The following is a 57,671-nucleotide window of genomic DNA, read 5'->3' as shown; positions in this document are numbered from 1 at the left end:
TTTGGAGCCCAAGCAAGTAATAGTTCTGTCCAGGTCCTGGTGAGAAATCATTTCCGGCGAGCGGCATGTAACTCGTCCAGCCTGCACTTGGTGATCCTCCAATAACGAAGGAAATGTTGAACAGCATTGCTCCAACCATGAATGTCCAGAAGCTAAGGTTGTTCAAATACGGGAATGCAACGTCACGTGCACCAATTTGAAGAGGAACAACGACGTTGATCAAACCAATTAAAAATGGCATCGCCATGAATAGAATCATGATCGTACCATGCGTTGTAAAAATTTCATTATAGTGGTTGGAATTCAAAAACGTATTATTAGGAAGCGCCAGCTGTGCGCGCATCATCAGTCCGTCTACCCCACCGCGGAAGAACATAATCACAGCAGCAAGGATATACATGATCCCCAGCTTTTTATGATCAACTGATGTCAGCCATTCTTTCCAGAGCCATTTCCACTTTTTGAAGTAGGTTAAAACAAACACGATGGCAATGGAAGTAAGAGCGATAGAAATTTGCGCACCAAGAATTAATGGGTCTCCAGTTACAAAAAACTCATCCCATTTTAAATGCATAACGGCCTCCTCCTTTCCTTAGTCAGTTTATTCTGATTCTAGTTTTCTTTTATAGTTCTTCACATTCTCGAAAGGATCTGTCTTGGAATGCGGAGAAACTGCTTGATAACCTAAACGTTTGCGTGCTTGGAGTGCGTATTCAGCATCCTCTCCGTGCTTCGCAAAAGATAAATGTGTTGATGAGAAAGTCTGCACATCTGCAGCATCAGGAAGCATCAAGTAGTCATACGTTTTCTTCGTTAACTTTGGTGCTTCTTTTTTCGTTTTACTTACCCATTTATCATAGTCAGACTGCGTCATCGCATTGACTTTGAATTTTTGCTGAGCAAAGCCTTCACCTGTGAAGTTGGCGTTTCTTCCTTCGTATGTGCCTACTTCATCAGCTTGAAGATATTGTTCCATTTCCATTCCAGCCATCGCATACTTCTCCCCGCCTAGCTGAGGAATCCATAGTGATGCCATTGTATCAGCGGAAGTGATTTTGAATAAAATCGGCTGATCTTTTGGAATGTTTAAGTAGTTCACTGTTTCAATATTTTCCTCTGGATAACTAAAGATCCATTTCCAATCAACTGCTGTAGCATAAATAACCAGTGGATCTTTATGGCTTGTTGCTTGAGGCGCTTCTTCCAAAGAGTAAATTGTTTTTACAGTTGGAACCGAAAGGGCAGCAACGATTAATATTGGGATCACTGTCCAGATAACTTCTAGAAGCGTATTCCCGTGTAATTCCGGGTTATAAGAGGCGTTTCCAACGTCCTTACGCTCACGGTATTTCACCAAAATGATGGTAAACAGTACAAATACCGCACCAACGATAAAGAGCATGAATCCGATAGATAAAAGGATTAAGTCTTTTTGTTGTGCTGCGACTGGCCCTTTAGGATCTAAAACAGCGATATTGCTGCAACCTCCTAATACAAAAACACTCACGAGCATCGCTAATAAAAGCATAGGTTTAATGGCTCTGAACAAGAAGATCACCATCCTTCCTTAAATAATGTATAAATTGCTGAATAATTGTGAAAAGCCATCTGCCTTCGAAAACTTTTCTTCCCTTTGTAATGCTATCAAAATCTGTTAGAGTTAGCTTCCCTTTTTTCAAAAGTTCATTTATTTTTCAACAGATTTCTAATAAAATGTCATAAATTCGCCATAAATTTATATTATTGCAGACACAATAAATTTCTAGGAATTTGAAAAGTTGAGAGCGGAAGGCAAAGGACATACAATCAAGAACTTTGTCAAATTTAGGTTTACCACAATAAAAAAGTTTGGTCAAATTTCAATTTAACTTGATGAAATTTTATCTAGGTAAACAATTTCAAAATAGGTATCCCCACATTTAACAAAAACCTTTCTCATTTTAACGCAAGTTGACAAGAAAAGAAAGTATCGATCGTCCTCCTGTGCGCTGTAATGATTGGTAATGGTGATAAATGAGTGGAATCTCACTAAAGACTTCCAGCAAAAAAACCGGCTCATCGCCGGCTTTCTCATGATTCTTCTCTCACCAAGATGTCGGGACGTCTATAGATGACGCCATCATGTTCGATGTCAATGTATGTCCACTTGCCCGTATAGGTTAAGAAGCGATTTCCCTCTGTCTCTACGACCATCGTATCCTCAGATTTTAACCCCGGTAATGAAGGGTTCCAAGTGAATACTTGATGAAGCTGAATCTCTTCCTTCGATGATGGAACTGCAATGATCTCTCGAGATACAAAACCCGTTTTCCCGCCTTGATGAAGCTTTTTCCAGCTATCGGGGAAGCCTTCTTTTTCATACTGGGCAATTCCTGCCTTCAGTACATCTCCAATGGTGTTTCCAGGACGAGTAGCCGCATTCATGACTGTGTCAATCCGCGCAAGCCGTCCCCTGTTTTCTTCAAGCTCCTTTGGAAGCTGGCCAAAGTAAACGGATCTTGTGACATTTGCCACGAGTCCATGCCGTTCCGCACAAAGGACAACAAGCGCATGCTTTTGAATCGATTTTTCAGTTGGAATCGGGTGACGATATTGCTGTATCCGGTCATCTGTCGCCACGAGGAGCACTTCAATTGTCATACCTTGCGCGATCGCTCTTTGAGCAACAAGCGAGGCAATTTCGTGCTCTGTCTGGCCTGGGACGATTTCTTTACAGACACTCTCTACAATGACGGCTGTTTCATAACAAAGGGTTTCATATTGGCTGAGCTGTGATGAGGAAAGGATTGATCGAACAAGAGACAAATCTGGTTCAATCCATTCAACGCCTTCCATTTGAATATCCGCTCCGATTCGTTTTTCTTTTGTGAGCTTTTGAACATAGGCAGTCTCATCCTCATACCAATCCATCGTCACCACTTGATAGGGGTGATCAAAATACGCCATTTCTTCTTCAATGATTCGTTTTTCTTCCATTTGATTCACAATCAATACGATGTCGTCTTTCAACACAAGCAGGTGGCAAACGCCCTCTGGCGTGTTTAACACGATGTGATTTCTTCTCCCTCCTGTGAGCCAGGAAAAGTTATTTCGCTTTTGAATCAGGACACCATCAAGCTGTTTTGTTTCCATTAAGCTTCTTACCTGTTCAATCATCTAATCACCTGCCTGTATGGAGTGTTCGAATGAAACGCTTAAATGCTGTTTTCCCTTGCCCGGTTCTTTTAAACACACCCGCCTGCGAAAGAATCTGAGAAAAAATCAGGCCGATTTCTTTTTGTAAAATCGCTTCTATGTTGTCCACTGTAAAGATATGCTCTTCAAGCAGACGCTCCGTCCATGACTCGTGCTTCATAATGGCAGGGCGGGCCTTGATTTGTTCAAGAGGGTTTTCAGAGAGCAGCACCGTTTTTAACTGGCTTAACTCCTCTGCTAATCTTCCAGGAAGGACGGCAAGACCCATGACTTCAATTAACCCGATATTCTCTTTTTTCATATGATGGACTTCTTTGTGCGGGTGGAAGATTCCGTCTGGATGACGTTCGTCTGTACGGTTATTCCTCAGCACTAGATCTAATTCATACTCATCCCCATGACGGCGTGCGATAGGTGTAATCGTATTGTGCGGAGTCTCTCCTGTATGAGCAATCAGATCCACAGCTTCATCTGAATACATTTTCCACTCATTTAAAATAAATTCCGCTGCGTTCGCAAGCATCTGCCGGTCGCTGCTTTGAAGCCGAATCACAGACATCGGCCATTTCACAATGCCCGCTTTCACATGTGAAAACCCTTCGAGAGAAAAAACATCTTCCATCTCTGCTTTCGCCATCGGAAATTCATGTGCACCGCCTTGAAAATGGTCATGACTTAATATACTGCCCCCGACGATGGGGAGATCGGCGTTTGATCCAATGAAATAGTGTGGATATATAGATATGAAGGAAAGCAGTCGTTCAAAGGTCTTTTTTGTGATGCTCATTGGCTCATGTTCACCCTTGAACACAATGCAATGCTCGTTGTAATACACATATGGTGAAAATTGCATAAACCATGATTCATCTGTGAGCGTGACAGGGATAATCCGGTGATTCTGCCTTGCTGGGTGGTTGATCCGTCCCCCAAACCCAACGTTTTCTTTACAAAGGAGACAAAGAGGATATTGCTTTTGACTGAGCTTCTTGGCTTCAGCGATCGCTTTTGGGTCTTTTTCCGGTTTCGATAGATTAATCGTGATCTCCAGTACACCATCGTCTGTAGGTGTAAACCACTGCACATTTTTGGCGATTCTGCCTGTATGAATATAGTGTGCATGCTGCTGCATCTCATAGAACCAGTTTGTGGCGGCCTTTGGCCCTTCATGCTGGCGTTTCTCTTCAAACTTCCCATAGATGACACTTGGAGGCGCCACTAGACAGCCCATGATTTTGGCATCTAGTAAATCACGATACGTATCCGTCCCTTCTGGAATGAGACCTGTTTCCACTGCCCAATCAAGCATTGGCATTAAGATGTCTTCAAGGTCCATTCCGCCTGAGACCTTCCTTGCCTCCGCTTCATCGAGCTCAAGCACTTCAAGCAGTCGATTCCTCGTATAATCGATATCTAGTGGTGATATAAGCTCTTTATCGATCCCGTATTGAATCAGCTGTTCCAGCCTTTCAAAAATATCAGTCGCCATTCCCTCGGTCTCCTCTCTTGCCTACCTGTTATGCTTTACTCACTTTGGTAGCCTTCTGGATGTTTCTGAAACCAATCCCATGCGCTTTGAATGATGGTGTGAAGATCTGCATATTGAGGCTTCCATCCCAATTCTTGCAGCGCCTTTTCTGAAGAAGCTATCAGCTTTGCAGGATCTCCTGCGCGTCTTTTTGCTATCTGTGCTGGAATGGCATGACCCGTTACTTCTCTTGCGGCTTCCACTACCTGCTTCACAGAGAAGCCAGTGCCATTCCCTAAGTTGTAAGTTGCACTTCCTTTTCCTTCACGCAGACGATCAACCGCTAAGATGTGTGCCTCCACTAAATCCATGACATGAATGTAATCTCTAATGCACGTGCCGTCCTCTGTCTCATAATCATCGCCGTAAATCATGATCTGATCACGTTTTCCTAAAGCCACTTGAAGAATAATCGGGATCAGATGCGTTTCTGGCTGATGATCTTCACCGACAAGGCCTTCTGTATGAGCACCCGCTACATTAAAGTAACGAAGCACAACGTACTCTATGCCATATGCTTGCTCAGACCACTTCAGCATTTTTTCAATCGCCAGCTTCGTTTCTCCATAAGGGTTTGTTGGATTCGTCTCATCCGTTTCAACGATCGGCACACGCTTTGGTTCACCATATGTAGCAGCAGTTGAAGAGAAGACGATGCGTTTCACACCAAATTCATTCATCACCTGAAGCAAAGCAGTGGCCCCTCCGACGTTGTTGTCATAGTACTTTAACGGATCGGTCACACTCTCACCAACAAGTGAATCTGCTGCAAAGTGCATCACCGCTTCAATTTGATGCGTTTGAAAAACCCGTCTTAGAAAAGCTTGATCTCTTAAATCACCCTCCTCTAATACAGCTCCCTCAATAACCGCTTCTTTATGTCCTGTCTGCAGATTATCAACAATCACCACTTGTTCTCCTCTAGCTAAAAGAGCCGCCACTGCATGACTGCCAATAAAACCTGCTCCTCCACAAACTAAAATTGTCATTAAATTTCCTCCTTTTATAATTCTCTGGCGCCGCCTCCAATTCCAGCTGTGTAAAAAGAGGCTTGAATTCCTGTTTTTTCTTCGTACATCGCACCTGTTTCTTCTATAAATGAGTCCACCAGCTCTTCTTTCACAATGCTGACTGTGCAGCCCCCAAAGCCAGCACCTGTCATACGGGAACCAATCGTCCCTGGATGGTGCCAGGCGGCTTCTGCCAGTGCATCTAGTTCGAGTCCAGTCACTTCATAATCATTCTTTAAAGAAAGGTGAGAAGCCTTCATGAGAACGCCTAGTTCTTTCATTTTATCATCTTTTAGAAATTTTACTGCTTTCATGGTCCTCTCGTTTTCCGTCACTGCATGTGTTGCACGTTTGCGGCACGTTTCATCTTGAATCAAATGGGCATACTTGGCGAATTCATCCGACGTGAGCTCACATAAATGCGCAATGTCTATTTCTTTCCTAAGGTCGTTTAAAGCAGATTGACACTCAAAACGGCGTTCATTGTATTTGGAGTCTGCCAGTGTCCGCTTTTTGTTTGTATTGGCAATGACGAGCGCTAGCCCCTCTTGCCGAAATGGGCTGTATTCAAAGGAAAGGGTGTCACAATTAAGTAAAATGGCGTGACCTTCTTTTCCAAGGCTAATCGAAAACTGATCCATGATACCGCAATTGACGCCAATGAATTCATTTTCTGCACGCTGCGCAAGAAGGGCGAGATCGACATGTGAAACGCCGAATGACAACCATTCATTGATCAAGACAGCTGTAACGAGCTCAATGGAGGCAGAGGATGACAATCCTGCACCGTTTGGAATATTACCGCCGTACACAATATCAAAGCCTTCTTTTATATCCATGCCTGCTTCAATAAACTGATTGAACACTCCCTTTGGATAGTTCGCCCAGCCGTCCGATTCTACGTAAGCGATTTCAAAAAGATTGAACTCTTTCACACCTTCTTCTTTAAAGTTCAAGGAGTACATTCTGACGCGGCCATCTGTCCGTTTTGCTCCCGCCGCATACGTGCCAAGAGTGAGAGCGCAAGGGAAGACATGGCCTCCATTGTAATCTGTATGTTCACCGATCAGGTTCACCCTGCCTGGGGCGAAAAAATACCGAAGTTCTTCTTGATCTCCAAATTGCTGGTGAAAGGCCGCTCGTAACGTGTCGATCATATCCATTCCCCTTTTCTCTTCTGATAATCTTATTTTAGTTGCCCAGGCAGCGGAAATTCAATGGTAAAAAAACCGTTTAAAAATACCCTTTTTTTGCTGTGAATGGTACGATGTGATATGAGGTGTACCATGATTCAAAATAGAAAAAGGTTGTTTTTTGCTGTGAAGGGGGATTTCCAATTTGAAGAAGGAAGCATTTGCATTTCGTTTTCACCATTCTGATGTGACATTGCCTGCCCAAATATGGTCTGTTGGCTGGGAAGTGCAATCATCTTCGCTGTACAGTTGGAATGGAGTAGAGCGGAAGGATCAGGGCAAGTGCATCTTTCAGCTCACACTGTCTGGACATGGCATGATTGAAATCGGACAGAAGCGATTCAAAGTATTGCCTGGACAGGCCTTTCTCGTGAAAAGCCCAAGTGCCTATCAATACTATTTTCCAGAAGACAGTGAGCATTGGGAATTTCTCTATTTGACCCTTTACGGGGAAGCTTGCGATCTTTGCTTTGATCAATTTATGAATCAAGGAAAGCAGGTCATACGTTTTCATCCAAATTCCAAACCGATCCGCCTGCTAAAGAAAATCTATGATGAAGCCAGTGAAAGACGGATCACCAATCCATTTGAGGGATCTAGCCTTGCTTATCAATTTGTCATGGAACTGTATTCATATTTGCCAAAGCTTGAAGGACAAATGGAGAAATGGCCTGAACCCATCGTCCAAGCGGCCTTGTTTGCAAGTCATCATTTTCACGAGGAAATCGGCCCTGACGACATGGCAGTTGCGGCACGTTTATCTAAAAGTCATTTTACGAGGGAATTCAAAAAGGCAACTGGCTTCACACCGATTCACTATTTAACCAATATTCGTTTAGAAAAGGCGGAAACGTTATTAAAAACAACGAAATACTCGATTGAAGAAATCGCCATACAGTGCGGCTACCGAAACGCGAATTACTTGAATAAAGTTTTTCGAAAGAAAATCGGCATGTCTCCAAAGCAACTGCGGGAAACAAGCGATGCATAATAAAAAGCAGCCGCTTTTCAATTGGCTGCTTCTTTTACGCTTTCGTCAGGTCAACACGAATTCTCCCTTGTCTTAAAACAATGGTCATTTGCGTGTCAGGGGTCATTAAATTTTCTAAAATGTCCGTTGCCGTTTGAAGCGCAATGTCCATTCGGTTGATCTTTTCCTTTTCTTGTTCAGAAAACGCTTCTGGATGTGCGGTCATTTCTTTGACTAGCCTCAACACTTGTTCATGCTGCTTTTCTGTTTGTTGATACACGGCATCATATAATACGTCTGGCCTGCTGCTCATTTCACATCACCTATCTTTTTCATGTGTTAAATCGCATCTTCTTTTGTTTTCTTGAACACGAACCATTTACTGGCGACATAATTGACCACGACAATCACAAAGTTAACAAGGATTTTTGCGACGGTTTCATTGAGCGCCATTTGGCTCACAAATAAGATCATCAGCCCCAGATCTACACCTAGAGACATGAGACGGACACTAAAAAATGAAGAAAGCTCACGCATGAGGCTTTTTGTGTCACGAGCCTTTTGCTTGAAGACATACTTCTTATTGGTGATATAAGCAAAGAGAACAGCAAATACCCATGAAACAACCGTTGCTGTTTTATAATCCATGGAAAACATCTCAACGAATAAATAGAAGCTGACTATGTTGACAATGGTTGTACACACACCCATGACCAGATACATGACAACTTCTTGATACTTTTGAAAAAGGCTATACATGTCTTTCTTCATTCCTTCTTGGTGAATTCTGTTTCTTTTAGAATACCATCTGAAGAAGAACTTCCCAAACGAACAATATGTACGTCCTGCAAAGATGAAATTTGTTCTAACTGATGGCATATGTCAACCTCATCGGTTTATATGAGTCAAACGATTTAGGTCTTTATCATTATTTTAATTTATAATCTTTTAACTGACTTTACAATTGTTTATTATTAGAAGTAAGAAATCAATATTTTTGGGTTTTTTAGTCATTTTTTTAGGGACGTGGTAGGTGATAGATTTTACAAAATAGGTTAAATGTCATCATTTTTCGACAAAAATCTATTTTTGTGCTGCATTCACACACACGTACAGTTACTAGACGGTTTGTTCAAGTCATTGGTTGCAGATGAATATGTCTTATTGAACTGGAGGATATTATGGATACGCAAGTGAAAAGAAGAGTTGACGAAGAGTGGGTTTATTTGATTCAGGAAGCGAAAAAAATTGGACTAGGCATCGAAGAAATACAAGCTTTTTTAACATCCAACGGTGATCAGAAGATGATAAACAAACCGTAAATCAACGCCGTTATCCTTTGTCTTTCAGATTGCTTTGGCTAAAAGTTCTGACCTGTCAATTGACCTTTTGAAAATCCTTTCATGACAATACGCTACAATAATTGAACACCTCATCATACCAATCCCTTCCACTCAATGGGGTTCTGTCTTTCTATTTTAGGAGGACAGTCCGTTTCCCGTTCTTTATATGATTCCTTTTTAACCGCCATTCATGGAAAGTGCCCTTCCTTCGTTATAAAACCAAGCTTCCCACCCATATATTAAGCATGAACACAATACGAAGAAAGAAAGGCGGGTGGAGCGTGAGTTCAGATTCCCTTTCCTATTATCACCACAAAAAGGATCAGTATTATCACGGTGTGAATCCTGTCATCGTCAGCCGTATTCATGAGGAATGGACATCCATTTTGGATATCGGATGCGGCACAGGCCAGCTTGGAAAAGTCCTAAAACAGCAGGGCCGGGCCATATACGGGATTGAAGCTTTTGAGGATGCGGCAAAGCAGGCTGAACAGACGTTAGATCATGTTTTATGCGGCAATATTGAACAGATGGCTCTTCCTTATCGGGATGAACAGTTTGACTGCATGATTTTCGGAGACGTCCTCGAACATTTATTGGACCCGTGGGCTGCTTTAAAAAAGGTCAAACCCTTTCTTAAAAAGGAAGGAGTCATCCTGGCATCCATTCCGAATATTGGTCATATTTCAACGGTTTTAGAATTACTAGCCGGAAAATTTTCTTATACAGATGAAGGGTTAATGGATCAAACACATTTACGTTTCTTTACCCTTCATGAAATTCATGCACTTTTTCATTCAGCGGGATTTCATATTCGAGAACTCGAAACCATTCGCGTACAGCATCCTTCCTATGAGGCCGTAATGAATGATTTGCATGAATTACTTGTGAAGCATGGCATCCGTTTCGATTTTAACGAGGCAGCAACAGCCTATCAATACGTGGTTGAGGCCGTTCAGTTCAATGGATAACCCCGCCATCTTATTTGTCATATGCGTGAATGATGAGTCAATGTTTGAAGCTTGCTTCCGGCAGCTCGCTTCCCTTCCTGCTCCGCATGGGTATCATGTCGAGGTCTTTCCCATTAGACAGGCTTCAAGTATGGCCTCTGGATACAATGAAGCCCTCTCTCATCCCGCTCAATTTAAAATTTATCTTCATCAGGATACACTGATCGTCAAACAACATATGCTTCTAGAACTCATTCCGCTTTTTTTACAACATCCATCACTCGGCTTACTTGGGGTGATAGGTGCAGAAAGTGTGCCTGACAATGGGATTTGGTGGGAAAGCCATAATTGCAGAGGAAAAGTGATAGAGTATCGTCACGACACCTATCAGCTGCTTTCGTTTGAATCACGTCATCAACAAACGGAGAAACAAGATTATTTGAAAGCTTCGGCTGTTGACGGTCTTTTTATGGCGACTCAATATGACATGAAGTGGCGTGAGGATCTGTTTGACGGCTTTCATTTTTATGATGTGTCACAATCATTTGAGTTCGCTCAGCAAGGGTATGAGGTTGGGATTGCGAAACAAGAAGAACCTTGGTGTATACACAAATGCGGAGATCATTTTGACGCTGAAGCATATGAAAAAGCGAGACAAACATTTCTTGCGAATTATCGGTAGAAAGCACCCTTTCCGGGTGCCTTTTTTATGATATACTGTCATAAACAGCCAGATTGTCTCATATGCATTGGAGTACCTTGTCCCTAATTCGTACAAAGGAGGAAACAATGGCAGACAAAAAAGTTCATTATAAGAAGGTTGCCGCTTCAGAGGATTTCAGAAAACTTCTTGAGGAAAAACGCAGATTTATCGTACCGTTGACGATTTTCTTTTTTCTCTTTTACTTTTCACTTCCGGTTGCTACATCCTACTTCACCTTTTTGAACGCGCCAGCAATCGGGGCGATCACTTGGGCTTGGTTATTCGCCCTCACACAATTTGTCATGACATGGGTTTTATGTGGGCTTTATGCGAAAAAAGCAGCTCAGTTCGACAAATATGTAAGCGCTTTAAAAGTTGAATCGAGAGGTGATGACGAATGAGCATGACCGCTTTTATTTTATTCGTAGCGATCGTAGGGCTCACATTGGTCATCACATATTTTGCTGCGAAAAAAACAAGCAATGCAAGTGATTTTTACACAGCAGGCGGCGGCCTTACAGGGTTTCAAAATGGTCTTGCCATCGCTGGTGACTATATGTCTGCTGCTTCATTTTTAGGGATCGCTGGAATGATCGCCTTAAATGGATTTGATGGCTTCTTCTATAGCATTGGCTTTCTTGTAGCATATCTTGTCGTCCTTTATGTCGTGGCTGAACCACTGCGAAATCTAGGGAAATATACAATGGCCGATATGATTGCTGCACGATTCAAACGGCCTGCCATTCGAGGCGTTGCTGCCTTTAACACCATCACGGTCTCTACTTTTTATATGATTGCACAGCTTGTAGGAGCAGGGGCATTAATTAAACTGCTGCTTGGCATTGATTATTGGATCGCTGTGTTAATCGTGGGTGTCTTGATGACCATTTATGTTGTGTTTGGCGGTATGATCGCTACCAGCTGGGTACAGATCACGAAGGCTGTTCTCCTAATGCTCGGAACGTTGATCATATCACTGCTTGTGTTTGCAAAGTTTGATTTTAGTTTGCTGAAGATGTTTGAACAAATGAAAACAGCGACCCCGCTCGGTGAAGCTTTCCTCCATCCGGGGAATAAATATGATGTCCCTTTAGAAACATTGTCCCTTAACCTTGCCCTGGTGCTTGGGACGGCAGGTTTGCCGCATATTTTGATTCGTTTTTATACGGTTAAGGATGCGATTTCTGCGCGGAAATCTGTCCTTTCAGCCACTTGGATCATCGGGATTTTTTATTTAATGACGGTGTTTCTTGGCTTCGGTGCCGCTGCCTTTGTCGGCACAGAGGCCATCACAGCAGCGGATGCAGCAGGAAATATGGCCGCACCACTGCTTGCACAAGCTCTTGGAGGAGATTTCTTATTTGCCTTTGTTTCTGCCATCGCCTTTGCGACTATATTGGCTGTGGTGACGGGATTAGTGCTTTCCGCAGCGTCTGCTTTTGCCCATGACTTTTATAGTCAGATCATCCGTAAAGGGAAAGCGAGCGAACGGGAACAAGTTAAGGCAGCACGCTTTGCTTCCATTGGCGTGTCTATTCTCTCTATTGTCCTTGCGTTATTTGCTCAATCCTTAAACGTCGCTTTTCTTGTATCACTTGCCTTCGCCGTTGCAGCAAGTGCGAATTTGCCATTGATCATTTTCACGGTCTTTTGGAAACGATTCAATTCTACTGGCGCTATAGCAGGAAGCTTAACAGGTCTTTTGAGCGCACTCATCATCGTATCGCTCAGCCCAAGCGTCTGGGACCCATCAGGGGGAGCCATCTTCACAGGAGAGCCGCTCATCCCGCTGTCGAACCCTGGGATTATCTCTATCCCTCTTGGATTCCTTGCGGCTTACTTAGGCACCATTTTCTCCTCTGAAAAAGCAGATGAAGACACCTTTACAGAAATTCAAGTAAAGGCACATACAGGCATGCATATGGATACTGATTGATCAGAAAAGCCGGCTGCTCTGCCGGCTTTTTTGTGTTCTTTCTATTCAAAACAGATCTCAATACGGTTTTAATCGACCTTATCATCTCTCTTTAAATCTTTCTAACCTGTCAATTCTTCTAAACGTGATAAAAGAACAGCATGTGATGATTCTCCCCCCTATTATCAATAAAACTCTTCATCTCTATCACCACTCCCCATTAGCCTGATATTCTCCTGCATCATGTCTTTCCTATGTTATGATTTTACATACACACTGGAAATTCACCTCAAGAAAGGAGTGAATCACATGCATAGACTCTACTCAGCAAAATTATTATTTGAATCTAGCTCCTCACCAGAGGTTAGACCAGAGAAGATCTTTGAGGAGCGAATCATCTTAGTGAGAGCAAAAAACAACCGAAAAGTGAAAGAAATCGTCAAAAACTTTTTTCCAGACGAAACCTTTGAAAATGGAGATCATGGACAAACAACCACAAAACTAGCAGCCATCTTAGATATCTTTGAGCTTGTCGGTAACTTAGACGAAGGTCCCCTGCATTTAAGTGAAGTGTACAGCCGATATCTTCTTTTTGAAAAAGAAATATCTTCTAAAGAAGCGATTGAAGCTTATTCTTTAGACAAATAAAAGAAGCCGGCTGCTCTGCCGGCTTCTTAATATCGCTGGAATAACTCTGGGTTTTTCGGAACATTTTCTAAATAAATGATCTTCCCTTGATCGTCCAGCTCCGCAATATCAATTCCTTCTGCTGTATATAAACGGCCATCTTTCAGCTTTCCACAAACGGCCCAGTTTGTCTCATACTTTCCATCTTCTCGTTTTACCCAGCCATCCCACATATGCTTAATGTCTTCATGTACATGAAAGAACGTGTTTAAAAATTGTGTAAACTCTTGGATACCAGGCTTCTCGGCACCATTTAAGACAATCATGACATCATCCGAAAATAGCGCCAGCAGTTCGTCCATTTGCTCCTGTCCTTTTCCCGCCTCATCATATCGGCGAAAATACGTTTCGAGCACTTCCATCATTCATTCTCCTTTATTTACCTGTCATTTCGATAACAATCGAATAATTAGATTGTACACAATTGTTTCTCCCCTGTCCATTTTTCACCCGGATCAGAAAAAACATGGATTGAACCAATCCATGTCCAGATTGTTGACAAAGGGCTAAAATGATCTTTATTTTAGCCCTTTGTCTTCTTTTCAGCGTGACCTGAAAACCTTTGCAGTCTAGGAAGGACGAGTACCGGAGCGGAGCGAATTTGACATTCGTGAGCACCGGCACGCAGGACTGACAAAGAATGCAAGGGTTTGTCTACACGCTGAACATGGATTGAATCAATCCATGTCTTCTACAGGTTAGTAAGATGCTTTCTCTGATAATACAAGTGATTTTAGTTCTGCTGCTGCTTTTTTGGGATCAGTGCTTTGGCTGATGGCACTAATGATGCTGATGCCATCTGCGCCTGCTTGGATGACTGGTGCCGCATTTTCATAAGTGATGCCGCCGATACCCACAATGGGAATATGAAGGCCATGACGACGTACTTCGTTGATTAAAGAAACACCTTGAACACTTCGTGTATCCTTTTTCGTTTCTGTAGGATAAACCGGGCCCATCCCGACATAATCTGCTCCGTCCTTCACCGCTTGTCGCACTTCATCTAAGTTGTGCGTGGACACGCCTAATATTTTATCCCCAATCCTTTCCCTTACGTCTTGCGCGCGTGCATCCTCCTGTCCAACATGGACTCCATCTGCATCAAGGTCTATCGCAAGCTGTACATCATCATTCACAATAAAGGGGACATTCGCTTCTTGGCAAAGTGCCTGAATTTGCTGGGCCAAATATTTCTTCTCTTCACCTTGCAGAGCTCCTTCACCTTTTTCACGAAATTGAAACATGGTGATGCCGCCTTGAATGGCTTCTTTCACGACATCAAGCGGATGTCTGCTTGTATTCGCTGTTCCCATAATAAAATAAACCGATAATTGCTGTTTGATTTGCTGTTGATCAGCCTTCGTCATGCAAAACTCCCCCTATTTTCCCAAGCGTCATCACATCATTGCCATTTGTATTTGATAATGCGTTTAATAGTTCCATTTGAAAGGTCCCCGGCCCTTTCTCTTTTGTCTCCTGAACAGCCTTTTCAGCAGCGACACCATAAAACAGCAGAGCTGCTGCTGAGGCATGAATTGGACGTTCACCTGTTGCACAAAATGCCCCTATGACAGATGTAAGTAAACAGCCAGTCCCTGTCACCTTGGTCAGCCATTCATGTCCATTATGAATGGACAGAACCTCATCTCCATCTGATACGACATCGACTTTTCCTGTGATCACCACAACAGTCTCCAGTGCTTTTGCCGCTTGCTTTGCTAAAGACGATACATTTCCACTTGCCTCTTTTGCATCAACGCCTTTTGACTGCCAGCCATCCACTCCGATTAAATGAGCCACTTCAGCAGCATTTCCTCTGACAACCGTTATGTTCACTTGCTGTAACAGCTGTTTCGCCGCACTCGTCCGAAACGCAGTCGCACCCACACCAACAGGATCTAAAAGGACCGGTACACCTTTTTCATTGGCCGCTTGTCCAGCGATATTCATTGCCTCCACCGTATCCTTGGTCAGTGTGCCGATATTCAGCACAAGTGCATCAGCTAATTGCGCCATTTCGGCCACTTCCTCTTTTGCATTTGCCATGACTGGAGAAGCACCTAAAGCAAGCAGTCCATTCGCTGTAAAATTCGTCACGACTTGGTTGGTGATATGATGGACGAGTGGATGATCCGCTCGAACCTTCTCCAATAGATGAGACGCGCTGCTTAATTTCATCAGTATCATCCTCCCTTTTACTCTGCATCCCAAACATAGGATTTTGTATGCTTTAACCATTCTCTTGCTGCAAAGGACAAGTAGCGGTCCTTTCGCCAAATGACACCCAAATGCCATGGAATAGACGGATTTAAGGAAATAACCCTCACCTTTTCAGGATCTAGATCACGGCAGATCCGTTCAGGCAAAAGCCCGATCCCAAGGTTCTCAGCTACCATTTCACTTATGAAATCCCATTGTGACGTTTCATAAATGACGTTTGGTCTGAACCCCGCATTCATACATTCATTCAAGATTCGGCTGTGCAGAACGAAATCCTCTCTAAAGAAAATAAAAGACTCTTCCTTTAAGTCGGCTAAATGCACCTCATCACGTCCTGCCATCGGATGCGATGGATGCGTCACAAGCTTCATATTTTCTTTAATAATGGTGTATGTATGAAAAATTTTATCATTTGCAGGCAGAACAATCACACCAATATCTAACGACCCATCCTCGACCCCTTCCTCTACTTTAATGGAGCCGTGCTCCACCAATTGAAAGGTGACATCTGGATAATGCTGGCGGAATTCTCCCATGACATTTGGGAAAAAACTTGATCCAATCATAGGCGGCAGTCCTATTCGGATATGTCCTTTTTTCACATGCATGACATCATTTAATTCACTTGTTAAATTCTGAAATGATTGTGTGATTTCACTCGCCTGTGTATACATGGTTTGTCCAGCATCTGTCATTTCAACCTGCCTGCCATTACGGTAAAACAACTGCACCCCCAGTTCATCCTCTAGGTTTTTGACCATCTTGGAAATGGTCGGCTGCGACACATAAAGGGATTGTGATGCTTTCGTAAAACTCTTTAACCTTGCCACTTCTAAGAAATATGTTAAATGTCTGATGTCCATATGATTCACCCTTTCTATAGACAAAAGGAATAATAACTATTCAATATATGTATTTTACCTATAATGAAACGTGCTGTACACTTTAAAGTAAGCTCACCGATTAGAACGTTGTTTTGTTTTTGTGAAACAGTGAACAATTTATATAGAAAAAGGAGTGAACAGAAAGTGCAATTGCTCAGAACGCCGCTGATGGCTATCCTTCAGATTATGGCTTTATTTGTTTTTGCGAAATTGATGAATGTGCTGGCGGCCTTTTTGCATTTAAGAATTCCGGGCACAATCTTAGGCATTCTTGTCATTTTCTTATTACTTCATTTTAACATCATTCAATTAAAATGGATTGAACTTGGCGCCGTATGGCTGCTTGGAGAACTGCTGCTGTTCTTTATCCCTTCAGCAGTAGGTGTGATTGATTATGGAACATTGCTTTCTCAGTCTGGCACAAGTATTGTCCTTGTTGTTTTACTTAGTACCTTTGTGGTCATGCTCTCGACTGGCATGATGACGCAGATGATTGCGAAAAGAAAGGAGCGAAAAAAGCTATGTTAGTTGGCGGACTATTTTTGATCTTAACGATTCTGATCTATCTCGGCTCAAAAGCGGTTTACAAACGGCATCCGAAAGTCTACGTCTCCCCTTTACTTGTGACCCCTGTCGTCCTTGTGGCCTTGCTGTTAATCGTGAACATTCCTTACGACGCTTACAATCAAGGCGGGAAATGGCTGACAAATATGCTTCAGCCTGCGACTGTGGCATTTGCCATTCCTTTATATAAGTATTTTCACATTCTGAAGAAGCATGCAGTCGAAATCATTCTGAATGTGGCCTGCGGTTCTGTCGTTGCCATTTTATCAACAGCATTTATCGCCAAATGGTTTCATTTGGACACGGGCCTTATTGAGAGCCTCGTCCCAAGGTCCGTCACAACACCTGTTGCAATGAGCGTGTCTGAAATGATTGGCGGCATGCCGTCCGTTACGGCTGTATTCGTCATTTTAACAGCCCTATTTGGCTCGATCATTGGCCCATTGGTCATCCGTTATTTCCGCATTGATAATGACATTGCAATGGGCGTCCTGCTTGGTACAGGAGCTCACGGTGCAGGAACATCGAAGGCCTTTGAACTGAGCTCCGTCTCAGGCACGATCTCAAGTGTATCCATGATTATTTCAGCCATTATTACATTATGTGCAGCGCCTATCCTCATGTCGTTTGCCTTATAGAAAAAGCCATTTCCCCTTATCGGAAAATGGCTTTTTTCTTTAAGCTTGGATGAAGACAACCTTTAAATAGTTCCCCTCGGGATAATTTTTTGTTGTACGGAAGTCCTCAGGGAGTGTATATTCTTCAAGAATACGATACGTCTTCCCTGATTCTTTAAAGGCCTGTGCAATAAATCCTTTAAACTTTTTCATCCCAAATGCACTGCTATTGGTTGATGCCACAATGACGCCGTTTTCAGCTGTGATCTGGATGGCTTCTTTTAATAGTTTCTTATAATCCTTCGCCGCACTGAATGTGTGTTTCTTCGTTCGTGCAAAGGAAGGCGGATCCAAGATGACTAGATCATAGGTCCAGCCTTTTTTCGCCGCAAACGGAAAGTATTTAAATACGTCCATGACTTTAATATCCTGCTCGTCCACGTCAATTCCATTCACTTCAAACTGCTCGGCTGTCTTTTTCAAACTGCGATTTGCGACATCCACACTTGTCGTACGGCTCGCTCCGCCAAGCGCTGCTGCCACCGAGAAAGCGCCGGTATAAGAAAACGTATTAAGAACGGTCTTTCCTTTTGCATAGCGATCTCGAATTGCTTTTCTTACATGACGCTGATCAAGGAAAATGCCTGTCATTGCACCATCATTTAAGTAAACTGCCACGTTCATCCCGTTTTCTTTCACGATAAGAGGAAAGTCACCTTTCTCTCCCTTCACAAAATCGTCGTCCTCAATATATTGTCCAGATGTATCAAATCGTTTCTTTTCATAAATTCCTTTATAGTCAGGGTACACCTGCTCAAGCGCAGTCAATACCTCTGCTTTAAATGTATAAACACCTTCACTATACCATTGGATGAGATAGAATCCGTCATAATAATCAATCGTGAATCCACCAATTCCATCTCCCTCTCCATTGAACACACGAAAAGCCGTTGTCTGCGCATCACGAAATAAATGCGTTCTACTTTTCGCTGCCTGCTCCAGCTTAGAGACAAAAAAGGCTTGATCTATTGTTTCGTTCGCATCAAAGGAAAGCACCCAGCCAATCCCTTTATTTTGCACACCATAATACCCTTTTCCTAAAAAAGAGCCTCTTTCATCCACCCATTCAATGAGCTCGCCTTCCTGTACACCGTTCACACGTGATACAGCATCTTTTGAAATAAGCGGATATCCCTTTTTCACTTGTTCTGCAAATGTTTGTTTTAATGAGATTTTTTTCATTTGTGTCATCCTTATCCTAAATTGACTCTCTCTATCCTACCATATGAATGTATACGTTACTTCTATTATGATAAGATGAGGAGAAAAATATCAACATGACATAGAGGAGGCTCTTCTTTTGACAACATTACGCTTAGATCATACAGGTATTATGGTTACAGATATTGATCAGTCCATTGATTTTTATGAAAAGGTTGTGGGCATGAAATTAAAGGATCGAATCACACATACAAACGGAGTCATTGAGCTTGCATTTCTTGGATTCAAGGACGAAGCAGAGACAGAAGTTGAGCTCATTCAGGGCTACAGCAGTGATCTGCCATCTGAAGGAAAGGTTCATCATCTCGCCTTCACAACAGACAATATTCACGCTGAATTCAATCGTATTCAAAAGCTGCAAATTGAATTAATTGATGAAGAAATCACAACATTGCCAAATGGATATTGCTACTTCTTTTTCAGAGGACCTGACCAAGAATGGATTGAATTCTTTCAGCGCTAATATTTCCTAGGAAATGCATGTCATATTAGGGGCTTTTCACATTTGTGAACATGCAAATAAGACGGGCATTACCTGTTTATCGGTGCCGTCTTCCTTGCTACCATTGTACTTCTTCATTTATTGAGTGAATTTGTTCATTCTAGTCACTTCATTTTTCAACAAAAGAAAAAGAGTAAGAGCATGTATCCCTGCTCTTACTCTTTTTTTATAACACCTTACTAAGAAATAATTTTGTACGCTCGTGCTGCGGGTTTCCAAAGAGTGCTTCTGGTTTGTCTTCTTCGACGATATATCCACCGTCCATAAAGATCACGCGGTCTCCAACCTCTCTAGCAAAGCCCATTTCATGTGTGACGACAATCATCGTCATCCCTTCGACTGCTAGTTGTTTCATGACAGCTAACACATCCCCAACGACCTCAGGGTCAAGCGCAGATGTCGGCTCATCGAATAATAGCACTTTCGGGTCCATCGCCAAGGCTCTTGCAATGGCGACACGCTGCTTTTGGCCACCGGATAATTGGTTAGGGTAGCTTTTGGCTTTGTCTTTTAAGCCGACTTTTTCAAGCAAGTCTATAGCTTTTTCGACTGCCGCCTTCTTTTCGACACCTTTTACTTTAATTGGTGCGATCGTGATATTTTCTAAAACGGTTTTATGAGGAAATAAATTAAAGTGCTGAAACACCATGCCCACTTCTTGTCGTACTTTATTGATGTTGACCTTTGGGTCTGTAATCGTATGTCCATTGACAACGACCTCTCCAGCCGTAATATCCTCTAATTTATTGAGACATCTTAAAAACGTGCTTTTTCCTGACCCAGAAGGACCAATGACACACACGACTTCCTTTTCCTCGATGACTGCATTAATATCCTTTAAGACTTCGTTTTCGCCAAAGGATTTCTTTAAATTTTTCACCGTAATCATACTCATTTCACATCAAATCTCCTTTCTGCGTAACTAGCCAGTAGAGAAAGTAAATAAATGATCACGAAATAAATGACACCGACAATGAGCCAGACATTCAAAGGATCAAATGTAGCCGATGCTTGAACTTGTCCCCTCTGCATGATATCGGCGATCCCGATAATGGATAAGAGTGACGTGTCCTTCAAGCTGATGATGGCTTGGTTGGTAATGGCTGGAAGCATGCGACGAAATGCCTGTGGCAGGACGATAAAGCGCATGTTTTGCCCACCTGTAAATCCTAAAGAGCGTGCGGCTTCTGTTTGTCCTTTGTCAATGGACTGAATTCCTGCACGAATAATTTCTGAGAAATAAGCCCCCGCATTAATCGCTACTGTAATAATCCCTGCCGGCACTCGATCAAGCGAGATAAATTCAAGTGTATTTAAACCAAAATAAATGAAAAATAGCTGTACGATAAATGGCGTACCTCGAATCGCATTCACAAAAACAAGTGCAATGAAATTCAAGATTTTAAATGGTGACAAGCGGAATAATGCCACAATTAAACCGATAATAAACCCTAAAATGATGGCAACAACAAAGATATATAAAGTGGTTTGCAAACCATCCATTAAATACGGAAATGCATTAACAATCGTGTCCATGTTTCTCCCTCCCTAATTCACATACGGTTTACACATAAAGAAAGCGCGCTCGTAGCGCGCCTCGCTTTTGTTATGACTTCAAATATTTTTCAATAATTTTGTCATATTCACCGTTTTTCTTTAGGTTCTCTAGGCCTTTATTGATTTTCTTCAATAGGTCTTGGTTTTTCCCCTTCATCACAGAGATACCATATTGGTCTCCATTCAAGCGGTCTCCAACTGTTTTCAATTTTAAATCTTGTTGAGCAATTGCATACGTAATGACAGGATAATCTTCAATCAATGCGTCTGCATTTCCGTTAGATACTTCTTGGAACATAGATGGACTATCATTAAATTGAACAACTTCATACCCATATTTATCAGCGTTATCAGATGCAAATTTCGCTCCTGTTGTCCCATTTTTAACCGCTAGCTTTTTCCCTTTTAAATCATCAATCGATTTGATGCTGCTGTCTTTCTTCACAACAACTGTCAGTCCAGCGTCAAAGTATGGATCTGAGAAATCCACTTTCTTTTTACGCTCATCTGTAATACTCATTCCGCCCATTCCAACATCAAGCTGACCAGCTTGCATTGCTGGGATAATCCCTGAGAAGTCCATTGCTTCAAGCTTCACTTTAAAGCCTTGGTCTTTCGCAATTGCGTTAATTAAATCTACGTCTATTCCTTCATATTTACCGCCCTTTTCAAATTCAAATGGCGGATATGTTGTATCTATCCCAATTTTATATGTACCTTTGCTTTCTCCTGAACCGCTGTCCGATTTTGATCCACAGGCTGCCATGACGAGCACAACAATTAATCCCATGATCAGTAGCATCGATTTCTTCATAAAACACGACCCCCTATTGTCAGTTTGTCTAAATATTCGCAACAACAATCTTACTATAACACGCTAAAGCTACGATGTGTGATATTTTTTATCAATACCAAAGATCTATACAATTCTAGATCGATAGTCTCTTTAAATTTTACTTTTTTGCGAATAACTCATTTTATTCCGAAAGCAGAGTGATTCACAATATTTATGTTATAAAATCTCACAAAAAAAATAAGGATTACCCTTTAGAACCGACGTTTCTTTCTAATCTATGAAAAAATACTCTTCCACCGCCTTCCTCCCTCTATTAATATCGTGATATATTTTCTCCAACATCCTCTTTTTACCTAAAAAAATGCAAGCGTATACAAACGAGCGGTTATTCCCTTTATTTTTCACAAATGGTTGAATTTACATCAAAAAACATGTTTTACAAATTGCGAGAGACCGCTTAAAATATAAGAAGATACATTCAAATGAACGGGAATCGGAATACATGAATAGGTGAAGAAAGGAGGATGCCAATTGGCAGAAACAGGTGTTTTATCGTCCGTCGATGTAGCAAACATGCTAAATGACTGGTATGTCATGATGAAAAAAAGAGAGATACAAGAAGCCATTCAACTAAAAGAAGACATTCTTCAAGCGTTTGATCAAATGGAAGAGAATCAAGACGTTTTACTTTACTATCAACTTCTAGAATACCGTTTCAAGGATTTAATCGAAGATACAGCTTCGTTAGATCATAGTCTTTTTGTTGATGAACATGCAATCCGGACAGATGATATGCTCAGCTACTATTTTTATTTCTTTAAAGGAATGTATGAAATGCGCAGAGGGAATCAGGATACAGCATTACACCATTTGAAATTGGCCGAGGATAAATTAGATCTCGTACATGATGACATTGAAAAAGCAGAATTCCATTATAAAACAGGGTGCCTATACTATAATATTAGGTCCACACTTCTCTCCATCCACCACTTGAAAATGGCTTCATCTATTTATGACGCAGATCCATGTTATGTGAAAAAATCAATCAGCTGTCAAATGATGCTCGCTTTGAATTATGCTGATCAATCGAAATATGATGAGGCAGAAACTTTATTTGAACAAGTGATTCATTCACTAGAACAGATGAAGGACCCAGATTTACTTGGTCACGCGTATTGCAATGCAGCCTTTATAAAAAGCTTAAGAAATGAATATAGTGAAGCTGTACCGCTCCTAGAAAAAGCTTTATTGATTGAGGCATTCGAAACTTCTTCTCCAGGCGGCTATTTACTGGCCATGTATGCCTACACGAAAGCACTATTTAAGCTGAAAAAGCCTGGTTTGTTCCACTATTATGTACAGCTTTCACTTCAAAAAGCAGAAAATTTAAAACAACGAAACATTTCACTTAAATTATCAATTTTAGAAACACTCATGCTCCAGCCAGACAACATGATTGAGCAGATCATTTCTTATTGTGATCAATTAGAATCCATGAATTTCCTTGTTGATCTTGAGGCCATCTGTCAAGATGTAGCGGCATATTTAACTGAAAATGGTCTTCATCAAGAATCAACTTATTTTTGGAACAAGGCGTTATCAATCAAAACTTGTTAAGAAGATGGAGTGATGTATGATGAAGAAATGGCTTATTTTAAGTTCAATTTTTGCACTCTTGATCACAGGTGTTTTCATTGGTACTTCTACCCAAAAAGGCAGCCAATCTGCCCAATCACAAGATGAGGGTACGATCATTCAAAAGAGAGATCGCGGAACCAACCCTTAATACGACTGAAAAGAGTAGCTGTGATCATAACCAGCTACTCTTTTTTATCTGCTAATCAATTTCTCGTTTGATATTTTGCATTTTTTCATCTAAGTAATGGGCGATATCTGCCGCTTCCTTTAGCTCATCAGTGAGCTGATGAGGGACATCATTTTGCAGTTTATAATAGATTTTATGTTCAAGACTCGCCCAAAAATCCATCGCAATGGTCCGCACCTGAATCTCAACCTTCACATGCTCCACACGATTCGTTAAGTAGACAGGAATTTCAACAATTAAATGCAGACTTCTATAACCATTTGGTTTTGGATCTTGAATGTAATCCTTTACCTCAAGAATCTTTAAATCCTCTCTTTGCCTCAGCACATCAATAATGTTATAGATATCTTGAATAAAAGAGCAGATGATGCGGACACCAGCGATATCATGAATATGCTCCTTGGCACATTGTGTGGTGATGTCGCACCCTTTCCTTGCTAGTTTGTTCACGATGCTTTCAAAGGATTTGATGCGTGATTTTGTATGCTCTATTGGATTGTGTCCATGGATTAAATTATATTCCTGACTAATGATCGAAAACTTTGTATCCATTTCATCTAATGCAAATTTATATACTAATAATTCATTTTTCCAGTCTTCCATGACACTTTTCAAATCTTCTACATGAGTTGCTGACATATTCATTTCTCTTTGTCATCTCCTTTTGGCAAACAGCTGTTACACCGCTTTCCGTTTACTAGACGGAGAAAGGACTCGAATGGTTTTAAAAAAATACATCTTAGCCCCGCTGTTTGTAATAAGTCAGCGCTAATGCAAGTGCCAGCACAGATCCTTTTACAATATCCATCGCGTAATAAGGGACAGACATCATCACAAGACCATTTTGCAAAATACCGATGAGCACCGCACCAATAAATGTACCAAATGCGTTTGGTTTACCTGCTCCCATGACCGAAAAACCGATAAATGCAGCAGCAACGCCATCCATTAAATAAGGCGTACCAGCATTAATTTCTGCTGTCATGACCCTTGAAGCGAGCACGATACCACCGATTGCAGCAAATAAAGCAGACAGAAGGTATGCTGCGATTTTGTATTTGTTCACATGTATGCCAGATAATCGGGCCGCCTCTTTATTTCCACCGATGATATACATCAATCGCCCGTGCTTTGTGTAGGTCATGAAAACATGCGCAAACAACACGATGGCTGCCATAATCATAATGATATAGGGCACCTGCCCGATTTTGCTGAAAAAGGCAGGGATGGTACCAGTTGAGAACGTGCCATCCGGCATCACCATATTTTCAGAAATGGTTGCCCCTTTCGTATAGGTTTGTGCCAGCCCTTGAATGATAAACATCATGGCTAATGTCATGAGCATATCTGGGATCTTCATTTTGACAATCATCCAGGCATTCAGCAAGCCGACAATAAGGGAAGCCGCTAGCGCAGAAAGGATCGCAATCAGTGGGTTTTGCGAGAACCATACAAACATAGAAATCACAATCGCATTCGATAACGTTGCAACCGATCCTACGGATAAATCAAAGCCATTCACTGCTAATGAGATGGTTAATCCCACCGCAATGATGGTCACAATGGAGATGGATCGTAAAATATTGATGATATTACCTGACTGTAAAAATGCTGGATTCGCTGTCGCAAATACAACAATCAATACGACGATTGTTAAAATGGTGCCATATTGATAAAAGAAATCAAACAGGTGAAATGTTGGCCGCTGTTTTTTGATTTGCTGAACAGGGGCTGAAATTTGTCGCTCACTCATGATTGTCCTCCTGTTGAATGATATAAAAGCTCTTCTTCTGTCGTTGGTGCAGTCATTTCCCGGGCAATGCTGCCATCGTATAGGACGTATACTCGATCTGCGATCCCTGCGATTTCCGACAGTTCACTTGAGGCATAAATAACGGATTTTCCACGGGCAGCAAGCTCTGCAATAAGAGTGAAAATGTCTTTTTTCGCTCCAACGTCTACGCCTTTGGTTGGTTCATCAAAGAGGTACACATCCGCCTCAGCCAGTAGCCATTTTCCAATTGCAATCTTTTGCTGATTGCCGCCAGATAGATGCTTCACCTTCGCTTCCAGAGAAGGTGTTTTGACACCTAGCCGTTTGACGATTTCACTTGCTGCCTGCCTTTCCTTAGAACGATGTAAGAAGCTGAACATCCTTGCAAACGAACGGAGGCTTGCAGCTGTTAAGTTCCATCCCACGGTCTCTTCTGTGAGAATCCCTTCTTTTCTCCGCTCTTCCGGCACAAGGGCAATTCCAGCTCTCACGGCCTGATGAGGCGATTGGATGTGAATGGTTTGACCATGAAGTGCCACAGTGCCTGTCTTTTTTTCTGAAGCACCGAACAGGGCTTTGCACAGTTCCGTTTTACCAGCGCCGACTAGTCCTGCGATCCCGAGGATTTCCCCTTTTTTCACATGGAGGTGAATGTTGTTCAATTTATGCTGGTCATGCAACTCTTTCACGTCAAGCACAATCGGTGCATCCTTCAAAGGTGTACGGGGCGGGAATTGCTCCTCTAATGGTGCACCTAACATTTCTTCAATGACCTGCTTTGGATCGGTCTCTTTGACAAGGTGTACCGCCACATCGGTTCCATTCCTCATCACAGTCAATTCATCGCAAATGTTGAAAATTTCTGGCATGCGGTGCGAGATAAAAATGATGCCCGTGCCTTTCTGTTTCAATTGCTGAATCATTGAGAATAATTTGCTTGTTTCCGCATGACTGAGTGGAGCCGTTGGTTCATCTAAAATTAAAATGCTGCATTTGATAGAAACAGCTTTGGCAATGAGCACCATCTGTTTTTCTGCCAGTGTCAGGTCACTCACAAGACGCTTCGTGGAGATGTCAATGTCCATCTCTTTTAATAGTTGAGCTGCCTTGCGATGAAGCTCTTTCCAGCGGACAAATGGTTTTTTCTCAATCTCATGTATCATCATATTTTCACCAACACTTAAATAGGGAACGAGGGCTGTATCCACTTCTTGATGGACTGTCTGCACACCATATGAGGCCGCATCCTTCGGTGTTTGAATCGCTGCCGCCTCGCCATTGATGTGGATGGTTCCTTCAAAATGCGAATGAGCACCAGAGAGAACCTTCATTAACGTGGACTTCCCAGCACCGTTCGCCCCAATAAGGGCATGGACCGTTCCTCTTTTTAATGTGAAATTCACTTGATCCAGCGCTTTGACCCCTGGAAATTCAATCGAAATGTTCTTCATACAAACAAGTGGCGATGTCATAGGTGTCCTCCTTCTCTACTGATCGTCATTTGAAAAACGAAACACCCTCTATTGAAAGAGAGTGCACGCGGGTTATTTTGCATAATGCTTCTTCAAGGTCTTCATCCAATCTTCTTCAAAGGCAGTCGATGAACCGAACCCTTTTACTTCCTCTGCAAGATTGACCATATTGATGGCCTTTCCTGCTTGTTGAAGTTGCTTTTGTGAAATGAGGGAGGCCTCAAGGTCATAGGAAGATGGCGTTTTCTCGCCAGCTATTTTCTTCGCAAGAATCCTCACGTCGACTGCCCCGATGAGCTTCGGATCGACCGCTGCTGTGTACTTCCACGGACTGTTTTCCGAAGTCATTTCTTGCAGATCGGCATTAGACACATCAATACCGTAAATTTTCACTTCTGTTCTTCCTGCTTCCTTTAAAGCTCTTGCCGCACCGATGGCAAATGCATCCCATGTGGCAAAAATCGCATCAAGCTTGCCCTTTGGATACTTATTCAGCATCGCCGCTACTGCATTTTGTGTTTGAACAGACGTATCAGAGGAAGCAACGCCAAATCGGTCAAGCTCCTTGATCCCTGTATGTTGTTTGAGCGTTTCTTGGTACACCTTGTTTCGTCTCACCATCGGCGGGAACCCGTCTACCCAAAGGTACGCAATGTTTGCTTTTCCTTTAAAATCAGCCACGAGCGCGTCTAATGATTTTTTCGCTAATTGTTCATCATCTTGAGATGTCACGGTGACTCCTTTGATGTCCTTTAGCTTCGGGTTCGAATCAAACGCCACAACTGGGATGCCTTTCGCTGTGATCTTCTTCACATCAGCGACTGTCGCCTCATCATCCCCATGCGAGATGATAAAGCCATCATAGTTTTCTTCTAGTGCCTGAGAAATGGCATCATGGAACTTTGCTGTATCACCATTTGCCGTGTAGACGTCCACTGTAAAGCCCAGCGCTTCACCTTCTGCCTTTGTCCCTGCTAAAAATTGAGCCGTATGATCGTCCCCGCCAATTTTGCGGATGACTTTAATTTTTGCTCCCTGCCCCTTTGCAAAGCGCTTCGGTACATTGTCAAAGGATACCTTTTCGTTTGCATTGGCTTTTGAGCCTGCGCTCGATCCCGTACCGCAGCCAGATAATAGAACTGTCAGGATCGTCAATAATACAAGGGATGATGTCCAATATTTACGTTTCATTGTTGTTCCTCCTTCAATTATTTTAGTTTTCACATCAGAAAACTAGGGTAAAAAGTGGGAAAATGCCTGTCAACCAATCATTTGTTTCTTCAAAAGAAACAAAAAAGCCTCTCTTGTAAAGAGAGGCTTGATCACCGTTGCATGAAACATGTATCGGGAAGTCTTCCTCTCTTATCTGTCAAAGCTGTAACAGCTTTGCAGGAATTAGCACCAATTTCTTGAATAATAGAAACGGTTGCCGGGCGTCATAGGGCCAGTCCCTCTGCCTCTCTTGATAAGAGATGTGTTATGAAGTTTGTTTTAGTTGAAATGTCTTCTTAACTTTAATGTGATGTTCCATCATTGTCAATCATTTTTTGAATATTTTAAATTTGATATCGTGATCAAAAAGAAATCGAATGATAAAAAAACCTGATAGTCAATGACTATCAGGAGCAAGATTTGCGTGTTTTTAGGTTGTTTTGGAACTGTCATGAATAAGAAATGAAATGTGCCGAAATGTTTGATTATGAGCAGACTTTCCCTGTATTTGCATTGATTTTCACTGTTTGCTCTTTTTGAGACTGATCAACGACTTTGATGACATACATTGTTATATTGCCTTCTTTCTTTAATTGCATATCTTTGACTACGCCTGTGCAATTTTTTAAGGCAATCTCTTTAGCATGTTGTTTTGTAATTCCCTCTGCTTTTGCAGACACTTTTTGTTTCATTACTTGACCCTTTTCACAATTGATATGATACGTGTAAGCTTTTCCATCCTCACCCAATACTTTTATCACATAAACATATTCATCTGTATCCTTTTTTAATTGTACCGATTGAATAGCACCTTTTGTTTTAGAAAGTGCAATCGTTTCTGCTTTTGATTTCGAAATACTGATCGTTTGACTGCCAGTTTGGTGTGAGATTACCTTTCCATTTTGACAGTTGATTTTTTCAACATGTTGTTTACCATCGTCACCTAGTAGCTTAATGACGTAAACATAGGTCTGATCCTCTTTTTGCATTTCTAATGACTGAATGACACCTGAGCAATTTTTCAAAGCAATCTTTTGAGCGGTTTGCTTGTTAATTGCTTTTTCTTTTTTTGCTGTTTCGTGCTTGATGATTTTTCCTGTATGACAATTGACTTTCAGCGTATGCTGTTTACCATCTTCTCCAAGAACTTTAACCACATAGACTGTTACTGACTTTTCAGTTTTTACAGTAGTCGATTGAATGACACCTGAACAATTTTTCAAAGCCACTTTTTTCGCAGTGGCTTCTGTTACAGCCGTTTGTTCTTGCTTGGTCGTTTGTTGGACAACGTCACCCTCCTTATGCAATACAGCAGCATGTGCCGATGTTAATGAGCTAATTGAAATAATTGTTCCTAAAGCAGCTCCTGATAATACTTTAAATGGTCCTTTCATAATGAAATGCCTCCTCAAATTTACTGTTGAGCTTCTCCCAACACTAGCGATTCTACACCCTCAACCTGAAAAGGACTTTAAGGCCACCTGAAAATAAGCTGAAAACTGATAAATATCTTATTTTGGTTGTGACATTCTTTGATATAAAGGGATATTTTTGCTCATTTGAAGCATGGAAAAAATAGCATATCTTTCATTCAACTCATTTTCAGCTGTTTTTCAGGATACTTTCAGCTAAACACAAAATAATAACGGTATGAGCTTTTTGGAAGGAGTCATGATCATGAAGTATCAGCATATTAAATTACTTGTAGTCGATGACGAACCAGCCATTGTCGACTTTTTAACATTGGGGCTCGAAAACGAAGGTTTTCAAGTTAAAACTGCCACTGATGGTCTATCCGCTTTAAACATAGTCAAAACGTATCAACCACACATATGCATTTTGGATGTGATGATGCCAGGTATGGATGGCTATGAAGTATGTAAATTGATGAAGAAGGTTTGTCAAATCTCAATTATTATGCTTACTGCAAAAGATGAAGTCGAATACCGAATCAAAGGTTTGTGTGGCGGAGCAGATGATTATATGATGAAGCCATTTAGCTTTGATGAGCTTCTTGCAAGAATTCAAGCGAGACTGCGCAATCAATTTCCTTACTTATTAAGTGATTTATCTATTGGCCCTTTTCAAGTTGATGACAGAAGAAAGGAAATTCGCTTCAACCAAAAGGTATTAAAGCTCTCTGCCACGGAGTATGAGCTGTTAAAGTTATTCATTGTCAATCATGGTATTGTATTGAGCAAATCAACCATTTTAGAAAAGGTTTGGGGCTATGATTTTAATGGGGAGGACAATATTGTCGAAGTTTATATCCGTGCTTTACGAGATAAAATTGGTGACAAGGAACACAAAATGATACGTACGCTTAGGAGTACAGGCTATAGATTGGATATTCAATGAGCATGCGAATTCGGTCATTACGTATTCAGCTATTGTTAGGTTCTTTTCTCATTCTTTTCTTCCTACTTGTTGCCATTGGTTATTTTCAGTTTATCTTTATGAAGCAGTTTTTATATGAAAACAAAGCTCTCAGCCTACAAAGTCATATTTTGTCCGTCCCTGGGGAAACTTGGCTTGAACATAGCGAACCCTCTGCATTAGAAAAATCAAACATCCCAAATGTTTTCTTTCCAGGAGTGAGTGTCGCCTTTGTCTCTACTCATGAAAAAGTAACCGTTTTGTCCAAAGATCCTCATGCAGGGTCTGTCCCAACATTAAAAAAGGAAACATACCGTCACTTTCTTCAACCGAAAAAAAGACTTAATTTTAAACTGTTAAATGAACATTCAGGACAAGAAATTCTTGTCGTTGTTGAACCCATCCGTATAGATGGAAAAGTAGTCGGTGCAATTCAAATGAGCTCCTTTACAGTGGGTCTCACAGATATTCTTTATAAGCAGATGAAAAACTATGCCCTCATATCATTTATGGCTTTGTTCATCGGATTTACTATCCTTTATTTTGTATTGTCTATCGCACTGAAACCCTTATTTTCAGTCATTCGCTTGATGAAACAAATTGATGCAAATAATTTACACCAGCAACTCCCTTCATTTCCTAGGCAATATGAGATTCATGTTCTTTCCGTTTCATTAAATGCTATGCTGAAACGAATTGAAGAAGCATTTGACGCGGAACGGAGAGCAAAAGAACGAATGAGACATTTCATTTCTGATGCTTCTCATGAACTCAGAACACCACTAACATCCATTCGGGGGTTTTTAGAAGTGCTATTACGGGGAGCTGCCACCACACCAAAACAATTGGACTTGTCTTTAAGAAATATGCATACTGAATTAACCCGTATTCAGCGTCTTGTGGAAGATTTATTAACACTTGCTAAACTAGATAAAGCGCCTACTCTCCAAAAAGAACCTGTCTATTTAGATCAATTATTACAAGAGATGAAACATCAGCTTGACCTTTTGGCAGGGGGCGGACATGTGATGTATCATGTTGAGAGTGGCGTATTCACCTGCGTGGATATTGATAAGATCAAACAAGTCATTCTCAATTTGTTTATGAATGCCGTTCAGCATACCAATCATACCAACAGAATCATTCAAATGAAGTTATACCAAAATGAAACACATATTGTGTTATCTGTTCAAGATAACGGAAGTGGTATTGATAAAGAAAAAATCCCTTTTGTTTTTAATCGCTTTTACCGAGAAGAAAACTCCCGTTCTAGAAGGTTTGGTGGGGCAGGGTTAGGTTTATCTATTTCCAAATCCATCCTCTCATTACATGGTGGTGATCTGACTGTCCAAAGTGTCAAAGGGGAAGGAAGTATATTTTCAATGCTCCTGCCCTTACAATCCGAATGCAATAAAACCCCAAAATCTTAATGATTTTGGGGTTTTATTTCCATTTTTCGGAATATTTTTGTAGCAGGTGATGATGCCTTAAGACGGAAATCATATTTTTTCTCATTCACATATTGTGGATTGAGGTGTGCTGATCCTTTATCTTGACCGCTTTTGGAGCGATACGTTTTGTAGCCTTCCATCCATTTTCCTCGCCATACCCACTGTGATGCTTTCGCACCTTTACGGTCATCATACACGTTCTTCTGGAATGTATTCTTCTGGTTCACTTTATAAAGGTTCACGACTAAGTAATGCGAAGCACTAGCTGTCATGATATTATTCGTGATTCGATTGTTCACGGATCGATATTGCATCAGCAATTGACCGCCTTCTAAACCGGCTGTGTCATTTTTGTACAGAATGTTATGGGAGATCGTCGTGTTTGTGGTTCCGCCCCGCTTCTTGTCATAACCGCCAATTGAGATGCCTGTATAACGGTTCAAATACACTTGATTGTGCTCAATGCGAATGCGATCGGCCGTTTTCCCTTTATGCTCACTTGTGACTTCAATTCCAAGGTCATTGTGATGGGTGATGTTATGGTCGATCACGATATCTTTTCCGCCATCAACATAAATTCCCCCAGCGGAGATGTCCTTGCCATAGGCTGGGTTCCCAACACTCGTGATGTCATAGACTTTGTTTCTAGATACGACACCGTTTCTAACTTGATCATACTTTTTAGAAGGTGCGACATTCTCAAAACCAATCAAATCAATACCGATATTGTCAGTATGCCTAACCGTATTATGTGTCACGCGGAATGTTTTGACGTTCCCATTTAGCACAAGCGCTTCACTAAAACCCAGCTTCAATTTTTCAACAATATTTCCTTTGATTTCAATGTCTTCAATCGCCGCAGGTGCTTTTGTTCCATAGACAGCAATACCGTGTGCATTCCCATTTTTGTGTGTTGTCTGAATGTCGTACACACGGTTGTTGAGCAGCTTGACTCCTTTGCCGCTGCCTGTGATCAACATACCGACCGGTGTCACATCTTCTTTATTCGTTTTGATATGTCCGACCGTTACGCCTTTGAGGGTGATGTAGCTTTTTTGATCAATGTTGACAAGACCCCCGTCAGCTTGATTTCCTTTGAAAGACCGCCCGCTAATAACAGGCTTTTCTGTTCCATAGGCTTGAAAGACAACAGGTGCTTTTTTTGTTCCTGAATGGCGGACAATCAATTTCTCTTTGTATGTACCGCCTCTTATGTAAATCGTTACCCCTGCTTTAGCCATACTTGCCGCTTTTTTCAGCGTACGGAAAGGTTTTGACTTCGTTCCCGAATTTTTGTCGTTTCCGTTTACTGCCACGTAATACGTTGTTCCTTGCTTCGCACCAGCCTTCTCTGTCATTGCTTGACAACCAAAGCTGATCACGATCATGAATACAATCAGTAGGATACCTGGTATGATTCGTTTCATCTCGTTGTTTGCTCCCTTCCATTCTCTTCTTACTTTATCGGCTAAAAAAAAGAGGGTTAAAATATGGCGCTGCCCCTTGCAATGTACTAGTCAAAAGGTGTATGGTTGAAAGAATATCTTACAGAAAAACCACACGCTTTAAAATTGTCAGATTAATCAGTTAATAACGAAATTGGCTTTTATTTCTTTTTTTGAAAAGAGGTGACACCCGTAAGACAGACGGCAGAGAGGAGGAAAGCGCTTAACAGATTTTTCTTGTTTGAATTCCAGAAAACCTATTGCTAATATTTTGTGAAGGTATAGAATAGAATCATAATTATTTCATATTATTAGAATTTTCAAATAATCAAACAGCAAGGAGATTTACGATGCCAAAACAACCCATCCGCATTGAACTTAGTTCAACAAAAAAACCAAAACCTCAATCTGATCAACTTGAATTCGGAAAAATCTTCACAGACCACATGTTTGTGATGGATTATTCAATTGATAAAGGCTGGTATGATCCAAGAATTATTCCTTATCAGGCGATTCCCATGGACCCAGCTTCTATGGTCTACCATTATGGCCAATCGGTTTTTGAAGGCTTAAAGGCTTATGTTTCTGAGGATCAAAAGATTCTCTTATTCCGTCCAGAAAAAAATATGGAACGCTTAAACAGATCGAATGACCGCCTGTGTATCCCGCAAATTGATACAGAAACGGTTTTAGAGGGCTTAAATGAACTCATTCGCATTGACAAGGATTGGGTACCTGATGCAGAGGGCACTTCTTTGTATATTCGTCCATTCATTATTTCCACTGAGCCCTATTTAGGTGTTGCACCATCAAGCACATATAAACTGATCATTATCTTATCTCCAGTAGGCTCTTACTATAAAGAAGGCATCCATCCGGTCAAAATTGCGGTTGAAAACGAGTTTGTTCGTGCCGTTAAGGGCGGAACAGGAAATGCCAAAACAGCTGGAAACTATGCATCCAGCCTGAAGGCACAGCAAGTTGCTGAAACGAAAGGATTTTCACAAGTTCTTTGGCTTGATGGCATCGAGAAAAAGTACATTGAAGAAGTCGGGAGTATGAATATCTTCTTTAAAATCAATGGAGAAATCGTGACGCCTGAATTGAATGGCAGCATTTTGGAAGGCATCACACGTAACTCTGTGCTTGAACTTCTAAAGCATTGGGAGATCCCAGTGACAGAACGAAAAATTTCAATTGATGAGATCATTGAAGCCCATCAATCAGGTGAGCTTGAAGAAATCTTTGGAACAGGAACGGCGGCTGTGATTTCTCCTGTCGGTGAATTAATTTATCATGATCAGTCATACGTCATTCAAAATGGTCAAACGGGTGAAGTATCGAAGAAGTTGTACAATGCGATTACTGGCATCCAAAAAGGCACGCAGCCAGACATCTTCGGCTGGACCGTAGAAGTCGACTCGGTCGTCAAGCAAGCATAAGCAAGCGAAAGAACCTTTCATTTCACGAAGGGTTCTTTTTTTGTTTATGTTTACCTTCCTTATCGCTTATAATGGTCATTATACACTTATTCCCAAAAAGGAGTGATGGTATGTTTTTGACTTATCTACTAGCTATATTTGGGATTTTCATTGGGTCATGCATAGTGGCTACAGGATTCGAGGATTCGCCGTTTCTCACTCGATTTACATTTAAGTTTCTCGGGATTTCTACCATTGCCCTTTCTGTTACTTTTGTGAAATATCGACGAAAGAGACGACATAGTCAAAAGACAAAATAAGACTCAACTTCACGCTCGATCGAATTAAATCGTGCACCAAAACAAAATTGATACACAGACAATCATCCCAGCATACATCCACTTTACCCCTTTGATCTCCCGCTTTCTTTCAATCAACAAAAAGATTTCCGGCAAAAAGATGATGATGATTTCAAGGATAAAGACAAGATTGTAAGCAAGCGGCATTGGCTGAAAATCAAACTCTCTCGCGTCTCCTCCAATTGTCGCAAAATACATCAACAAGTTGGTCACAGGGATTGTCAGACAAACCAACAAACGCAGTACATACATCCATACATATGATTGATACCGAATGAGACCGATAATCGAAGCGATCACTCCATACAAAAACAGCGCCACCGTGCCAAAGCTCATCATCGGGTGGACGACAAACCCGTAAAGCATGAAGCCGATTGCCATCATATTCTTCTTCCACCTCTTTCTTTTCAGCAGTACGTGCTGTTTTCTGTAGAACCCTTCCTATCATACACTTCTTTCTCATGTTTCCATATGGTCAAATCATCAAAAACGACCCCATAAAGGGGCCATTTCGTTTTATGCATTCACTGATTTGAAGAATTGCGGTAAATATTCACGGTGCGCTTCTAGCATTTCATCTAAAATTTGCTTTGCGATTTCGTCAGAAGGAACGAGTGGATTGATCGTCATGGCGACTAGCGCCGTCTCATAATCACCCGTCACAGCCGCTTCAGCTGCCACACGCTCGAATGATTTGATTTGTTGAACAAGTCCTCTTACAGCCACAGGGAGATCACCTGTCGCTATTGGTTTTGGTCCGTCCTTTGTAATGATACAGTTCACTTCAACCGCTGATTCAGCCGGAATACTGGCAATTGCTCCTCTGTTTACTGTATTCACTGGTTGTATGTCATGCTTATCATTATAAATCGAGCTGATTAAATTACATGCCGCATCGCTGTAATATGCCCCGCCTCTTTTTTCTAGCTGCGGCGGTTTAATTGATAAATCAGGGTCTTTGTATAACTCAAACAATTCCTGCTCGACTTGCTGCACAACCTCTGCTCTTGTTCCTTTTTCTTGTGCCGCTTTTTGCTCTTCTTCCAGCATATCTTTCGTTTTATAGTAATAACGATGATACGGACATGGAATGACCCCTAAACCTTTGACAAAAGAAGGCTCCCAGTTTTTCGCTTCAATGTTCCTCATCGACCACTGGCTATTTGGATTTCCTAATTCATCGAGCACCTGATCCATAATGCTGACCCCATCTAAATACACATCTAATCCATAGACCATATGATTGAGACCTGCGAACTGCACCTCGATGCGTTCAACATCGACATCAAGTGCTTTTGCAATCCCCATTTTGATTCCAATCGGCACATTACAGAGACCGACCACTTTTTTCAAATTCGTGTAGCGTAAAACAGCTTCTGTGACCATACCTGCTGGATTTGTAAAGTTCACAAGCCAAGCATCTGGACAAAGCTCTTCCATATCTTTCACGATCTCTAGAATGACTGGAATGGTGCGAAGACCTTTCAATAAACCGCCTGGCCCGTTCGTTTCCTGTCCAATGACGCCATATTTAAGCGGGATTCTTTCATCCTTCGCTCTAGCTTCAAGCAGTCCTACACGAAATTGTGTTGTGACAAAGTCAGCATCTTTCAGGGCTGCCCGGCGGTCAAGGGTGAGGTGCACGTCAATCGGCAAACCGGCTTTTTCGACCATACGTTTTGCAAGAGCACCTACGATGTTCAGCTTTTCCTGCCCTGCTTCAATATCCACAAGCCATAATTCCTTGATAGGCAATTCATGATACCGTTTGATAAAACCTTCCACCAGCTCAGGCGTATAGCTCGATCCACCGCCTATTGTGACAATTTTGATTCCGTCTTTCATGAATTGACCCCTCCAAATTGCTTCATTTTTTCATGGATCTCAATGATTTCCGCTGCAAGCTCCTTGACGGTCATTGCGTTCATGAGATGATCCTGTGCATGAATCATTAAGAGACTGATGTCAGTCTTTTCACCTCTGATTTCTCCTTGGATCAGTTCTGTCTGTGCGTGATGCGCCTCATTTAACGCGTCTTGTGCTTCCTGCAATTTTTGCTTCGCCTCATCAAAGTTTCCTTGTTTTGCAAATGTAATGGCCTCCATGGCTGAGCTTCTGCCATTTCCACCGTGCAAGATGAGTTGAAACACAATTTGTTCCATTTCCATCGGCCGCATCCCCCTAGTTCCCTTTATTACATGCTGGCGACATTTTCATCCGCTGATGCTTTTGTTTCCAGCTCATTTTCTTCTTTCAATTTCTGCTTATCCCACATTCTAAAGAATGGGTAGTATAGAACAAATGATAATGCAAGGTTGATCAGCTGCATGACAGCGCCAGAGATTTTCCCGCCTGTTGCGAGATAGCCTGAAATGATTGGCGGCATAGTCCATGGAACAGCGATTCCTGCCGGTTTTGCCACAAGTCCTGTGCTCATTCCGATATATGTGGTGACAATCATCAAGATTGGCGTGAGGATAAACGGAATGAGAAGCATTGGGTTCATCACAATTGGCATTCCAAAAATGATCGGTTCGTTGATGTTAAAAATGGCTGGCCCAATGGCAAGACGTCCTAGCTGTTTCATTTGTTTACTTCTCGCACGCAAGATCATCGTCAACACCAAAGCAAGCGTCGCGCCGCTTCCGCCGACGTTGATGAAGATTTCAAAGAACTGCGCTGTGAAAATATTCGGCAGCACTTCTCCTGCTTGGAATGCAAGACGGTTTTCATCCATCGCCCCGAGCCAAATCGGTCCCATGACGCCTCCGACAATCGTGGCTCCGTGAATACCACATGCCCAGAGGAGCATTTGTACACCCATGGCAACGATACTTCCACCTAAGCTTCCGCCAAGAATGGAGAGCGGTGTGCCAATTAAGACCGTGATGATATTATGAATACTCTCAAAAGGTGTCATCTCGATCAAAAGTCTAGCGACCCAGATCAGCGTGATGACCACAAAACCTGGAATAAGTGCGATAAACGATTTACTGACTGCTGGCGGTACACCATCAGGCATTTTAATGACGATATTTCGCTGTACAATAAAACGGTAAATTTCGGTTGAAAGCATGGCAATAATCATGGCGACGAATAACCCTTTACTGCCCATGAGTGAGACAGGAATGCCGCCATTCACTAGAATGGCTTCTGTTGAGCCTTCAGGTGTGAACGGTACTTGATATGGTGTGGCTAAAAGGAAAGCCGCAACAGCGATCGCACCAGATGACAGTGCATCAACCGCATACTTTTCCGCAAGCCTGTACGCAATCCCAAAGGTTGCAACAAGTGCCATAATGTCAAAGGTTGCATTCACTGGATAAGATAGTTTCGTGGCCCACTCGTCTCCAAAGATACTTGCCATAAAATCGCTGTATCCCGGAATTGGAAGGTTGGCTAAAATAAGAAACAGTGAACCGACAATAATGAGAGGCATTGTTAAAACAATTCCGTCACGCAATGCTTGTAAATGTCTTTGAGCGGCAATCTTTCCTGCAAACGGCATAACCTTCTCTTCTAGAAATCGGTTGAATCCATTCATCCCTTCCGCCCCCCTTATCCGTTCACTAACTGTTCAGCAGATTTTAGAACTTCGGCGCCATTACAAACACCATAATGCACGGTATTAATGACGTCTACTGGTATTCCTTTTTCTTCTCCGAGCTTTTTCATTTGTGGTAATAAATATCGAACCTGCGGTCCCAATAAAAGCACATCGGCTTGATCAATATGACTTTTTGCAGCATCTCCAGATACCGCCCAAATACGATAGTCTTTTCCTTGTTCTTGTGCACTTTTCTCCATTTTTGTGACAAGCAAGCTTGTTGACATACCTGCTGCGCAAACCAATAAGATGTTCATGTGTAAACGCCCCCTTTTCGAAGTATGAAGCTTTTCTTTACACATTCATCATATTATGAAACCGCTTTCACAAACACCTATACTTTTTCCTTTAGGAAGCGGAAAAAGTTAAGATCACACCTTTAGTTCTTGTACGAAGGAACCTTTTTATACATCACATCCAGCATGTCTTCAAAGGTATCACAGGCGATGAGGTGCTGAATGAATTTCACATGATGCACAAGCTCTCCCAGCAGCCGGTACATGCCTTTTAAGTCTTTGACATTCTCTTTTTCGACACAAAGCAAGCAGACAAATTGAACTTTTTTCTCTCCCCAAATGATCGGTTTTTCTAATGTACAGATCGCCCAGAACGTTTCGTCTGTCAGCGGCGTCATCGGATGCGGAATGGCTGTATAATGCCCAAATGAGGTAGGTGCAGCCTCTTCTCTTTCCATCACAGATTGTGTCAGTTCTACTGGCGCTAACCCCAGCTCAATGACTTTCTGCGTGAGAAATGTTACCACCTCTTCCTTTGTTTGAAAGGCGCATTTTGTAAAAACCAATTCCTTTTTCATATATTGAGAGGCTAGTGTCACTCTCGTTTCACTCGTCAAGGCTTCCTCAATTTTTAAAAAGTCGCTGCCTCCTAAAATCGTGTTTACTTGAATGACTGGAATCGGTAATTCCATCTGAATGGGGATGGTCGTGATAATTAAATCCAAAGAATGTAAAGAGACGTGCGGAAGTGAGTAGAGCTCTGCTGTTCCTAAAATGGTCAGTTTTGATCCAAATTGTGACTGCAGCCGATCCTGCAATAGTCTTGCACTTCCTGCGCCAGATGCACAGACAATGAGACATCGCTTCGGCGGTATCTCCATTTTTCTACGCTCTAAGGCAGCACCAAAATGAAGCGCCATATATCCGATTTCATTCTCATGAATGGACAAACCCGCCTCTTTTTCAATGACCCTGCTCGCAATAATTCCAGCTTCAAAGGCGATTGGATAGCCTGCTTTTATCTCATCAAGCATCGGATTTCTTAAGTTCATTCCATATTTACACCTGTTCATTGCTGGCTTTAAATGCAGACTGAGCCCAATCAGTAATTCCGCATCATCCGCTAAATCGAGCTGTAACTTTTGGTCAATGGCTTTCAGCATAAGCTGAACAAGACGGCTCGTGTCGTCATCCACAATTTGTTTTTGACCGCTCGATGAAAAAGACTGTACCATTTTGGCTGTTCCTAACAAATGAATGGCAATATAGACAACTTCCTCTTTTGGAAATGAGACATCAAGCAGTCCTTCAAGACGCTCAACCATTTTTTTGGCGACCTTGTATTCCTTTGCCCTCGGGATTTCATTGATTTCCTCTGGCAGCACAGATACATAGTTTCCGTGTCTAATCCGTTTACAGGCAATGGCAACATGAACTATTAAATTATTCATGCAAATGTCTGATAGATTCATTCTTTCCTCGTTGATATAATCAATCATTGTTTTCTGAATCAATTCCAGCTCATGTTTTGGCAAAATGGTGATGGCTGTATTCAGCATCGTTTGATAGGAACGGCGTTCGTTGAACAAATATTCTGACATGCAATAGCGGATTTTCATCTCAGACCCTTTAATTCTGCATCCTTTATTCGGCTTTGCTTCCAGTTTCAGATCAAAGGGCTCAAGCTTGCGTTTGACCCATTTCATGTCGTTACTCATCGTCGATTTACTAATAAACAGCTGCTCCTGTAAGTCCTCTAGCTTCACATACGATTCTGCTAGAAGCAGCTTCTTTAAAATAAATCGAACACGTTCCTCCGGTAAAACGGCCAGAGGCTCTTCCTGTTCAACCTCTTCCTTCATAAAACGGCGAAAGGCATTCTCATCTTTGATCAGCAGCTCATAACCAGCTCCTCTAACAGCTGATACATTCGCGTGATAAGGGGCAAGGCGGTCATTCAGTTCCTTGATGTCTGTACGGATGGTGCGGCTTGTTACTTGTAAGCTGACAGAAAGCGCAGCGCTGGTGAGAGGAGTCTCAGCTGCCATCAGCTGACTTAAAATATGCGCCAGTCTTTTACTCAGCATCAGATCGGCCTCCTTCATTAAGGGTGGAGAATCTGCCTTGTCTGGACAGGTTGTATACGCTTGCAGTTCTCTTCATTACTCATATTCTACTGAAAAGAAATAAAAATTGCCAACTCATTTATATGACAATTGCCCCTATTTATACAACCAACCATATCTAATGACCTATGAATCTCCTTCTAAGAGGCTGCTGTAAACATCATGAAAAAGGCGTTACACCTTCGTGTATCCGCCTTTTTTATGAGGAAGTCAGTTGTCATCTTTGGTCATGTGTACCGGTTGCATGATCAAATGGCTTTGAACGGTTTCCCTGCTTTTTTCCGTACACAGAGGCAATCGCATCTCATAAGTCCTTCGTGTTTCAATTCACGCTTCCGCTTCTTTTTCGACAGCTTTACTTCCGTCCATTCCCTTTTACATCGTACTCACTGCTAAATAGGCATACTCTGAGAACTAGCTGATCAAGTGCGGAACGAAGCGGGATCGTGTAAAAAGCTTTTTTCATTTTCATTTGTTATGTACTGAACGGAGAGAGATGTAAAATCAATCATTCAAACAGCCTCTTTTTTGTTCAATTGATTTCATAAAAAAAGCCGGATAATCCGGCTGCAGATTGTTGACAAAGGGCTAAAATGATCTTTATTTTAGCCCTTTGTCTTCTTTTCAGCGTGACATGAAAACCTTTGCAGTCTAAGAAGGACGAGTACCGGAGCGGAGCGAATTTAAGATTCGTGAGCACCGGCACGCAGGACTGACACCGAATGCGAGGGTTTGTCTACACGCTGAAGCCGGATTATCCGGCTGATATGTTACGACTTTTTGATGCTTTTCGTTCTTTATATATTTTCCTCACCACTGGATAAATCACTGGAGCCCATTTGACCATTTGTTTCAGCCATTTTTTCATTTTCTCCCGCGCCTCCTTATTGTCATTCTTACAAGACAATTCCCCATCTTGTCACGAAATAAACAGGTGCGGGAGAGCAGGAATTAAATGACGCCTTGTGCGATCATGGCATCTGCGACTTTGCGAAATCCTGCAATATTTGCGCCTGCCATTAAGTTCCCAGAGTGACCGTATTCTTCAGCTGTCTCGGTACACTGACGATAAATCGACTGCATCATTTGTTTCAACTGACCATCTACTTCTTCAAACGTCCACGACAACCTCGCACTATTCTGCGCCATTTCTAATGCTGAAACACCGACACCGCCAGCATTCGCCGCTTTTGCAGGTGCAAACAGAATATCATGTTGTTCAAATACTTTGACCGCCTCAAGAGTGGATGGCATATTAGCTCCTTCTCCTACAGCGATGACACCGTTTGCCACCAGCTGCTGTGCTTGCGTCTCTGAAATTTCATTTTGTGTCGCACATGGCAGCGCAATGTCACAAGGGACAGACCATATTTGTTCACAATCTTCAATTAACTCAGCGTGCGGGTGAGTGTTTATGTAAGCCCCAATCCGCTGGTTGTCGACTTCCTTCAGCTGCTTCACTGTCTCAAGTGAAATGCCTTGAGGATCATAAATGACTCCGCTTGAATCACTACAAGCAACAACCTTCCCGCCTAATTCCAATACTTTTTCCATGGCATAAATTGACACATTCCCTGAGCCAGACACAACAACCGACATGCCTTCAAATTGCAGTCCATGTGCTTTTAACATTTCTTCCATAAAGTACACCAGTCCATAGCCCGTCGCTTCTTTTCTGGCTAAGCTGCCTCCGAATCCAGGACTTTTCCCTGTAAGGACACCCGCTTCATACGCACCACGCATTTTTTTGTACTGGCCGAACATATAGCCAATCTCGCGTGCACCTACACCAATATCCCCTGCTGGCACATCTTGATCTGGTCCAATATAACGGCTGAGTTCACTCGTAAAGCTTTGAACAAAACGCATGATTTCTCCATCAGACTTCCCTTTTGGATCAAAATCTGATCCTCCTTTTCCTCCGCCGATTGGCAAACCAGTCAATGCGTTTTTAAAGATTTGTTCAAACCCTAAAAACTTGATGATGCTTGCATTGACCGATGGATGGAAACGAATGCCTCCTTTGTAAGGACCAATCGCACTATTGAATTGAACCCTAAACCCTCTATTCACTTGCACTTTGCCTTCATCATCTACCCACGGTACACGAAACACAACAAGCCGCTCAGGCTCAATTAATCGTTCTAAAATCCCCAGTTTTTCATACTCTGGATGCTTTGCAAAAACCGGAACGAGTGATTCCAGAATTTCTTTTACAGCTTGCTGGAATTCCGCCTCGCCTGGATTTCTTTTTTCTACATCCTCTAGTACACGGTGGATGTAGCTTTGTGCTGTTTGTGCTGCTCGATCTAAGGTCAACATGTCTCATCTGCCTCCTTGTAAATATCTCACACTTTTGATTGTCAGATTTTCTAACGCATATTGAGACTAATTTAACACCATTTGTAAAATCTGATCAATATTGATAACAGATGAAAATAATGCCGAATTGAGATAGATCGAGCAGTCTCATCTTTCGTCTTGAAAAATGCCTGCACAAAGAATGACGATCGTGCTAGAAATGATGAATTGGACTTACTATGTCCCGCTTTCTTTGACAGATTGTTGAATTCCTCTTTCTTTCTAGATGATTTTTATTTGAAAAAAAGGCCAAAAGTTTTATCAGGGAGGCTCAATCTTTGCGAAGCTTCCCGCCTCTTCGATCAGGTAATACGACACAGAGCCAATATAAAATAGAAGAAGATGGGAAGTTCAACAAACCGACAATGCCCCAGAACCACTTATAACGCCCTCTTTTCTTCGCATCCATAAATAAAAGAAATCCCTGTGCAAACAATAACGGCAATACGCATAATAAGATGATTATTTCCGTCTGACTCATTAGAAAGACCCTCCTTTGATGTGATGATATTCCTTGATGCCTACTATGACGCAGAGCGGCACACTTACTACTTGGAGAAATATGAAGATCATGGGCAATTGAGTAATGGCAGCTGCAAAAAGTGTAAGTATGGTGAGGCTGATGATAATGTACGCCATCATTTCTTGTTTCAAGCGTCTTTTCTCTTTTTCCTTTCCCTGCTTTAGCATCCGCATCACAGCCTGTTCACTCGGCTTTTCTACTTCAATCTGTTCATCTAGCTGCTGTAACTCCTCTTTCAAATGCTCGGCGAAACGATCTTCCTTCATTTGAACCACTCCTTTCGAATTTTCTTTACCCCATGATGAACCCTTGATTTCACAGTGCCTTCTCTCATACCAAGCATCGAAGCAATTTCGGGGTACGTATAGCCATTATAATAATGCAGAATGATCGGTACTCTCTCCTGAACCTTCAATTCATTTAAAACATCCCATATCTCATGCCATGTATGCCCCTTTTGCTGAACGTCCCATTTGAAACGGCGTATCGCCTCTTGATTCGCCTTCCCTTCTCTCGTTTGTTCACGTTTTCTTTTCTTCTGGTGGTCTAAAAATTGTCTAGTTGCAATAGAAACGAGCCATGTTGAAAATAAGGAATCTCCTCTAAAAGAAGAAAGTTTCATATATGCTTTCAGCATCGTCTCTTGCATCATTTCCTCTGTCTGCTCTTGCTGAAGGGTGAGCTTCATCAGATAACGATAAAGAAACGAGTAGTGATGCCGATAAAGAGCGGTAAATGCAGCATCATCTCCCTGTTTTGCCCGCTCAATCAATAAGGTCTCCTCTGTCTGCTCCAAACACGTCCCTCCTTTCTTTTCTACGCTTATTTATCAGACGACACTGCTGATCACATCGTTTAAAATGAACTCTATTTTTTCAAAATGGAACCTTTTCTCCCTAATAATCCGATCAACGACCCATTTTATATCCAATTTTTTCTTATGTAATGATTATGACATTGCTTTGTCCCTAACAGAATGACGTTTTCGTAATCATCATGATTTTCCATAGAATGGAACGTCTCTTTCCCATAATCCCTATGTCATCCCAATACCTATCGTCAATGATCCTTGTCTCATTTAGATGAAAATGAAATAATCATCGCCTTAGTTTCCTAGAAAATCATGAAATCTATTGATCCTATTCTTAGCCGATGATACCTTTTCGCATGCTATGCTCGTCCTACATTCCGAAAGAGGCGATGCTGGCGAAAGAAGGAGGAGTGTTTCAATCGCAGCTTATTTTGGAAACGTTTACATTAAAACAAAATATAGAATGGAGATGTTCATGTTGAAGAAAAAAATTCCAATGTTAGCTGGTGTGTTAGCGGTTGGCCTCGTGACTTCATTATTTGCACCAAATGGGGAGGCACAAGCAGCAACCAAATATCCAGAAAGCCCTTCAATTATGGCCAATTTTAATCAGCAAGGATTTGCTACTCTAAATGGTGGCACAACAGGCGGTGAAGGCGGTAAAACGGTGACAGTGAAAACTGGAAATGAACTATTAGCTGCCCTCAAAAGTAAAGGAACAAATGAGAAGTTAAAAATTGTTGTAGACGGAAAGATTACCCCTTCTAATACATCGGCCAATAAAATTGATGTGAAAGATACAAACAATGTCTCCATCGTCGGTAAAGGCACGAATGGCGAATTTAACGGGATTGGCATTAAAGTTTGGCGCGCCAATAACATTATCATCCGTAACTTGAAAATCCACCACAGCAAAATTGGTGATAAGGATGCAATCGGCATCGAAGGCGCTTCTAAAAACGTATGGGTCGATCATAATGAACTTTACAACACGTTAAACTCTGATAAAGATGATTATGATGGTTTATTTGATGTAAAAAATGACTCTGATTACATTACGTTCTCATGGAACTACGTACATGACAGCTGGAAAACGATGCTCATGGGCAGCTCCGATAACGATAACTACAACCGAAAAATCACTTTCCACAACAACCGTTTCGAAAACTTGAACTCTCGTGTACCGTCTATGCGCTACGGGGAAGGTCATGTGTATAACAACTATTACAAAGGCATCCATACAACAGCGATTAACTCTCGTATGGGCGCGAAAATGAGAATTGAGCATAACGTATTTGAAAATACAAACAATGCCATCGGCAGCTGGGACAGCCGTCAAGTCGGTACATGGCATGTCATCAACAACTCTTACATTAACAGCACAGGCAGTCTGCCAACGTCTTCAACAGGTACGTACAACCCTCCTTATAACTACTCTTTGCTTAACGTGAACAATGTGAAATCAGAAGTTGTATCAAATGCGGGTGTAGGAAAAGTAAACCCTTAATACACAAAACGTTCGGACAGCCATCTGTCCGAACGTTCTTGTCATTCATTTGATTGACACTGTAGAAAATGGACGGTCCATCTCATACAACTTTTGATAACGCAGGTTTTCTCTCAATAAATCCTGGTGCTTGCCCTGCATCTCAATGCGACCATCTTCAATAAACATGATACGGTCACACGCCTCACACCCAGTCAGGTGATGGGTAATCCAAATCACCGTCTTGCCCTTTAATACACGAAATATCGTGTCAAGCAATTCAGACTCTGTGCGCGGATCCAGTCCGACAGTTGGCTCATCCAATACCACAATCGGTGTATTTTGCAGCAACATCCGAGCTAACGCCATCCGCTGTCTTTCACCACCTGAGAAACGAACCCCTGTCTCCTGTACCCCTGTGTGATAGCCTTCTGGTAACGATTCAATGTAATCGTGCAGCTGCACCTGTCTTGCCGCTTCTTTTACCTGTTCTTCTGTTGCGTCTGTAGCGCCTAAGCGGATATTGTTCAAAACAGACGTATCGAATAAATAGGGCTGTTGATTGAGGACAGACACATCATCTGACATATTCCATTGAACGCCCTGAACTGGTTTCCCCAGAATGCTGACAACACCTTGATTTGGCATGACTGCCCCTTCTATCAATTTTAAAATGGTCGATTTCCCTGCACCGCTTTTTCCTAAGAGGGCGAGGGTTTCTCCTTGTTTAAGGGAAAACGTGAGGTTTTTCAGTACATGCTGATTTGCCTCATATCCAAAGACTACATGATCAAAACGGACCGCTTCATCATGAGAGACTGGTGTCTCATCTGCTGTCTCCCTCTCCGCTAATCCTTCGTATGACTGCTTTTCATAATGATGTAACCTACTGACGGCATGCTGGTAAACAGGAATATCTCCTGCTGCATCTGACAGCGGAAGAAAGGCTTCTGTTAACGGAAAGAGCACAAGTACAAAGGCCGCGATGAGTGTATGTGACATGGAACCTGACTGAACGACCGAGCCGCTCCAATACACGACAAGGACGACTGCTCCTCCAATGATCAGCTGCGAAAAAAATTGGCGCAGACGGATAAACCGATGCTTGGCTGCCTCGAGTGTTAACAGCTTCGCTTCTTTCTGTTCATACCCGTCAACAAAATCGTTCTGCCTCCCGCTAAACAACCAGTCACTGACGCCCATAACGGCATCTGTTAAATGGCTGTACAGTTCATTTCTGCCTTTTTTCATTTGAATTTGCCTTGCCCGGTTCACAAGCACTGTGACATACGGGAAAACAAATACAAGCAGTGCCATATAGAGCAGCATCAATCCAGCAAAAGGCCATGAGAAAAGGCCAAGTGCTCCAATCGATCCTGCATATAAAAGCAGCGCACCGATGGATGGAAAGATGGTTTTTAAATACGCATCCTGTAATCTCTCCACATCTTCTGACAAAAGCCCAAGCATTTCACCTGTACCCAGCTTTGTCTGTTTGGCACTTCGTTCAGCCATGTCATATAGACGCACCCGCATTTTTTCAATCATCGTCAAAATGAGCTGGTGGCTCGCCAGTCTTTCTGCATAACGAGCAGCTGAGCGTGAAATACCAAAGGTACGTACTGCCACGATTGGGACATAGACCATCAAGATATTCTCGGGTCTTGTGGCAGCTTTTGAAATCAAAAATCCTGAAGTATACATGAGCATTGAAGCAGAGAACACCGCAATGGCCCCTAAAAAAAGTACCAAGGCAAACAGCTTTTGATTCTCCTTGATATAAGGTATAAACCAGCCTTTACTGACCATGTGTGAGCGCCCCCATTTGCTCCTGTACCAATTGATAGTACACACCTTTTCTTTCCATTAATGATTCATGAGTACCCATTTCTGCAATGGTACCATGATCCATGACAATGATTTCATCCATATCCGGCATCCAATGAAGCCTGTGTGTGGCCAAAAACACAAGTTTATCTTCAAACAGCGGAAGCATCGTTTTCTTCAATTCATACTCTGTCTCAATGTCCAGATGTGCCGTTGGTTCATCTAACAGCATGATTGACCGCTGCCCCAGCACAGTCCGAGCAAGCGCAATCCGCTGCGCCTGTCCGCCGCTCAGCCCCCTTCCCTGTTCACCAATGACCTCATCCAGCCCATTTGCCAGCTCCGTTGCGAGCTGAGATAAGCCTGCCTTCTGCACAGCTCTTTCGACTTCTTCATCTGTTGCATGCGGCTCATAAAAACGAATGTTTTCTCGTAATGTCATGTGAAACAAATAAGGATGCTGCGGCATATAAACGACTTCCTTTTGCCACGCCTTCAGCTGTAAATGAGCAAGCGGCTGGCCGTTTAGCAAGATTTGACCTGAAGACGGTTCAACAAAACCGCCGAGGACATCTGTTAACGTCGATTTACCTGAACCGCTGGCACCAATGATACCAATCTTTTTCTTCCCTTTAACAGTGAGGTTCACATCCTGAATTGAATAAGGGGCTTGTTCATCATGCAGGACACATACATCTTGCAGTGTGAGTTCAGATTGGTCATTCCACTCGTTCAGCTTCACAGATTGTGTCTCCTGCGTGCGGAAGCCTTTTTCGTCTAAAATGACCTGAATGGCTTCATTTGCTTCTTTTCCATTTAACGTCGCATGATAATCATTTCCCACCTCACGTACTGGCAGGAAGTATTCCGGAGCAAGCATCAGTGCTGTCAAAGCCGGCAATAACAGAAGGTCTCCTTCAATTAGTCGCAAGCCAAGAAATACAGCGACGGTCGCAATGGACAGCATGGAAAAGAAATCGAGGGCAAACGATGAAAGAAATGCGACCTTTAGCGTACTCATGGTCGCCTTTCGATATCGCTTTGAGACCTCCGCGATATTGCGAGAGTGCTTTTTGCTAATACCTAAGTAGCGAAGCGTTTCAAGACCACGGAGGGAATCAGTAAAATGATTGGATAATTTCTCATACGATCTCCATTGTTTGGCCGCTTTACGCTGAGCGACAAGACCTAGCAAAATCATAAAAACAATTAAAATCGGCAGCGTCACAATCAAAATGACAGCAGATGTTTCATCTAATGTCCAAACATAGACAAGGACCATCACCGGAATCACAGCCATGTTCACCATTTTTGGCAAAAACAGCTGTAAATACTGACGATATTGGGCAATTCCCTCCATCGCTAATGTCACAAGCTTTCCTGTTCCTTTTTTCTTGGTGAAGGCTGGACCTAACCGAAAGAGCTGGTCTAACAGCTGCTTTCTGACGTCTGCTCCAATTCGGGAGGAGTAGGTAAACATGACCTTCTCCCGAATGAAGGTGAGACCGTGCCGAACCAGAAAGGCAGCAAGAAACAGCAAAACATATGGCGTTGCCTGCGTGAGGCTTTTCCCGTCAAACAGCGTTGTTATGGCATGTGCCAGCCACTGTGCTTGGAAAATGATACTTGCTCCTTGGATGAGTGACACAATACCTAAGAGGGCAAGCAGCCCTCTCATTCCCTTTAATTGAAGCAAACGTTTATCCATTAGTAGGTCATTGGCTCCTTACCGCTTACACGTTTACGGAAGACATAGTAGCTCCAAATTTGATACCCAAGCACAAAAGGCAGCAAAGAAATGGCTACAATCGTCATGACCGTTAGTGAATACGATCCTGATGCAGCGTTTTGAATGGTGAGGTCAAACGCATGGTTGATTGAACTAATCATCACACGTGGGAACAATGCGGTGAAAAGCATTGTCACCGTCACCATAATACCTGCACCTGTGAACAAGAACGTCCAGCCATCACGCTCTTTCCTCATAAAGGCAAGAGCCGCTAGATAACAAACCACAATCAGTACAGTTAACGGAATGGTGATGATCGGGCGCACTGTATAAATGTCTGTTTCAATGATTGACACACCGACAAATACAACAAGAACTGGGAGTGCAATCAATAAGACACGCCGAGCGAGCTTTCTTGCACGATTTCTTAAATCACCCTCTGTTCGGAGTGTGACAAAAATCAATCCATGCAGAAGGCAAAGAACCGTCACCGCCACCCCGCCGATGACTGAATAAAGATTCACAAAGTCTGTGAAACCTGCGTACATATTCATGCTTTGATCAATTGGCATGCCTCGTAAAATACTTGTGAATAACACACCGAGCAAAAATGGCGGAATCAGACTGCCAAAGAAGATGACCCAATCCCAGGTTTTGATCCAGGATGCTTTTTCAACCTTTCCTCGAAATTCAAAGGCGACTCCCCGCCCAATGAGCGCTAATAACAGAACCGCAAACGGAATATAGTATCCACTGAACATTGTGGCATACCAGTGAGGAAAAGCAGCGAAGATAGCACCTCCAGCTGTAATGAGCCAGACCTCATTCGCATCCCAGAAAGGACCAATCGTATTGATTAAAATGCGGCGCTCGTGCGCATCCTTTCCAAGCAGCTGCATGGACATTCCTACACCAAAGTCAAAGCCTTCTAAGAAGAAAAACCCAACAAACAATACTGCGACAAGAATAAACCAAATCTCGTTAAGATAAGCCATGATATGCGCCTCCATCAAATGGATCTGTAGACAGGTCCTTTTCATCCTTATGATCTGTATCCTCTTCAGAATGTGCCCCTTTTTTAATTTCTCGAATGAATAAGTAAGCAAGCACAATGGCAAGAATCAGATAAATGGTCGTAAAGCTAATCACTGAGAATAACAGCATGCCGTATGATACGTTTGGTGAAATTGATTGAGCAGTCGTCATCATACCAAAGACAGTCCACGGCTGACGCCCGATTTCAGTCATGATCCAGCCGGCTGAGTTCGCAATAAACGGGAACGCAATCATCCAAACCATCAAGCGTAAATACCATTTGTTTGATTCAAGTTTTTTTCTAAAGCTCAAATACAAACCAATCATACTAGCAAAAATCATCAGCATTCCGGCACCAACCATGACTCTAAAGCTCCAGAACGTTGTTTTCACTGGAGGAATGTAGTCTCCTGGGCCAAACTTTGCTTCATATTCTTTTTGAAGCGTCAGCATCCCTGGAACATCTCCGCTGAATTTCTGATAAGCTAAGTAACTTAAAGCAAATGGAATATTGATTTCACTGGAGTTTTCTTTTTTATCGGTATCAATGTTGGCAAATAATGTCCAAGCGGCGGGATCTCCACTATCCTTCCACAGCGCTTCACTTGCTGCCATCTTCATCGGCTGTGATTCCATGAGATGCTTCGCTTGGTCATGTCCAGAGAATGCTACACCTAAGCCAGAAATAAGCGCGAGTACCATGGCAATCTGGAATGATTTTTTGAAAAAGGCGATCTCTTGTTTTTTGATCATTTTATAGGCACTTACCCCTGCAATAAAGAAAGCACCTGTTGCCAGTGCACCAAACAGAACGTGCGGGAACTCTACCCAGAGCTGCGGATTCGTCACAAGCGCACCAAAATCATTCATTTCTGCACGTCCATTTTTAATCACAAATCCGACTGGCTCCTGCATGAATGAGTTGGCGAGTAAAATCCAAAACGCCGAAAAGATCGTACCAAGAGAAACAAGCCAAATACACAATAAATGAATTTTTTTCGGCAGGCGATCCCAGCCGAATATCCAAAGGCCAATAAAGGTTGATTCAAGGAAAAAGGCCAAAAGCGCCTCGATGGCAAGTGGCGCACCAAAGACATCACCGACAAACCTTGAATAGTCAGACCAGTTCATTCCAAACTGGAATTCTTGCAAAATACCTGTCACGACACCTACTGCAAAGTTAATTAAGAAAAGGTGACCCCAAAATTTCGCCATCTTTTTATAGATGTCTTTTTTCTTCACCACATAAAGGGTCTGCATCAATGCGACGATAAACACCAAACCGATGGACATAGGAACAAAAATAAAATGAAATAATGTCGTTGAGGCAAATTGAAATCTTGCTAAAAACAGTTCGCTCACAGCCTTACATCCTCCCTTACTTTCGCCTACCGAATGATTTGAGATATTTATGCTCACTACTTCACATAAAGTTCACCATTTGTTCAAACATTCACAAGTAATAGTCTATTTGAGTTGGTTCATCCGGTGAATTTTTACTCTTGTTTTTCATTCGGTTAGTTATTTATACCTGTACTTTACACCCATGCGCTTCAAAAATAAAGTAAATTTTACCTAAAAATTGGATGGTATTGTGTCAGTTATTTGAATACTTTGTCAAAAATATGTGACAGAAAGAAAAAAGCGCAAATAAATAGCGCTGCATATCATCCGCAGCGCTATTTATTTAGGCTTTTTTCTGTAAAGCTGGTCTTGTCACTTGCACTTCATAGTACGTAATCTTGTTTTTTAATAGCCCTTCAGGTCTTGCTTTTCCATGAGCGTGAGCATCACCAAACGCTTGGGATTTTGTCCAGTTCACAAAGTCTTCTTTTCGATTCCAGCGGGTATGAATGGTCACTTCATCGTAATCAGTTGTCTGCTGTGTGACCCACACTTCCATGCCTAAAAACCCTTCCATGAATTCTACTTGTCCCTGCTTGTTAAACCGCTTGACGAGGTGGTCTGCACTGCCCTTTTCTACTCTTACTTGGTTGTTTACAATGATCATGTTATTTTCATCTCCCTTTTGTTGTTTGATCGAAGCAATTGGAATAATAAGCGGATGCTCACCGTCCAAGTGAACCTCTGCCTGAATCCCAAAAACATCCTTGAAAAAGTCTTCTGTTAACACTTCTTTTGGTGAGCCTATTTGATGAACCTGACCACGCTTCATGGCAATGAGGCGGTCACAATATTTTGCTGCCTGCTGCAGGTCATGAAGAACCATTAAAATGGTGATCCCATGCTTCTGATTCAGCTGTTTGAGCAGCTCCAGTAATTCAAGCTGATGGGCAATATCTAAATACGTTGTGGGCTCATCCAGAATGATGGTATCGGTCTTCTGAGCGAGCGCCATCGCAATGTACGCCTTTTGCCTTTCTCCGCCTGACAATGTATGCAGCATCCTGTTTTCATTGCTGCGGCTATTCGTCACCTCAAGCGCCCACTCAACCGCTTCATGATCTGACTTCGAGCTCTTTTTCCAAATTGAACGATGCGGACTGCGTCCAAGTGTGACCAGCTCACGTACTGTCATAGATGGGATGGCTGTTCTTGTCTGCATGAGAACGGCGATCTCCTTTGCAATCTCCTGCGCCGTCATCTCCTTTTGCGGTATGTCATGAATGTAAATCATGCCGCTTTCAATTGACGTGAGACGTGCGGCCGCTTTGATAAAAGTCGACTTCCCTGACCCATTTGGTCCAATGATTCCAGTCACGCTTCCCTTTGGAACAGCTGCTGAAATGGAAGACAGCCGAAAGCCCCCTTGACGGAGACTCACATCATCCATTGCAATGACATCCAACTTAACCCCTCCCTTTCTTTTTTAATAAATAGAGGAAGAAAGGTGCACCGATGCAGGCTAGTAATATACCTACAGGCAATTCAACCGGTGTAAACCAGACCCGTGCCGCTGTATCGGCAAAGACCACAAGTACGCCTCCGCCCAGCATCGACATCGGCAGCAAATACCGGTAGTCATCTCCAATCAAAAGGCGGATAAAATGAGGAACGACCAGCCCGACAAACCCAATTAAACCGCTCACGCTTACAGCCGCTCCAGCTAAAAGTGCCGCCAGCGCAATTAAGAAAAAGCGGGTCCGCTCTACTTTAAGGCCCAAGAGCTGAGCCGACTCATCACCAAGCAAGAGAAGATTTGACGGCTTGATCGCAAAAAAGCAAAGACACAATCCAGCGAGCGCATATGGCGACACAAAGCTAAGATGATGCCAGCTCCGACCGTTTAATCCTCCTGATAAAAAGGGCAGAACGGCCTGCACACGCTCACTATAGAGCACCATAAACCCGTTCATCACTGCACCAAGCAGGGCATTGACTGCGACGCCCGCCAATATCAATTTAAGCGGTGAAACCCCTTGGTCAAATGACAGCATATACACAACAAGTGCGGCTAATAAAGCGCCAAGAAAGGCAGCGGCTGGAAGCAAATACGTGAATTGCGGCAAAACAATCATGCTGAGTACAGCAGCTAACCCGCCGCCAGCAGTCACACCAATGATGCCAGGGTCAGCCAGAGGATTTCGAACGACTCCTTGTAAAATGGCCCCTGATGCCGCAAGACAAGCACCGACGATGAAACCAATGAGGACACGTGGCAGACGTAAATCCATCACGATTTTTTCATGAACAGGCTGGCCTGATCCCATCAAAACAGCGATTACATCCGTCATCGACAATTGCACAGAACCTAATGCAAGCCCTAGACATGCACCTACACATAAAGAGAGAAACAGTCCCGGTAACAGCCACTTGCGTCTAGACTGCCTTTTTTGAAAATCTAGCTCTGGATTCATTTTCATGATGATAATCGCTTCAATTTCTTCTCTAATTCATCAATCGCTCTGATCACTTCTGCGCCTGGATTCGTCCCAAATAGATCGTTTGGCAGAATCTCAACGTGTCCATTTTTGACAGCTGTCACATCATGCCACGCCGCATTCTGCTTCATCTCACTCATAAAGCCTGCTTTGACGTCTTCGGGGTTGCTATGTGTCATGAGCAAAATGAGATCCGGGTCAGCTTCGATCACCTTTTCTGCATTGATTTGTGCGTATTGCGGGAATTTTTCGAGCGCCGGTTCATTCTCGGCAATGTTCACACCACCAGCGATATGCAGCAGATCACCGCTTAAAGATTGTGGTAGTGCCGCCATATATGTGCCGGGTGCACCGTATACAACGAGTGTTTTTACTTTTTTCTGTGGCTGCTTCACTTGCTTTATCCGCTGATTGATTTGATCATTGAGTGCTTGGGCCTTTTGCTGCTTCCCGAGCAAATCTCCGAATAACGTAATCTGACGCTGGATATCCTTCACCGAATTGGCACTTGTCAAAAGAAGCTGTGAACCAATTCCTTCTATAGTCGAGATGTCCTTTTTATTTAATGATTCATTCCCAAGCACCACATCGGGCGTTAAACTAGTGATCAGCTCTACATCAAATTGATGTGTTGTGCCGATCGTTTGTACGGATTTTGCCTTTTGTAGACTCTCTGGCAATTCGGCAGTAGGCCGGCCGACGACCTCACCACCTAAGGCATAAATGATGCTCATATCGCCAGTCGACAATGAGACAATACGTTGAGGTGACTCATGAAACGACAACGTCCTTCCGGAAAAATCCTTTATCTTCAGTGCTCCTTGCCCGCTCCCTTTTTCGGCGGGTGCTGCCTGACTGCACCCGCCAAGGAGAAGCATCAGGACGAGTCCTGCCAAGATCACATGTAAACATTTCAACCGTCTGTCTCTCCTTTTCTAGTAAACTTTCTTTAGCTTCGCTTGTACCACGAGACGTCTGTTTTTAGGTGCCAGTACATGATCACAGGTTGATAGGGTGAGGATCAAGTCATCCGTGGACACGTCTGTCTTTGTTTTGTAAATAGACTTCTTACGCACCGCTTTTAAGTAGTGCGCATATTCGCCAAGATCCTGAAAATCAGTCTGAATATAATCGAAGTCGACCGTTGTTTCATACACAGCAAAAATCTCTGCTTCATAGCTTTGATACAGCGTATCGTACTGAAATGTCCGGTGCTCTTGGAAAAAATCTTTTTTTAAATAGTTTGTGAGTCCAGCGAACATGGATCCATCCCGCATCCGGTGGCCATACACCACTGTATTTGGGCTTTCATGCAAGACGTCATTCCGATAATCCATAAAGATACTGCCTGCCCGGGTGTTGTCCTTTACATAATTGCGAGTTAAGTAGAATGCATTATCGCGAGATTGTACAATTGGATACTGAATCATCGTGTCCTTCATATTGATCCAGCCGACAATGTCTTGATTCACCTTTCGCAGGTCATCAAATGACTGACGGATTTCTCCTGGTTTCCGCTGTTTATTCATTTCATTCTCTTGTGTGTACAGCGTCTGAGCCTTTGCAAGTACCTGACGATTTTGGTAATAACCGAAGATCTCGAAACCGATGGCTGTACCGCTATAAATGAATACACCTAAACAGACGATCGTCAGCATCCGCTGACCGAGCCGCTTTCCTCGTTTCATACTGTTTCACCTGCTTTTTGCACAACTTATATCCCAACAGGTACGATGTACATCCCTGTTTCTGCGTCCTGTCTAATCGTGACGGACACGTGATAAATGTGACGCACCATCTCTTCTGTTAACACATCGTTTGGCTTTCCTTCTCTGATGATCTGTCCATCCTTCATCGCAATGATGACGTCGCTGTAGCGAACAGCCTGATTCATGTCATGCAGCACCATGACAATCGTTAATCCATGCACGACATTGAGCTCTCGAATGAGTTCAAGAATGTCAAATTGATAGTAAATATCCAAATAGGTCGTCGGTTCATCTAAGAATAGGATCGGTGTTTTTTGCGCCAGAGCCATCGCAATCCATACACGCTGCCGCTCTCCGCCTGACAATGAGGCGAGCGGCACCTTTCGCTTTTCCGTCAGCTTTGTACAGGCCAGCGCCCACTCAATGGCTTTCTCATCCTTTTCCTTGTCACCGCCGCGCATCGTCTGATAAGGCGTTCTCCCGAAGGCCACAACCCGTTCGATGGTTAAATCAAGCGGCGCTTCATTTTGCTGATGAACAACAGCCAGCTTTCTCGCCAGCTCCTTTGGCTTGAACGCATTCAGCTCTTGACCGTCTAAGTAAATCTGCCCTTTATTTGGGCAATGATTATGTGCCATCAAGGAAAGAAGCGTGGACTTTCCCGAGCCATTTGGACCAATAATGGTTGTGATTTTCCCCTTTTCAATCCGTGTTGTAACCGATTGAACGATGTTTCTCTGCTGGTCATAGGAGAATGACACCTCACGAATGTCCATGAAGACGATCCCCCTTTCTTAATAAAAAGATCAGAAACGGCCCGCCAATCACAGCCATGATCGTAGAAGCAGGGATTTCATTTGGCGCTACAAGCGTTCTGCCGAGCGTATCAGCCGTCAAAATGAGCAATGCCCCGCTTAATGCAGAAAATGGAATCAGCACCCGATGATCCGAGCCGACAAGCCTTCTTGAAATGTGCGGAATGAGCAGCCCGACAAAGGCAATCACGCCCGCTACTGCAGCTGTCACCGCTGCTAGTAACACCGCCGTCACTGAAATCAAAAGGCGCATTCTGGTCACACGCAATCCTAAATTTTTCGCTGTCTTATCCTGAAGGGCGAGCAGGTTACACCAT

The 57,671-nt window shown here is 42.5% G+C and carries 59 protein-coding genes and 1 riboswitch (2 of these 60 running past the window's edge); of the genes, 16 read left to right on the top strand and 43 right to left on the bottom strand.

Annotated elements, in window-relative coordinates:
- From qoxB to BK049_RS09580, 6 genes are all read right to left on the bottom strand, one after another.
- A protein-coding gene (qoxB, locus tag BK049_RS09605; protein WP_008359617.1) for a cytochrome aa3 quinol oxidase subunit I crosses the window boundary here: on the bottom strand, positions 1 to 574 show its start. 1,385 nt of this gene lie to the left of the window's left edge; the window shows 574 of its 1,959 coding nt (coding positions 1-574); the start codon lies at positions 572 to 574; its stop codon lies off the left edge, out of view.
- A 27-nt stretch (positions 575 to 601) separates the two neighbouring features.
- Positions 602 to 1,558, bottom strand: a complete 957-nt coding sequence (gene qoxA / locus BK049_RS09600; RefSeq protein WP_145939431.1) for a cytochrome aa3 quinol oxidase subunit II — start codon at positions 1,556 to 1,558, stop codon at positions 602 to 604.
- 512 nt (positions 1,559 to 2,070) lie between these two features.
- Positions 2,071 to 3,156, bottom strand: a complete 1,086-nt coding sequence (locus BK049_RS09595) for a M24 family metallopeptidase (protein ID WP_008359621.1) — start codon at positions 3,154 to 3,156, stop codon at positions 2,071 to 2,073.
- A 4-nt stretch (positions 3,157 to 3,160) separates the two neighbouring features.
- Entirely contained in the window at positions 3,161 to 4,681 is a 1,521-nt protein-coding gene (galT, locus tag BK049_RS09590; RefSeq protein WP_008359623.1) for a UDP-glucose--hexose-1-phosphate uridylyltransferase, read from the bottom strand.
- A 35-nt stretch (positions 4,682 to 4,716) separates the two neighbouring features.
- Positions 4,717 to 5,709: a UDP-glucose 4-epimerase GalE gene (gene galE / locus BK049_RS09585; RefSeq protein WP_008359625.1), complete on the bottom strand. Its 993-nt coding sequence runs from the start codon at positions 5,707 to 5,709 to the stop codon at positions 4,717 to 4,719.
- A gap of 14 nt (positions 5,710 to 5,723) precedes the next feature.
- Entirely contained in the window at positions 5,724 to 6,887 is a 1,164-nt protein-coding gene (locus BK049_RS09580; RefSeq protein ID WP_071169211.1) for a galactokinase, read from the bottom strand.
- A gap of 181 nt (positions 6,888 to 7,068) precedes the next feature.
- On the opposite strand from BK049_RS09580, the gene BK049_RS09575 reads away from it, so the two are divergent.
- On the top strand, positions 7,069 to 7,914 hold the full coding sequence (locus BK049_RS09575; protein WP_008359630.1) for an AraC family transcriptional regulator: 846 nt from the start codon (positions 7,069 to 7,071) through the stop codon (positions 7,912 to 7,914).
- Positions 7,915 to 7,948: 34 nt separating this feature from the next.
- On the opposite strand, the gene BK049_RS09570 is transcribed toward BK049_RS09575, so the two are convergent.
- Together BK049_RS09570 and BK049_RS09565 are read right to left on the bottom strand one after the other, a co-directional pair.
- Positions 7,949 to 8,206 carry a hypothetical protein gene (locus BK049_RS09570; protein ID WP_008359632.1) on the bottom strand — a complete coding sequence of 86 codons (258 nt, stop codon included), beginning with the start codon at positions 8,204 to 8,206 and terminating at the stop codon, positions 7,949 to 7,951.
- A 26-nt stretch (positions 8,207 to 8,232) separates the two neighbouring features.
- Positions 8,233 to 8,616 carry a GtrA family protein gene (locus BK049_RS09565; RefSeq protein WP_012011676.1) on the bottom strand — a complete coding sequence of 128 codons (384 nt, stop codon included), beginning with the start codon at positions 8,614 to 8,616 and terminating at the stop codon, positions 8,233 to 8,235.
- A 458-nt stretch (positions 8,617 to 9,074) separates the two neighbouring features.
- Here BK049_RS09565 and BK049_RS09560 point away from each other — a divergent pair, with 458 nt between their 5' ends.
- The 6 genes from BK049_RS09560 to BK049_RS09535 all read left to right on the top strand — a co-directional run bounded on the left by BK049_RS09560 (position 9,075) and on the right by BK049_RS09535 (position 13,452).
- Entirely contained in the window at positions 9,075 to 9,215 is a 141-nt protein-coding gene (locus BK049_RS09560; RefSeq protein ID WP_008345506.1) for an anti-repressor SinI family protein, read from the top strand.
- Between the two features lie 302 nt (positions 9,216 to 9,517).
- Positions 9,518 to 10,207, top strand: coding sequence for a class I SAM-dependent methyltransferase (locus BK049_RS09555; RefSeq protein WP_008359637.1), 690 nt, complete (start codon positions 9,518 to 9,520; stop codon positions 10,205 to 10,207).
- Entirely contained in the window at positions 10,200 to 10,868 is a 669-nt protein-coding gene (locus BK049_RS09550; protein WP_071168387.1) for a glycosyltransferase family protein, read from the top strand. The genes BK049_RS09555 and BK049_RS09550 overlap by 8 nt, the downstream gene beginning before the upstream one ends.
- A gap of 107 nt (positions 10,869 to 10,975) precedes the next feature.
- On the top strand, positions 10,976 to 11,290 hold the full coding sequence (locus BK049_RS09545) for a DUF485 domain-containing protein (RefSeq protein WP_008359643.1): 315 nt from the start codon (positions 10,976 to 10,978) through the stop codon (positions 11,288 to 11,290).
- Positions 11,287 to 12,825, top strand: a complete 1,539-nt coding sequence (locus BK049_RS09540; RefSeq protein ID WP_008359646.1) for a solute symporter family protein — start codon at positions 11,287 to 11,289, stop codon at positions 12,823 to 12,825. The genes BK049_RS09545 and BK049_RS09540 overlap by 4 nt, the downstream gene beginning before the upstream one ends.
- A gap of 288 nt (positions 12,826 to 13,113) precedes the next feature.
- Entirely contained in the window at positions 13,114 to 13,452 is a 339-nt protein-coding gene (locus BK049_RS09535; RefSeq protein ID WP_071168386.1) for a DUF4288 domain-containing protein, read from the top strand.
- A gap of 26 nt (positions 13,453 to 13,478) precedes the next feature.
- Here BK049_RS09535 and BK049_RS09530 read toward each other — a convergent pair whose 3' ends face one another.
- The 4 genes from BK049_RS09530 to cidR form a co-directional block, all read right to left on the bottom strand.
- Complete coding sequence (locus BK049_RS09530) at positions 13,479 to 13,853, bottom strand: nuclear transport factor 2 family protein (RefSeq protein ID WP_071168385.1); 375 nt, start codon at positions 13,851 to 13,853, stop codon at positions 13,479 to 13,481.
- 336 nt (positions 13,854 to 14,189) lie between these two features.
- Positions 14,190 to 14,858 (bottom strand): thiamine phosphate synthase, encoded by a 669-nt coding sequence (gene thiE / locus BK049_RS09525; RefSeq protein ID WP_008355414.1) that lies wholly within the window; start codon positions 14,856 to 14,858, stop codon positions 14,190 to 14,192.
- Positions 14,845 to 15,669, bottom strand: coding sequence for a hydroxyethylthiazole kinase (gene thiM / locus BK049_RS09520; RefSeq protein WP_008355416.1), 825 nt, complete (start codon positions 15,667 to 15,669; stop codon positions 14,845 to 14,847). Before thiM ends, thiE begins: the two co-directional genes overlap by 14 nt.
- Positions 15,670 to 15,686: 17 nt before the next feature.
- Positions 15,687 to 16,574: a cidABC operon transcriptional activator CidR gene (cidR, locus tag BK049_RS09515; protein WP_008355418.1), complete on the bottom strand. Its 888-nt coding sequence runs from the start codon at positions 16,572 to 16,574 to the stop codon at positions 15,687 to 15,689.
- A gap of 189 nt (positions 16,575 to 16,763) precedes the next feature.
- Between cidR and BK049_RS09510 the strand changes: the two genes are divergently transcribed.
- Both BK049_RS09510 and BK049_RS09505 read left to right on the top strand, forming a co-directional pair.
- Positions 16,764 to 17,123 (top strand): CidA/LrgA family holin-like protein, encoded by a 360-nt coding sequence (locus BK049_RS09510; RefSeq protein ID WP_034738272.1) that lies wholly within the window; start codon positions 16,764 to 16,766, stop codon positions 17,121 to 17,123.
- On the top strand, positions 17,117 to 17,797 hold the full coding sequence (locus BK049_RS09505) for a CidB/LrgB family autolysis modulator (RefSeq protein ID WP_071168384.1): 681 nt from the start codon (positions 17,117 to 17,119) through the stop codon (positions 17,795 to 17,797). The genes BK049_RS09510 and BK049_RS09505 overlap by 7 nt, the downstream gene beginning before the upstream one ends.
- Before the next feature lie 39 nt (positions 17,798 to 17,836).
- On the opposite strand, the gene BK049_RS09500 is transcribed toward BK049_RS09505, so the two are convergent.
- Positions 17,837 to 19,018: a class I SAM-dependent rRNA methyltransferase gene (locus BK049_RS09500; protein WP_071168383.1), complete on the bottom strand. Its 1,182-nt coding sequence runs from the start codon at positions 19,016 to 19,018 to the stop codon at positions 17,837 to 17,839.
- A gap of 118 nt (positions 19,019 to 19,136) precedes the next feature.
- On the opposite strand from BK049_RS09500, the gene BK049_RS09495 reads away from it, so the two are divergent.
- Positions 19,137 to 19,520, top strand: coding sequence for a glyoxalase GlxA (locus BK049_RS09495; RefSeq protein WP_008355427.1), 384 nt, complete (start codon positions 19,137 to 19,139; stop codon positions 19,518 to 19,520).
- A gap of 205 nt (positions 19,521 to 19,725) precedes the next feature.
- Here BK049_RS09495 and BK049_RS09490 read toward each other — a convergent pair whose 3' ends face one another.
- The 3 genes from BK049_RS09490 to BK049_RS09480 form a co-directional block, all read right to left on the bottom strand.
- Positions 19,726 to 20,454, bottom strand: a complete 729-nt coding sequence (locus BK049_RS09490; RefSeq protein ID WP_034738252.1) for an amino acid ABC transporter ATP-binding protein — start codon at positions 20,452 to 20,454, stop codon at positions 19,726 to 19,728.
- A complete protein-coding gene (locus tag BK049_RS09485) occupies positions 20,451 to 21,095 on the bottom strand; it encodes an amino acid ABC transporter permease (RefSeq protein ID WP_008355431.1) in 645 nt (214 codons plus the stop codon). Before BK049_RS09485 ends, BK049_RS09490 begins: the two co-directional genes overlap by 4 nt.
- Before the next feature lie 70 nt (positions 21,096 to 21,165).
- Positions 21,166 to 21,930, bottom strand: coding sequence for a transporter substrate-binding domain-containing protein (locus BK049_RS09480; protein WP_008355433.1), 765 nt, complete (start codon positions 21,928 to 21,930; stop codon positions 21,166 to 21,168).
- Between the two features lie 513 nt (positions 21,931 to 22,443).
- Here BK049_RS09480 and BK049_RS09475 point away from each other — a divergent pair.
- Positions 22,444 to 23,529: a Rap family tetratricopeptide repeat protein gene (locus BK049_RS09475; RefSeq protein WP_071168382.1), complete on the top strand. Its 1,086-nt coding sequence runs from the start codon at positions 22,444 to 22,446 to the stop codon at positions 23,527 to 23,529.
- A 19-nt stretch (positions 23,530 to 23,548) separates the two neighbouring features.
- Positions 23,549 to 23,698 carry a hypothetical protein gene (locus BK049_RS19505; protein WP_167358859.1) on the top strand — a complete coding sequence of 50 codons (150 nt, stop codon included), beginning with the start codon at positions 23,549 to 23,551 and terminating at the stop codon, positions 23,696 to 23,698.
- A gap of 51 nt (positions 23,699 to 23,749) precedes the next feature.
- On the opposite strand, the gene ywaC is transcribed toward BK049_RS19505, so the two are convergent.
- The 5 genes from ywaC to BK049_RS09450 all read right to left on the bottom strand — a co-directional run bounded on the left by ywaC (position 23,750) and on the right by BK049_RS09450 (position 29,589).
- Positions 23,750 to 24,382 carry a GTP pyrophosphokinase YwaC gene (ywaC, locus tag BK049_RS09470; protein ID WP_008355437.1) on the bottom strand — a complete coding sequence of 211 codons (633 nt, stop codon included), beginning with the start codon at positions 24,380 to 24,382 and terminating at the stop codon, positions 23,750 to 23,752.
- Positions 24,383 to 24,476: 94 nt separating this feature from the next.
- Complete coding sequence (locus BK049_RS09465) at positions 24,477 to 25,490, bottom strand: ABC transporter permease (protein ID WP_008355439.1); 1,014 nt, start codon at positions 25,488 to 25,490, stop codon at positions 24,477 to 24,479.
- The gene (locus BK049_RS09460) at positions 25,487 to 26,983 is read right to left on the bottom strand and encodes a sugar ABC transporter ATP-binding protein (protein ID WP_008355441.1); all 1,497 of its coding nucleotides are present in this window, start codon (positions 26,981 to 26,983) and stop codon (positions 25,487 to 25,489) included. The genes BK049_RS09465 and BK049_RS09460 overlap by 4 nt, the downstream gene beginning before the upstream one ends.
- A 72-nt stretch (positions 26,984 to 27,055) precedes the next feature.
- On the bottom strand, positions 27,056 to 28,174 hold the full coding sequence (locus BK049_RS09455) for a sugar ABC transporter substrate-binding protein (protein ID WP_008355443.1): 1,119 nt from the start codon (positions 28,172 to 28,174) through the stop codon (positions 27,056 to 27,058).
- A 168-nt stretch (positions 28,175 to 28,342) separates the two neighbouring features.
- A riboswitch (SAM riboswitch) is annotated at positions 28,343 to 28,455 on the bottom strand.
- Between the two features lie 225 nt (positions 28,456 to 28,680).
- Entirely contained in the window at positions 28,681 to 29,589 is a 909-nt protein-coding gene (locus BK049_RS09450; RefSeq protein ID WP_071168381.1) for a PepSY domain-containing protein, read from the bottom strand.
- A gap of 283 nt (positions 29,590 to 29,872) precedes the next feature.
- On the opposite strand from BK049_RS09450, the gene BK049_RS09445 reads away from it, so the two are divergent.
- Together BK049_RS09445 and BK049_RS09440 are read left to right on the top strand one after the other, a co-directional pair.
- Entirely contained in the window at positions 29,873 to 30,553 is a 681-nt protein-coding gene (locus tag BK049_RS09445; RefSeq protein ID WP_008355447.1) for a response regulator transcription factor, read from the top strand.
- A 2-nt stretch (positions 30,554 to 30,555) separates the two neighbouring features.
- Entirely contained in the window at positions 30,556 to 32,001 is a 1,446-nt protein-coding gene (locus BK049_RS09440; RefSeq protein WP_244887336.1) for a sensor histidine kinase, read from the top strand.
- Here the strand turns inward: BK049_RS09440 and BK049_RS09435 are convergent.
- Positions 31,998 to 33,449, bottom strand: coding sequence for a DUF1565 domain-containing protein (locus tag BK049_RS09435; protein ID WP_008355451.1), 1,452 nt, complete (start codon positions 33,447 to 33,449; stop codon positions 31,998 to 32,000). The genes BK049_RS09440 and BK049_RS09435 overlap by 4 nt on opposite strands.
- A 368-nt stretch (positions 33,450 to 33,817) precedes the next feature.
- On the opposite strand from BK049_RS09435, the gene BK049_RS09430 reads away from it, so the two are divergent.
- Positions 33,818 to 34,909, top strand: coding sequence for a branched-chain amino acid aminotransferase (locus BK049_RS09430; protein ID WP_008355453.1), 1,092 nt, complete (start codon positions 33,818 to 33,820; stop codon positions 34,907 to 34,909).
- A 323-nt stretch (positions 34,910 to 35,232) separates the two neighbouring features.
- Here BK049_RS09430 and BK049_RS09425 read toward each other — a convergent pair whose 3' ends face one another.
- The 11 genes from BK049_RS09425 to sigY form a co-directional block, all read right to left on the bottom strand.
- Positions 35,233 to 35,631 (bottom strand): hypothetical protein, encoded by a 399-nt coding sequence (locus BK049_RS09425; RefSeq protein WP_008355455.1) that lies wholly within the window; start codon positions 35,629 to 35,631, stop codon positions 35,233 to 35,235.
- 132 nt (positions 35,632 to 35,763) lie between these two features.
- Entirely contained in the window at positions 35,764 to 37,092 is a 1,329-nt protein-coding gene (locus BK049_RS09420; protein WP_008355457.1) for a 6-phospho-beta-glucosidase, read from the bottom strand.
- Positions 37,089 to 37,415, bottom strand: coding sequence for a PTS lactose/cellobiose transporter subunit IIA (locus tag BK049_RS09415; protein ID WP_008355460.1), 327 nt, complete (start codon positions 37,413 to 37,415; stop codon positions 37,089 to 37,091). The genes BK049_RS09420 and BK049_RS09415 overlap by 4 nt, the downstream gene beginning before the upstream one ends.
- A gap of 26 nt (positions 37,416 to 37,441) precedes the next feature.
- Positions 37,442 to 38,791, bottom strand: a complete 1,350-nt coding sequence (gene celB / locus BK049_RS09410) for a PTS cellobiose transporter subunit IIC (RefSeq protein ID WP_008355463.1) — start codon at positions 38,789 to 38,791, stop codon at positions 37,442 to 37,444.
- 14 nt (positions 38,792 to 38,805) lie between these two features.
- A complete protein-coding gene (locus tag BK049_RS09405; RefSeq protein WP_008355465.1) occupies positions 38,806 to 39,111 on the bottom strand; it encodes a PTS sugar transporter subunit IIB in 306 nt (101 codons plus the stop codon).
- A 122-nt stretch (positions 39,112 to 39,233) separates the two neighbouring features.
- The gene (locus BK049_RS09400; RefSeq protein ID WP_071168379.1) at positions 39,234 to 41,177 is read right to left on the bottom strand and encodes a BglG family transcription antiterminator; all 1,944 of its coding nucleotides are present in this window, start codon (positions 41,175 to 41,177) and stop codon (positions 39,234 to 39,236) included.
- A 793-nt stretch (positions 41,178 to 41,970) separates the two neighbouring features.
- A complete protein-coding gene (locus tag BK049_RS19805; RefSeq protein WP_008355469.1) occupies positions 41,971 to 42,084 on the bottom strand; it encodes a hypothetical protein in 114 nt (37 codons plus the stop codon).
- Positions 42,085 to 42,167: 83 nt separating this feature from the next.
- Positions 42,168 to 43,538 carry an NADP-specific glutamate dehydrogenase gene (gdhA, locus tag BK049_RS09395; RefSeq protein ID WP_008355471.1) on the bottom strand — a complete coding sequence of 457 codons (1,371 nt, stop codon included), beginning with the start codon at positions 43,536 to 43,538 and terminating at the stop codon, positions 42,168 to 42,170.
- Positions 43,539 to 43,848: 310 nt separating this feature from the next.
- Entirely contained in the window at positions 43,849 to 44,058 is a 210-nt protein-coding gene (locus BK049_RS09390) for a transcriptional regulator (protein ID WP_071168378.1), read from the bottom strand.
- Positions 44,058 to 44,366: a YxlC family protein gene (locus tag BK049_RS09385; RefSeq protein WP_071168377.1), complete on the bottom strand. Its 309-nt coding sequence runs from the start codon at positions 44,364 to 44,366 to the stop codon at positions 44,058 to 44,060. Before BK049_RS09385 ends, BK049_RS09390 begins: the two co-directional genes overlap by 1 nt.
- The gene (gene sigY, locus BK049_RS09380; protein WP_071168376.1) at positions 44,363 to 44,896 is read right to left on the bottom strand and encodes an RNA polymerase sigma factor SigY; all 534 of its coding nucleotides are present in this window, start codon (positions 44,894 to 44,896) and stop codon (positions 44,363 to 44,365) included. Before sigY ends, BK049_RS09385 begins: the two co-directional genes overlap by 4 nt.
- Before the next feature lie 490 nt (positions 44,897 to 45,386).
- Between sigY and BK049_RS09375 the strand changes: the two genes are divergently transcribed.
- Positions 45,387 to 46,418 carry a pectate lyase family protein gene (locus tag BK049_RS09375; protein ID WP_034738258.1) on the top strand — a complete coding sequence of 344 codons (1,032 nt, stop codon included), beginning with the start codon at positions 45,387 to 45,389 and terminating at the stop codon, positions 46,416 to 46,418.
- Positions 46,419 to 46,463: 45 nt separating this feature from the next.
- Here BK049_RS09375 and cydC read toward each other — a convergent pair whose 3' ends face one another.
- The 10 genes from cydC to BK049_RS09325 form a co-directional block, all read right to left on the bottom strand.
- On the bottom strand, positions 46,464 to 48,206 hold the full coding sequence (gene cydC, locus BK049_RS09370) for a thiol reductant ABC exporter subunit CydC (protein ID WP_071168375.1): 1,743 nt from the start codon (positions 48,204 to 48,206) through the stop codon (positions 46,464 to 46,466).
- Positions 48,196 to 49,932 (bottom strand): thiol reductant ABC exporter subunit CydD, encoded by a 1,737-nt coding sequence (gene cydD, locus BK049_RS09365; RefSeq protein WP_071168374.1) that lies wholly within the window; start codon positions 49,930 to 49,932, stop codon positions 48,196 to 48,198. The genes cydC and cydD overlap by 11 nt, the downstream gene beginning before the upstream one ends.
- Positions 49,932 to 50,948, bottom strand: a complete 1,017-nt coding sequence (cydB, locus tag BK049_RS09360; protein WP_008355485.1) for a cytochrome d ubiquinol oxidase subunit II — start codon at positions 50,946 to 50,948, stop codon at positions 49,932 to 49,934. The genes cydD and cydB overlap by 1 nt, the downstream gene beginning before the upstream one ends.
- Positions 50,935 to 52,350 (bottom strand): cytochrome ubiquinol oxidase subunit I, encoded by a 1,416-nt coding sequence (locus BK049_RS09355; RefSeq protein WP_071168373.1) that lies wholly within the window; start codon positions 52,348 to 52,350, stop codon positions 50,935 to 50,937. Before BK049_RS09355 ends, cydB begins: the two co-directional genes overlap by 14 nt.
- Positions 52,351 to 52,675: 325 nt before the next feature.
- Complete coding sequence (isdG, locus tag BK049_RS19970; protein WP_071168372.1) at positions 52,676 to 53,797, bottom strand: heme oxygenase; 1,122 nt, start codon at positions 53,795 to 53,797, stop codon at positions 52,676 to 52,678.
- Position 53,798: 1 nt separating this feature from the next.
- Positions 53,799 to 54,812 carry a FecCD family ABC transporter permease gene (locus tag BK049_RS09345; RefSeq protein ID WP_071168371.1) on the bottom strand — a complete coding sequence of 338 codons (1,014 nt, stop codon included), beginning with the start codon at positions 54,810 to 54,812 and terminating at the stop codon, positions 53,799 to 53,801.
- A complete protein-coding gene (locus BK049_RS09340; RefSeq protein WP_071168370.1) occupies positions 54,809 to 55,747 on the bottom strand; it encodes an ABC transporter substrate-binding protein in 939 nt (312 codons plus the stop codon). Before BK049_RS09340 ends, BK049_RS09345 begins: the two co-directional genes overlap by 4 nt.
- Before the next feature lie 18 nt (positions 55,748 to 55,765).
- The gene (gene srtB, locus BK049_RS09335) at positions 55,766 to 56,518 is read right to left on the bottom strand and encodes a class B sortase (protein ID WP_008355495.1); all 753 of its coding nucleotides are present in this window, start codon (positions 56,516 to 56,518) and stop codon (positions 55,766 to 55,768) included.
- Between the two features lie 26 nt (positions 56,519 to 56,544).
- Complete coding sequence (locus BK049_RS09330; protein ID WP_071168369.1) at positions 56,545 to 57,315, bottom strand: ABC transporter ATP-binding protein; 771 nt, start codon at positions 57,313 to 57,315, stop codon at positions 56,545 to 56,547.
- On the bottom strand, positions 57,302 to 57,671 hold the final stretch of the coding sequence (locus tag BK049_RS09325; protein ID WP_008355498.1) for a FecCD family ABC transporter permease. The gene runs 617 nt beyond the window's last position; 370 of the gene's 987 nt are visible here — the last part of the coding sequence; its start codon lies off the right edge, out of view; it ends in the stop codon at positions 57,302 to 57,304. Before BK049_RS09325 ends, BK049_RS09330 begins: the two co-directional genes overlap by 14 nt.

Origin of the sequence: Bacillus xiamenensis (assembly GCF_001857925.1) — a bacterium.
GTDB lineage: Bacteria > Bacillota > Bacilli > Bacillales > Bacillaceae > Bacillus > Bacillus xiamenensis.
The sequence above is the reverse complement of the archived record's forward strand: the minus strand, read 5'-3'. Positions and strand labels throughout refer to the sequence as shown.

Coding starts and splice junctions, on each gene's coding strand:
- BK049_RS09595 (WP_008359621.1), bottom strand. CDS start 3,156: ATGATTGAACAGGTAAGAAGCTTAATGGAAACAAAACAGCTTGATGGT.
- galT (WP_008359623.1), bottom strand. CDS start 4,681: ATGGCGACTGATATTTTTGAAAGGCTGGAACAGCTGATTCAATACGGG.
- galE (WP_008359625.1), bottom strand. CDS start 5,709: ATGACAATTTTAGTTTGTGGAGGAGCAGGTTTTATTGGCAGTCATGCA.
- BK049_RS09580 (WP_071169211.1), bottom strand. CDS start 6,887: ATGATCGACACGTTACGAGCGGCCTTTCACCAGCAATTTGGAGATCAA.
- BK049_RS09570 (WP_008359632.1), bottom strand. CDS start 8,206: ATGAGCAGCAGGCCAGACGTATTATATGATGCCGTGTATCAACAAACA.
- BK049_RS09565 (WP_012011676.1), bottom strand. CDS start 8,616: ATGTATCTGGTCATGGGTGTGTGTACAACCATTGTCAACATAGTCAGC.
- BK049_RS09560 (WP_008345506.1), top strand. CDS start 9,075: ATGGATACGCAAGTGAAAAGAAGAGTTGACGAAGAGTGGGTTTATTTG.
- BK049_RS09550 (WP_071168387.1), top strand. CDS start 10,200: ATGGATAACCCCGCCATCTTATTTGTCATATGCGTGAATGATGAGTCA.
- BK049_RS09545 (WP_008359643.1), top strand. CDS start 10,976: ATGGCAGACAAAAAAGTTCATTATAAGAAGGTTGCCGCTTCAGAGGAT.
- BK049_RS09540 (WP_008359646.1), top strand. CDS start 11,287: ATGAGCATGACCGCTTTTATTTTATTCGTAGCGATCGTAGGGCTCACA.
- BK049_RS09535 (WP_071168386.1), top strand. CDS start 13,114: ATGCATAGACTCTACTCAGCAAAATTATTATTTGAATCTAGCTCCTCA.
- BK049_RS09530 (WP_071168385.1), bottom strand. CDS start 13,853: ATGGAAGTGCTCGAAACGTATTTTCGCCGATATGATGAGGCGGGAAAA.
- thiE (WP_008355414.1), bottom strand. CDS start 14,858: ATGACGAAGGCTGATCAACAGCAAATCAAACAGCAATTATCGGTTTAT.
- thiM (WP_008355416.1), bottom strand. CDS start 15,669: ATGAAATTAAGCAGCGCGTCTCATCTATTGGAGAAGGTTCGAGCGGAT.
- cidR (WP_008355418.1), bottom strand. CDS start 16,574: ATGGACATCAGACATTTAACATATTTCTTAGAAGTGGCAAGGTTAAAG.
- BK049_RS09510 (WP_034738272.1), top strand. CDS start 16,764: ATGGCTATCCTTCAGATTATGGCTTTATTTGTTTTTGCGAAATTGATG.
- BK049_RS09505 (WP_071168384.1), top strand. CDS start 17,117: ATGTTAGTTGGCGGACTATTTTTGATCTTAACGATTCTGATCTATCTC.
- BK049_RS09500 (WP_071168383.1), bottom strand. CDS start 19,018: ATGAAAAAAATCTCATTAAAACAAACATTTGCAGAACAAGTGAAAAAG.
- BK049_RS09490 (WP_034738252.1), bottom strand. CDS start 20,454: ATGAGTATGATTACGGTGAAAAATTTAAAGAAATCCTTTGGCGAAAAC.
- BK049_RS09485 (WP_008355431.1), bottom strand. CDS start 21,095: ATGGACACGATTGTTAATGCATTTCCGTATTTAATGGATGGTTTGCAA.
- BK049_RS09480 (WP_008355433.1), bottom strand. CDS start 21,930: ATGAAGAAATCGATGCTACTGATCATGGGATTAATTGTTGTGCTCGTC.
- BK049_RS19505 (WP_167358859.1), top strand. CDS start 23,549: ATGAAGAAATGGCTTATTTTAAGTTCAATTTTTGCACTCTTGATCACA.
- ywaC (WP_008355437.1), bottom strand. CDS start 24,382: ATGAATATGTCAGCAACTCATGTAGAAGATTTGAAAAGTGTCATGGAA.
- BK049_RS09465 (WP_008355439.1), bottom strand. CDS start 25,490: ATGAGTGAGCGACAAATTTCAGCCCCTGTTCAGCAAATCAAAAAACAG.
- BK049_RS09460 (WP_008355441.1), bottom strand. CDS start 26,983: ATGACATCGCCACTTGTTTGTATGAAGAACATTTCGATTGAATTTCCA.
- BK049_RS09455 (WP_008355443.1), bottom strand. CDS start 28,174: ATGAAACGTAAATATTGGACATCATCCCTTGTATTATTGACGATCCTG.
- BK049_RS09450 (WP_071168381.1), bottom strand. CDS start 29,589: ATGAAAGGACCATTTAAAGTATTATCAGGAGCTGCTTTAGGAACAATT.
- BK049_RS09445 (WP_008355447.1), top strand. CDS start 29,873: ATGAAGTATCAGCATATTAAATTACTTGTAGTCGATGACGAACCAGCC.
- BK049_RS09440 (WP_244887336.1), top strand. CDS start 30,556: ATGCGAATTCGGTCATTACGTATTCAGCTATTGTTAGGTTCTTTTCTC.
- BK049_RS09435 (WP_008355451.1), bottom strand. CDS start 33,449: ATGAAACGAATCATACCAGGTATCCTACTGATTGTATTCATGATCGTG.
- BK049_RS09430 (WP_008355453.1), top strand. CDS start 33,818: ATGCCAAAACAACCCATCCGCATTGAACTTAGTTCAACAAAAAAACCA.
- BK049_RS09425 (WP_008355455.1), bottom strand. CDS start 35,631: ATGATGGCAATCGGCTTCATGCTTTACGGGTTTGTCGTCCACCCGATG.
- BK049_RS09420 (WP_008355457.1), bottom strand. CDS start 37,092: ATGAAAGACGGAATCAAAATTGTCACAATAGGCGGTGGATCGAGCTAT.
- BK049_RS09415 (WP_008355460.1), bottom strand. CDS start 37,415: ATGGAAATGGAACAAATTGTGTTTCAACTCATCTTGCACGGTGGAAAT.
- celB (WP_008355463.1), bottom strand. CDS start 38,791: ATGAATGGATTCAACCGATTTCTAGAAGAGAAGGTTATGCCGTTTGCA.
- BK049_RS09405 (WP_008355465.1), bottom strand. CDS start 39,111: ATGAACATCTTATTGGTTTGCGCAGCAGGTATGTCAACAAGCTTGCTT.
- BK049_RS09400 (WP_071168379.1), bottom strand. CDS start 41,177: ATGCTGAGTAAAAGACTGGCGCATATTTTAAGTCAGCTGATGGCAGCT.
- BK049_RS19805 (WP_008355469.1), bottom strand. CDS start 42,084: ATGAAAAAATGGCTGAAACAAATGGTCAAATGGGCTCCAGTGATTTAT.
- gdhA (WP_008355471.1), bottom strand. CDS start 43,538: ATGTTGACCTTAGATCGAGCAGCACAAACAGCACAAAGCTACATCCAC.
- BK049_RS09390 (WP_071168378.1), bottom strand. CDS start 44,058: ATGAGTCAGACGGAAATAATCATCTTATTATGCGTATTGCCGTTATTG.
- BK049_RS09385 (WP_071168377.1), bottom strand. CDS start 44,366: ATGAAGGAAGATCGTTTCGCCGAGCATTTGAAAGAGGAGTTACAGCAG.
- BK049_RS09375 (WP_034738258.1), top strand. CDS start 45,387: ATGTTGAAGAAAAAAATTCCAATGTTAGCTGGTGTGTTAGCGGTTGGC.
- cydC (WP_071168375.1), bottom strand. CDS start 48,206: ATGGTCAGTAAAGGCTGGTTTATACCTTATATCAAGGAGAATCAAAAG.
- cydD (WP_071168374.1), bottom strand. CDS start 49,932: ATGGATAAACGTTTGCTTCAATTAAAGGGAATGAGAGGGCTGCTTGCC.
- cydB (WP_008355485.1), bottom strand. CDS start 50,948: ATGGCTTATCTTAACGAGATTTGGTTTATTCTTGTCGCAGTATTGTTT.
- BK049_RS09345 (WP_071168371.1), bottom strand. CDS start 54,812: ATGAAAATGAATCCAGAGCTAGATTTTCAAAAAAGGCAGTCTAGACGC.
- srtB (WP_008355495.1), bottom strand. CDS start 56,518: ATGAAACGAGGAAAGCGGCTCGGTCAGCGGATGCTGACGATCGTCTGT.
- BK049_RS09330 (WP_071168369.1), bottom strand. CDS start 57,315: ATGGACATTCGTGAGGTGTCATTCTCCTATGACCAGCAGAGAAACATC.